At 60.2% G+C, this 57,671-nt stretch carries 46 protein-coding genes, 2 rRNA genes and 4 pseudogenes (2 of these 52 cut by a window edge); 14 read left to right on the top strand and 38 right to left on the bottom strand.

Going from position 1 to position 57,671, the window contains the following annotated elements; all coding sequences use genetic code 11:
- From ACTG2B_RS04205 to trhA, 3 genes are all read right to left on the bottom strand, one after another.
- Nucleotides 1-2,205: the 5' end (the start) of a retention module-containing protein gene (locus ACTG2B_RS04205; protein ID WP_439995253.1), read on the bottom strand. 9,780 nt of this gene lie to the left of the window's left edge; 2,205 of the gene's 11,985 nt are visible here — the first part of the coding sequence; its start codon is at nt 2,203-2,205; its stop codon lies beyond the left edge, outside the window.
- A 231-nt stretch (nt 2,206-2,436) separates the two neighbouring features.
- Complete coding sequence (locus ACTG2B_RS04200; protein WP_376868261.1) at nt 2,437-4,098, bottom strand: putative transporter; 1,662 nt, start codon at nt 4,096-4,098, stop codon at nt 2,437-2,439.
- Between the two features lie 127 nt (nt 4,099-4,225).
- On the bottom strand, nt 4,226-4,861 hold the full coding sequence (gene trhA / locus ACTG2B_RS04195) for a PAQR family membrane homeostasis protein TrhA (RefSeq protein ID WP_439995252.1): 636 nt from the start codon (nt 4,859-4,861) through the stop codon (nt 4,226-4,228).
- Nucleotides 4,862-5,036: 175 nt separating this feature from the next.
- Between trhA and ACTG2B_RS04190 the strand changes: the two genes are divergently transcribed.
- The 3 genes and pseudogenes from ACTG2B_RS04190 to ACTG2B_RS04180 all read left to right on the top strand — a co-directional run bounded on the left by ACTG2B_RS04190 (nt 5,037) and on the right by ACTG2B_RS04180 (nt 7,534).
- Nucleotides 5,037-6,560, top strand: coding sequence for a pyridoxal-dependent decarboxylase (locus ACTG2B_RS04190; RefSeq protein ID WP_374885330.1), 1,524 nt, complete (start codon nt 5,037-5,039; stop codon nt 6,558-6,560).
- A 90-nt stretch (nt 6,561-6,650) separates the two neighbouring features.
- Nucleotides 6,651-7,213 (top strand): annotated as a pseudogene (locus ACTG2B_RS04185) (septation protein A).
- Between the two features lie 24 nt (nt 7,214-7,237).
- Complete coding sequence (locus ACTG2B_RS04180) at nt 7,238-7,534, top strand: YciI family protein (RefSeq protein WP_219264470.1); 297 nt, start codon at nt 7,238-7,240, stop codon at nt 7,532-7,534.
- Nucleotides 7,535-7,621: 87 nt separating this feature from the next.
- Here ACTG2B_RS04180 and cysQ read toward each other — a convergent pair whose 3' ends face one another.
- The 11 genes from cysQ to rpoE form a co-directional block, all read right to left on the bottom strand.
- A complete protein-coding gene (cysQ, locus tag ACTG2B_RS04175) occupies nt 7,622-8,389 on the bottom strand; it encodes a 3'(2'),5'-bisphosphate nucleotidase CysQ (RefSeq protein ID WP_439995251.1) in 768 nt (255 codons plus the stop codon).
- Nucleotides 8,390-8,591: 202 nt separating this feature from the next.
- Nucleotides 8,592-9,329: a pyridoxine 5'-phosphate synthase gene (gene pdxJ, locus ACTG2B_RS04170; protein WP_005335389.1), complete on the bottom strand. Its 738-nt coding sequence runs from the start codon at nt 9,327-9,329 to the stop codon at nt 8,592-8,594.
- Between the two features lie 84 nt (nt 9,330-9,413).
- Nucleotides 9,414-10,124: a DNA repair protein RecO gene (gene recO, locus ACTG2B_RS04165; protein ID WP_005335391.1), complete on the bottom strand. Its 711-nt coding sequence runs from the start codon at nt 10,122-10,124 to the stop codon at nt 9,414-9,416.
- Nucleotides 10,125-11,024 (bottom strand): GTPase Era, encoded by a 900-nt coding sequence (gene era / locus ACTG2B_RS04160; RefSeq protein ID WP_005335393.1) that lies wholly within the window; start codon nt 11,022-11,024, stop codon nt 10,125-10,127.
- Nucleotides 11,021-11,692, bottom strand: a complete 672-nt coding sequence (gene rnc, locus ACTG2B_RS04155) for a ribonuclease III (protein WP_005335394.1) — start codon at nt 11,690-11,692, stop codon at nt 11,021-11,023. The genes era and rnc overlap by 4 nt, the downstream gene beginning before the upstream one ends.
- Complete coding sequence (gene lepB / locus ACTG2B_RS04150; RefSeq protein WP_005335395.1) at nt 11,693-12,616, bottom strand: signal peptidase I; 924 nt, start codon at nt 12,614-12,616, stop codon at nt 11,693-11,695.
- Nucleotides 12,617-12,619: 3 nt separating this feature from the next.
- Entirely contained in the window at nt 12,620-14,413 is a 1,794-nt protein-coding gene (gene lepA / locus ACTG2B_RS04145; protein WP_005335396.1) for a translation elongation factor 4, read from the bottom strand.
- Between the two features lie 116 nt (nt 14,414-14,529).
- Nucleotides 14,530-14,991, bottom strand: coding sequence for a SoxR reducing system RseC family protein (locus ACTG2B_RS04140; protein WP_040068038.1), 462 nt, complete (start codon nt 14,989-14,991; stop codon nt 14,530-14,532).
- 93 nt (nt 14,992-15,084) lie between these two features.
- Nucleotides 15,085-16,065 carry a MucB/RseB C-terminal domain-containing protein gene (locus tag ACTG2B_RS04135; protein WP_005335407.1) on the bottom strand — a complete coding sequence of 327 codons (981 nt, stop codon included), beginning with the start codon at nt 16,063-16,065 and terminating at the stop codon, nt 15,085-15,087.
- Nucleotides 16,066-16,086: 21 nt separating this feature from the next.
- On the bottom strand, nt 16,087-16,689 hold the full coding sequence (locus ACTG2B_RS04130; RefSeq protein ID WP_005335409.1) for an RseA family anti-sigma factor: 603 nt from the start codon (nt 16,687-16,689) through the stop codon (nt 16,087-16,089).
- 22 nt (nt 16,690-16,711) lie between these two features.
- Nucleotides 16,712-17,293 (bottom strand): RNA polymerase sigma factor RpoE, encoded by a 582-nt coding sequence (rpoE, locus tag ACTG2B_RS04125; protein ID WP_005335411.1) that lies wholly within the window; start codon nt 17,291-17,293, stop codon nt 16,712-16,714.
- 182 nt (nt 17,294-17,475) lie between these two features.
- Here rpoE and nadB point away from each other — a divergent pair, with 182 nt between their 5' ends.
- On the top strand, nt 17,476-19,083 hold the full coding sequence (gene nadB, locus ACTG2B_RS04120) for an L-aspartate oxidase (protein ID WP_005354382.1): 1,608 nt from the start codon (nt 17,476-17,478) through the stop codon (nt 19,081-19,083).
- 155 nt (nt 19,084-19,238) lie between these two features.
- Here nadB and ACTG2B_RS04115 read toward each other — a convergent pair whose 3' ends face one another.
- Both ACTG2B_RS04115 and ACTG2B_RS04110 read right to left on the bottom strand, forming a co-directional pair.
- A complete protein-coding gene (locus ACTG2B_RS04115) occupies nt 19,239-19,631 on the bottom strand; it encodes a protein YgfX (protein WP_302247266.1) in 393 nt (130 codons plus the stop codon).
- A 19-nt stretch (nt 19,632-19,650) separates the two neighbouring features.
- Nucleotides 19,651-19,920, bottom strand: a complete 270-nt coding sequence (locus tag ACTG2B_RS04110) for an FAD assembly factor SdhE (RefSeq protein ID WP_005335417.1) — start codon at nt 19,918-19,920, stop codon at nt 19,651-19,653.
- Between the two features lie 111 nt (nt 19,921-20,031).
- Between ACTG2B_RS04110 and ygfZ the strand changes: the two genes are divergently transcribed.
- Nucleotides 20,032-20,940 carry a tRNA-modifying protein YgfZ gene (gene ygfZ, locus ACTG2B_RS04105; protein ID WP_204419533.1) on the top strand — a complete coding sequence of 303 codons (909 nt, stop codon included), beginning with the start codon at nt 20,032-20,034 and terminating at the stop codon, nt 20,938-20,940.
- A 6-nt stretch (nt 20,941-20,946) separates the two neighbouring features.
- Here the strand turns inward: ygfZ and ACTG2B_RS04100 are convergent, their stop codons facing one another.
- A complete protein-coding gene (locus tag ACTG2B_RS04100) occupies nt 20,947-21,828 on the bottom strand; it encodes a LysR family transcriptional regulator (RefSeq protein WP_439995250.1) in 882 nt (293 codons plus the stop codon).
- A gap of 125 nt (nt 21,829-21,953) precedes the next feature.
- Here ACTG2B_RS04100 and ACTG2B_RS04095 point away from each other — a divergent pair, with 125 nt between their 5' ends.
- Entirely contained in the window at nt 21,954-22,400 is a 447-nt protein-coding gene (locus ACTG2B_RS04095) for a PACE efflux transporter (protein ID WP_439995249.1), read from the top strand.
- Nucleotides 22,401-22,562: 162 nt separating this feature from the next.
- Here the strand turns inward: ACTG2B_RS04095 and ACTG2B_RS04090 are convergent, their stop codons facing one another.
- On the bottom strand, nt 22,563-22,919 hold the full coding sequence (locus ACTG2B_RS04090; protein WP_005362699.1) for a hypothetical protein: 357 nt from the start codon (nt 22,917-22,919) through the stop codon (nt 22,563-22,565).
- A 244-nt stretch (nt 22,920-23,163) separates the two neighbouring features.
- Between ACTG2B_RS04090 and cutA the strand changes: the two genes are divergently transcribed.
- The 4 genes and pseudogenes from cutA (at nt 23,164) to ACTG2B_RS04070 (ending at nt 26,241) form a co-directional block, all read left to right on the top strand.
- Complete coding sequence (gene cutA, locus ACTG2B_RS04085) at nt 23,164-23,481, top strand: divalent-cation tolerance protein CutA (protein WP_439995248.1); 318 nt, start codon at nt 23,164-23,166, stop codon at nt 23,479-23,481.
- Nucleotides 23,478-25,277 (top strand): protein-disulfide reductase DsbD, encoded by a 1,800-nt coding sequence (locus ACTG2B_RS04080; protein ID WP_439995247.1) that lies wholly within the window; start codon nt 23,478-23,480, stop codon nt 25,275-25,277. Before cutA ends, ACTG2B_RS04080 begins: the two co-directional genes overlap by 4 nt.
- A complete protein-coding gene (locus ACTG2B_RS04075) occupies nt 25,267-25,758 on the top strand; it encodes a GNAT family N-acetyltransferase (RefSeq protein ID WP_139461853.1) in 492 nt (163 codons plus the stop codon). The genes ACTG2B_RS04080 and ACTG2B_RS04075 overlap by 11 nt, the downstream gene beginning before the upstream one ends.
- 70 nt (nt 25,759-25,828) lie before the next feature.
- Nucleotides 25,829-26,241: pseudogene (locus ACTG2B_RS04070) on the top strand (hypothetical protein).
- Nucleotides 26,242-26,295: 54 nt separating this feature from the next.
- On the opposite strand, the gene ACTG2B_RS04065 reads toward ACTG2B_RS04070, so the two are convergent.
- The 11 genes and pseudogenes from ACTG2B_RS04065 to ACTG2B_RS04015 form a co-directional block, all read right to left on the bottom strand.
- Complete coding sequence (locus ACTG2B_RS04065) at nt 26,296-26,886, bottom strand: hypothetical protein (protein ID WP_439995246.1); 591 nt, start codon at nt 26,884-26,886, stop codon at nt 26,296-26,298.
- A 236-nt stretch (nt 26,887-27,122) separates the two neighbouring features.
- Entirely contained in the window at nt 27,123-28,427 is a 1,305-nt protein-coding gene (locus ACTG2B_RS04060) for an NAD(P)/FAD-dependent oxidoreductase (protein WP_439995245.1), read from the bottom strand.
- 159 nt (nt 28,428-28,586) lie between these two features.
- Nucleotides 28,587-29,666 carry a class II fructose-bisphosphate aldolase gene (fbaA, locus tag ACTG2B_RS04055; RefSeq protein WP_005335434.1) on the bottom strand — a complete coding sequence of 360 codons (1,080 nt, stop codon included), beginning with the start codon at nt 29,664-29,666 and terminating at the stop codon, nt 28,587-28,589.
- 115 nt (nt 29,667-29,781) lie between these two features.
- Nucleotides 29,782-30,945 carry a phosphoglycerate kinase gene (locus tag ACTG2B_RS04050; protein ID WP_005335436.1) on the bottom strand — a complete coding sequence of 388 codons (1,164 nt, stop codon included), beginning with the start codon at nt 30,943-30,945 and terminating at the stop codon, nt 29,782-29,784.
- A gap of 61 nt (nt 30,946-31,006) precedes the next feature.
- A complete protein-coding gene (gene epd / locus ACTG2B_RS04045) occupies nt 31,007-32,017 on the bottom strand; it encodes an erythrose-4-phosphate dehydrogenase (RefSeq protein ID WP_439995244.1) in 1,011 nt (336 codons plus the stop codon).
- Nucleotides 32,018-32,093: 76 nt separating this feature from the next.
- A pseudogene (locus ACTG2B_RS04040) lies at nt 32,094-33,005 on the bottom strand (ROK family protein); the annotation flags it as partial.
- Nucleotides 33,006-33,117: 112 nt separating this feature from the next.
- A complete protein-coding gene (gene hemE / locus ACTG2B_RS04035) occupies nt 33,118-34,185 on the bottom strand; it encodes a uroporphyrinogen decarboxylase (RefSeq protein ID WP_439995243.1) in 1,068 nt (355 codons plus the stop codon).
- A 182-nt stretch (nt 34,186-34,367) separates the two neighbouring features.
- A complete protein-coding gene (nudC, locus tag ACTG2B_RS04030; RefSeq protein ID WP_439995242.1) occupies nt 34,368-35,147 on the bottom strand; it encodes an NAD(+) diphosphatase in 780 nt (259 codons plus the stop codon).
- A 223-nt stretch (nt 35,148-35,370) separates the two neighbouring features.
- Nucleotides 35,371-38,535, bottom strand: coding sequence for a bifunctional proline dehydrogenase/L-glutamate gamma-semialdehyde dehydrogenase PutA (gene putA, locus ACTG2B_RS04025; protein ID WP_439995241.1), 3,165 nt, complete (start codon nt 38,533-38,535; stop codon nt 35,371-35,373).
- A gap of 313 nt (nt 38,536-38,848) precedes the next feature.
- Nucleotides 38,849-39,452, bottom strand: a pseudogene (locus ACTG2B_RS04020) (TIGR04211 family SH3 domain-containing protein).
- A gap of 146 nt (nt 39,453-39,598) precedes the next feature.
- Nucleotides 39,599-40,351 (bottom strand): potassium channel family protein, encoded by a 753-nt coding sequence (locus ACTG2B_RS04015; protein ID WP_421328742.1) that lies wholly within the window; start codon nt 40,349-40,351, stop codon nt 39,599-39,601.
- 101 nt (nt 40,352-40,452) lie between these two features.
- Here ACTG2B_RS04015 and ACTG2B_RS04010 point away from each other — a divergent pair, with 101 nt between their 5' ends.
- The 4 genes from ACTG2B_RS04010 (at nt 40,453) to ACTG2B_RS03995 (ending at nt 46,635) form a co-directional block, all read left to right on the top strand.
- Complete coding sequence (locus tag ACTG2B_RS04010; RefSeq protein ID WP_005335445.1) at nt 40,453-41,703, top strand: methyl-accepting chemotaxis protein; 1,251 nt, start codon at nt 40,453-40,455, stop codon at nt 41,701-41,703.
- An 83-nt stretch (nt 41,704-41,786) separates the two neighbouring features.
- On the top strand, nt 41,787-42,233 hold the full coding sequence (locus tag ACTG2B_RS04005; protein ID WP_040068004.1) for a GNAT family N-acetyltransferase: 447 nt from the start codon (nt 41,787-41,789) through the stop codon (nt 42,231-42,233).
- A 159-nt stretch (nt 42,234-42,392) separates the two neighbouring features.
- Complete coding sequence (gene glnE / locus ACTG2B_RS04000) at nt 42,393-45,275, top strand: bifunctional [glutamate--ammonia ligase]-adenylyl-L-tyrosine phosphorylase/[glutamate--ammonia-ligase] adenylyltransferase (protein ID WP_439995240.1); 2,883 nt, start codon at nt 42,393-42,395, stop codon at nt 45,273-45,275.
- Between the two features lie 265 nt (nt 45,276-45,540).
- Complete coding sequence (locus ACTG2B_RS03995; protein ID WP_021229484.1) at nt 45,541-46,635, top strand: type I restriction endonuclease; 1,095 nt, start codon at nt 45,541-45,543, stop codon at nt 46,633-46,635.
- A 30-nt stretch (nt 46,636-46,665) separates the two neighbouring features.
- Here ACTG2B_RS03995 and ACTG2B_RS03990 read toward each other — a convergent pair whose 3' ends face one another.
- The 9 genes from ACTG2B_RS03990 to ACTG2B_RS03950 all read right to left on the bottom strand — a co-directional run.
- Nucleotides 46,666-47,229: a GNAT family N-acetyltransferase gene (locus ACTG2B_RS03990; protein WP_167557030.1), complete on the bottom strand. Its 564-nt coding sequence runs from the start codon at nt 47,227-47,229 to the stop codon at nt 46,666-46,668.
- 95 nt (nt 47,230-47,324) lie between these two features.
- On the bottom strand, nt 47,325-49,526 hold the full coding sequence (locus ACTG2B_RS03985) for a glycoside hydrolase (protein ID WP_439995239.1): 2,202 nt from the start codon (nt 49,524-49,526) through the stop codon (nt 47,325-47,327).
- Between the two features lie 258 nt (nt 49,527-49,784).
- Nucleotides 49,785-50,618: a DUF2861 family protein gene (locus ACTG2B_RS03980; RefSeq protein WP_439995238.1), complete on the bottom strand. Its 834-nt coding sequence runs from the start codon at nt 50,616-50,618 to the stop codon at nt 49,785-49,787.
- Nucleotides 50,615-51,262 carry a response regulator transcription factor gene (locus tag ACTG2B_RS03975; protein ID WP_203974991.1) on the bottom strand — a complete coding sequence of 216 codons (648 nt, stop codon included), beginning with the start codon at nt 51,260-51,262 and terminating at the stop codon, nt 50,615-50,617. Before ACTG2B_RS03975 ends, ACTG2B_RS03980 begins: the two co-directional genes overlap by 4 nt.
- The gene (locus ACTG2B_RS03970) at nt 51,259-52,641 is read right to left on the bottom strand and encodes a DUF3404 domain-containing protein (RefSeq protein WP_439995237.1); all 1,383 of its coding nucleotides are present in this window, start codon (nt 52,639-52,641) and stop codon (nt 51,259-51,261) included. The genes ACTG2B_RS03975 and ACTG2B_RS03970 overlap by 4 nt, the downstream gene beginning before the upstream one ends.
- Before the next feature lie 145 nt (nt 52,642-52,786).
- Nucleotides 52,787-54,949 (bottom strand): AsmA family protein, encoded by a 2,163-nt coding sequence (locus tag ACTG2B_RS03965; RefSeq protein ID WP_439995236.1) that lies wholly within the window; start codon nt 54,947-54,949, stop codon nt 52,787-52,789.
- A gap of 138 nt (nt 54,950-55,087) precedes the next feature.
- Nucleotides 55,088-55,585 carry an NUDIX hydrolase gene (locus ACTG2B_RS03960; protein WP_439995235.1) on the bottom strand — a complete coding sequence of 166 codons (498 nt, stop codon included), beginning with the start codon at nt 55,583-55,585 and terminating at the stop codon, nt 55,088-55,090.
- A gap of 185 nt (nt 55,586-55,770) precedes the next feature.
- A 5S ribosomal RNA gene (gene rrf / locus ACTG2B_RS03955) occupies nt 55,771-55,885 on the bottom strand.
- A 112-nt stretch (nt 55,886-55,997) separates the two neighbouring features.
- Nucleotides 55,998-57,671, bottom strand: a 23S ribosomal RNA gene (locus ACTG2B_RS03950) (it continues 1,216 nt past the right edge of the window).

Below are 57,671 nucleotides of genomic sequence, written 5' to 3'. Positions count from 1 at the left end.
CGCGATGCTGAAGCTCTGCACTGTCACCGGACCATCGACCGACACCCCATCAATGACGTTGCCAGTCTTCTCGCCGCTGTCCTCGCTGATCGTCACCTGCTCGTCGTTGTCGGTGAAGTCATCGTTCACCGGGGTCACGCTGATGCTCAGGGTCGACTCATTGGTGCTGCTGCCGTCGGTCAGCACATAGGTGACCACCGGCACCGCGCCGTTGTAGTTGGCAGCCGGGGTGAAGCTGTACGCCCCGTTCGCCGCCAGGCTGAAGCTGCCCACGCCGGCAATGGTGTACACCTGACCCAGCACAAACGGACCGGTCTGACCCGCGATGCTGAAGCTCTGCACCGTCACCGGACCATCGACCGACACCCCATCAATGACGTTGCCAGTCTTCTCGCCGCTGTCCTCGCTGATCGTCACCTGCTCGTCGTTGTCGGTGAAGTCATCGTTCACCGGGGTCACGCTGATGCTCAGGGTCGACTCATTGGTGCTGCTGCCGTCGGTCAGCACATAGGTGACCACCGGCACCGCGCCGTTGTAGTTGGCAGCCGGGGTGAAGCTGTACGCCCCGTTCGCCGCCAGGCTGAAGCTGCCCACGCCGGCAATGGTGTACACCTGACCCAGCACAAACGGACCGGTCTGACCCGCGATGCTGAAGCTCTGCACCGTCACCGGACCATCGACCGACACCCCATCAATGACGTTGCCAGTCTTCTCGCCGCTGTCCTCGCTGATCGTCACCTGCTCGTCGTTGTCGGTGAAGTCATCGTTCACCGGGGTCACGCTGATGCTCAGGGTCGACTCATTGGTGCTGCTGCCGTCGGTCAGCACATAGGTGACCACCGGCACCGCGCCGTTGTAGTTGGCAGCCGGGGTGAAGTTGTACGCCCCGTTCGCCGCCAGGCTGAAGCTGCCCACGCCGGCAATGGTGTACACCTGACCCAGCACAAACGGACCGGTCTGACCCGCGATGCTGAAGCTCTGCACCGTCACCGGACCATCGACCGACACCCCATCAATGACGTTGCCAGTCTTCTCGCCGCTGTCCTCGCTGATCGTCACCTGCTCGTCGTTGTCGGTGAAGTCATCGTTCACCGGCACTACCTTAATGCTTACCGTGGCGCTGTCGGTGTCGCCATCGGTATCCTGGGCCACGTAGTCGAAGCTGATGTCGCCATTGAAGTTCTCGTTCGGCTTGAAGGTCATGCCGCCATCGGCGGCAATCTCCACGGTACCGTTGGTCACCGCGATGCTCTGCACACCACCGGTCAGCACCACGCCATTGATGGACTGAATTGCCAGCCCGCCATCCAGCGCCTTGTCATTGGCCAACAGAGTCAGGCTCACCGAGCCATCCTCGTTGACCTCATAGTTGTCGTTCAACGACTCAACTGAATAGTCAATATCCACACTGCCATCATCAGTCGCACTGCCGGTATTCCCTGCAGGATCTGTCACTGTGGCTGTTACGGTATAAGAGCCTTCAGCCAAAGGGGTCACCACATCCACGGTGAAGGTGCCAGCGGGTGTGACGATAGCGGTCAGGGTTTGTTGATTACCGTTTGCATCAGTGACCAGCAGGGTGACGATGCTGCCAACGGGAGCATCTGTGGTTCCGGTCAGGGTCGGAGTGGTGTCATTGGTATTGTCTGGCGCAACGACGGAAATGGTGGGCGGAGTCAGGTCAAATGCCTCATCTTCGCCAACAGCACCAAGCGGTAGTTCACCATTGGCGTTGTAGGTGGTATCGAAGGTGGCTTCGGCAATGGTTGCGGAACCGGTACGGTCGATGGTAACAAAACCGCCGTTGCCACTGGCACCGGCGACGCCCCCAATACCGCCACCACCGGCGGCAGGTGCACCGCCTGCTGCTGAGGCTTCAAAGGCCTGGGTCGGGTCAGCGCCACCCAAGATCGCCTGTTGCAGGGCATTGATATCATCAGGAGTGCCTGCTGCGCCGTTTTGTGCCAGCTGGGGTACATCCCCCTCTTCGGCAGGCTCACTCTGCTCGCTGGCCGGTTGCACATTGAACGACTGTCCGCCGCCCATGAAACTGGCGCCATCCGGCGACATGATCACCGCCCCTTTCGGCAGCACATCACCTTCAGCCAACAGCTTCCGGCTGCCATCTACGGCAACCAGATAAATTTGTCCTTTAAGTTGGGTTACGGTTACGCCCTGTTCCAAGGTAACGGCATTGGTGATCATGTTCTCTCCTGAATCCTGATTTGAATGCAATAAGCCACAGCCTACTTTGCAGACTGAGGGGAAAAATAACCAGCTCGAAAATTCGAAAGGATAGACCGATTTGAGGCTGAACTGTTCAGCCAGACAGAAGTGTGTAAAACGAGGTTGCGAGAATGGTAAAAACCAAAATTATCAATAAATTACAGAATAATGACGAGAGCATGACAAGGCATGCTCCCGTCAAGATTAACCCTAGGCTCCCGCCCAGAGGATGATAGCCAGCAGCTGTGGCGAGATGATCCGCAGGAACATCACCAGCGGGTAGACAGTGGCGTATGAGAGCGCACTGGCGCCACTGGTCGGGTGCATGGCGTTGGCAAAGGCCAGCGCGGGAGGATCTGTCATGGAGCCGGCCAGCAAGCCGCACAGGGTCAGATAGTTCATCTTGCCGTAGAGGCGCGCCAGCACACCGACCACCAGCAGCGGGATCAGGGTGATCGCCATGCCGTAGAGCATCCAGGCCGGGCCATCACCGTTGATCAGGGTATCGACGAAACCGGCACCGGACTTGAATCCGACCACCGCCAGAAACAGCACAATCCCGATCTCCCGCAGCGCCAGGTTGGCGCTGGGGGGCATGAACCAGTAAAGCTTGCCGATGCTGCCGATCCGCGACAGGATCAGCGCCACCACCAACGGCCCGCCCGCCAGACCCAGCTTGAGGGCGGCCGGGAAACCGGGCAGATAGAAGGGGATGGAGCCGAGCAATACGCCAAGGCCAATCCCGATAAATACCGGCAACATCTGCACCTGCTGCAGCTTTTGCTGCACGTTGCCGACCACATTGGTCACGGCCTCGATGGCGTCGAGACGGCCAACCAGGTTGAGAATGTCACCAAACTGCAGGCTGGTCTGGCTGGTCGGCACCAGTTCGATACCTGCCCGGTTGAGACGGGAGATCACCACGTCATAGCGCTGTTTGATGTCCAGATCGCGGATCTTCTTGCCAAGAACCTGCTCGTTGGTCACCACTACTCGCTCGACGCGCAGATCGGTGCCCCGGGTCGAGAGCGAGGTCTCCACCTCCTCCCCCAACACCAACAACACCTTGTGCAGCGCGTGACGCTCACCCACCAGATGCAGCAAGTCACCCAGTTCGATACGGGATTCCGGCCGTGGCACCATCAGCTCGTCGCCACGCTTAAGCCGTGAACAGATTACATCGGACTCGTCGAGACTCGGGATCTCGCTCAGCATCAGGCCGTGCATGTTGGGGTTGCGCACCGCGATATTGATGGTCTGCAAGCTCTCCTTGGTTTTACCGGTTTGTAGCTCGAACTGGGCGGCTTCATCGTCGATTTTGATTCGAAAGAAGACCCGAACCAGCCACATGGTGAGCAAAATGCCACAGATGCCAAACGGATAGGCAACCGCATAGCCCATCCCCATCAGGCCGGTCGAACCGGGGGCGGCGCCCAGCTCGGCCAGGATCTGCTGGCCCGCACCGAGGGATGGAGTATTGGTGACGGCACCGGAGAAGACCCCCAGAATGACCGGCAACGGCACATCGAAAAATTGATGCAAGGCTGCGGCCACCACGCAGCCAAGGATGACCAGCAAAGCGGCAAAGGCGTTGAGTTTGAGACCCGAACTGCGCAATGACGAGAAGAAACCCGGCCCGACCTGGATGCCGATGGTATAGACAAACAGGATCAGGCCAAATTCTTGAATAAAGTGAAGCGTTTGTGCATCCAGCGCGAGATCGGAGGCGCCTGCAAAGTGACCCACTATGATGCCGCCGAACAGCACACCCCCTATTCCCAAGCCAACGCCATAGACTCGCCAGTTTCCCAGCCAGAGTCCTAGCACTGCCACCAGCGACAACATGCTGATGGAAAGCGCGATTTCACTCATTTCGTGCATCCTTTGCGAATTGAACTGGCCCTAGCTTGTCAGCAAACGCTGATGCCAACTGTGTGATACCGCACGAATTTATCCTTTTACGCGCTAAAAATACCAATTAAGGGCTAGTTGCAAGACGTTAGGCGACGTAGCCGTAAATGGCCATAAAGTGACAAACGCTGCCACCCAGCACAAAGAGATGCCAGATGGCGTGGTTATAGGGGATCTGCTTGGCCACATAGAAGATCACCCCGAGGCTGTAGATAAGGCCGCCAAGCCCGAGCAGCAGCAGCCCCTCACCAGCCAGATGGATATAGAGCTGGTAGATGACCACCAGCGACAGCCAACCCAGCATCAGGTAGGTAAAGAGCGACAACTTCTTGAAATGGTTAATAAACAACAGCTTGAACGCCACCCCAGCCAGCGCCAGGGCCCAGATCACCACCATCAAGCCCTTCGCCAGCGGCGTGTCGAGCGCCACCAGCAGGAAGGGGGTATAGGTGCCGGCAATCAGCAGATAGATGGCGCAGTGATCAAACACCTTGCACCAACGTCTGGCCCGCCCTTCCGCCATGCTGTGATAGAGGGTCGAGGCGAGATAGAGCAGCACCAGACTGCCGCCATAAAGGCTGTAACTCACCAGCGCCTGCGTACCCTGCCCCCATCCTTTGATGAGCAACAGCACCAGCCCGACAATCCCCAGCAACAATCCCGCACCGTGACTCAGCCGGTTTGCCAGCTCCTCCCGGGGGGAGTAATCCATCACACCACTCATAACATCGACTCCACAATAACTGTGGCTCACTCTACCCAGCGCCATTTCGGAGTACAAGTGTTCGCTTAAAAAATGGAGTGGCTGTCACCTGCCAACCTTTGGTGTATGCTCTGCCGCCGATGCCCGAGACAAGTGGCATAGACACCTACCCCGGTGACCTGGTCTGGAGAACCTGATGAAGTTGACTGAGCTGTTTGCACAAGCGGATCCCGCCTTTGGCGAGGCGATGAACACCTTGTTGGAGAGCTTCCACCACTCCGACGACAGTCAGGCCCCCTATCAGCGCGACCTGTTCACCCACCAGCTCGATCAATCCCGCATGCCTGCAGTCGGCCAACCTATCGAGGAGTATCTGGCGCGGCTGGCTACTCTGGTACCCGGCGCCTCGCACCTCACCTCGCCACGCTACATGGGCCATATGACGGCGCCCCTGCCGGCCTATACCGCCGAGCTGTCGCGCCTGCTGGTAATGCTCAACCAGAATCCGATGAAGATGGAGTCCTCCCGCCTGCTCAGCTTTCTGGAGCGGGAGGTACTGGCCAAGCTGCACCGCCTCATCTATGGCAGGGACGATGCCTTCTACGGCGAGCAGATGCATGCCAAGGATGCCGCCCTCGGCGTCATGACCAGCGGCGGCACCATCGCCAACGTCACGGCACTGTGGCTGGCCCGCAACCGCGCCTGTGGCGACAACCTGTTCTCCCTCTATGAGCAGGGCTATCGCGGCGCCGTTATTCTGGGCTCCCGCCTGATGCACTACTCCTTCGACAAGGGGATGGATCTGCTGGGGCTGGGCGCCCGCAGCGTCTGGCGCCTTGAGACTGACGAACAAAACCGGCTCAGTCTGGCTGCGCTGGAGCAGGCGCTGATCCAGTGCAAAGAACAGAAATTGAAGGTGCTGGCATTGGTCGGCGTGGCTGGCAGTACCGACTTTGGCTCCATCGACCCTCTGCCTGAACTGGCGGTCATCGCCGAGCGCGAGCAGATCCACTTCCACGTGGATGCCGCCTGGGGTGGCCCGACCCTCTTCTCCCCCCGCTATCAAAACCTGCTGGCCGGGATCGAGCGCGCAGATACCGTCACCCTGGATGGTCACAAGCAACTGCTGGTGCCGCTCGGTACTGGCATGCTGCTCTGCCGCCAGCCCGACCTGATGATGGCGGTCAAGCGAGAGGCGCCCTACGCCATTCGTGCCACCTCGTTCGATCAGGGTCGCTTTACCCTGGAAGGCACCCGCCCGGCCAATGCCCTCTATCTGGATGCCGCCTTCCAGCTCTTCGGCCAGCAAGGCTATGCCGACCTCATCGAGGCCAACTACGACCGGGCCCGGCTGATGGCAGATCTCATCGAAAGTGACCCCGCCTTCGAGCTGATGTCGGCACCGGTGATGAACCTGCTCTCCTACCGCTGCATCCCGCCCCATCTGCAGGGCAAGGTGCTGGACGAAGCAGCCAACACGCAGATCAACGACTTCAACGTGGCACTGCAAAAAGCCCAGCGGGCCGAGGGGTACAGCTTTGTCTCCCGCACCCAACGAGCGGTGGTACGCTACGGTGCCCAACCGCTCACCCTGCTGCGCGCCGTGCTGCTCAACCCTCTGATTGAAGAGCGCCATATCCGCGACCTGCTGGCCGATCAGCAGCGACTGGGGATCTCCATTGCACGCCAACTGTTTGGCGACGGCGCGGAACCGGCGTAAAAATGAGCGGTCTTATTCATTTGCCGTTGTCCGCCATGCAGGTAGACTGGGCGAAATTTGCAGGCCATTTTTGAGGACTAGGCGCCAACAATGAAGCAATTTATTGAATTTATTCCACTTATCGTTTTCTTCGCGGTCTACAAGTTCTACGACATCTACATGGCTACCGGCGCACTGGTGGTGGTCACCGGTCTGCAGCTCGCCTATAGCTGGATCCGCTATCGCAAAGTCGAGAAGATGCAGCTCTTTACCTTCCTGCTGGTTGGCTTCTTTGGCGGCCTCACGGTTTTCTTCCACGATGACACCTTCATCAAGTGGAAAGTGACTGTCATCAACGTACTATTCGCACTGGGTCTGCTCATCAGCCGCTACGGCTTTGGCAAGAATCTGATCAAACAGATGCTGGCCAAGGAGCTGCAAGCGCCCGATAAGGTCTGGGACACAGTCAATCTCGGCTGGGTCGGCTTCTTTACCGTCTGTGGCCTGCTCAACCTCTACGTGGCATTCAACATGCCGCAAGAGATGTGGGTCAACTTCAGGTGTTCGGCCTGCTGGGGATGACGCTGGTCTTTACCCTGCTGAGCGGCGTCTATCTCTATCGCCATATCCCTGCCGAGCAGTTGTCCCAGCAAAAAGACGAACCCAAAGAATAACCCTCATCAGAAAAGGATCCTCTCATGTGGTATCTCATCTACTCCGAAGATGTCCCCGATAGCCTGCCACTGCGCAAGCAAGTTCGCCCTGCCCATCTGGCTCGCCTGCAAGCCCTGCAGGATGAGGGTCGCCTGCTGACCGCCGGCCCCAACCCGGCTATCGACGCCGAGGATCCGGCCGATGCAGGCTTTACCGGCAGCACCGTCATCGCCGAGTTTGCCTCGCAGGCGGACGCCAAAGCCTGGGCTGATACCGACCCTTATGTGACCGCCGGTGTTTACGCCAAGGTCACCATCAAGCCGTTCAAGAAAGTCTTTTAAAACTGCGTCAGATGCAAAGAGGCCGGAACGGGTGTACAACCCGATCCGGCCTCTTTTTATTGCGCGTTGCTCAGCGCACCAACAAGGTCACGCTCTGGCGACAAACCAGGGATTGAGGATATCGGGCTTGTTGTAGGCAAGGAGTGAGCCATCGAGTTGGGTGACGCTGCCCCCCGCCCCCTCCAGCACCGCCTGCGCAGCGCCGGTATCCCACTCGCAGGTGGGGGCGAGGCGTGGATAGAGCTCGGCGCCCCCCTCGGCAATGATACAGAACTTGAGGGAGCTGCCCATGGAGATCAGCTCGATCTCGCCAAAAGGAGCCAAGAAATCGAGGGTCTCCTGCGACAGGTGGTTGCGACTGCCCACCACTCGCCACGCCTCGCCTTCACGATGAGGCCGGGCCTGGATAGGCTCGCGCTTACCATCGGCGATGCGCCAGGCACCGAGCCCCTTTCCGCCATACCAGAGCTTGTCCAGCACAGGGGCATAGACCAGCCCCCAACGCGGCGCCCCCCCTTCAATCAGAGCGATATTGACGGTGAACTCGCCGTTGCGGGAGACAAACTCCTTGGTGCCGTCGAGGGGATCCACCAGCCAGTAACGGGACCAGCCGTGGCGCGCCGCCATCACCTCGGGCCCAGACTCCTCAGACAGTACGGGAATATCGGGAGTCAGCTGTGCCAACCCCTGCACTATCACCTCATGAGCCCCCTTGTCGGCCGCGGTCAGCGGGCTCTCGTCGCTCTTGTACTCCACCGCGAAGGGCTGGCTGTAGATGGCCATGATGGCCGCTCCCGCCGCACGGGCGACAGGTTCAAGTTCGGTGATATCGGGGTGGTACAGGGGATGATCCATAACAATCTCGTCCAGCTCACAGGGTCAACCAGTGTAACCCTTTTGACATCAACTGCTTATAGCCGATTGTGCTGGGTTATTACAGCTCGGTGGCCGTCAACCCATTGCCCTAACTTGAACAACACCTGAAATAACAAAGGACGCCGTGGCGTCCCTTGTTATTTCTAGCGGCCGGTCTCAGGCCGCGGGCCTATTTTGCAACTCAGATCCCCTGACGGGCTTCCTGCATCAGCAGGCGCATATCGCTCACGGCCTTGGCCAAGCCGTCGAAGGCGGCGCGACCAATAATGGCGTGGCCGATGTTGAGCTCATAGAGCTCGGGGATGGCGGCGATGGCCTTGACGTTGTGGTAGTGCAGCCCGTGACCGGCATTGACCTTCAAGCCCTTGCCAGCGGCATAGGAGGCACCGGCGGCGATACGCTTGAACTCGGCGTTGCGTTCGGCATCGGTGGTGGCATCGGCGTAACGGCCGGTGTGGATCTCGATAAAGGGGGCGCCACTCTCGGCAGCCGCATCTATCTGGATGGGATCGGCGTCGATAAAGAGGGATACCTGCGCTCCCACCGCGGAGAGGCGGGCAACGGCATCAGTCACCTTGTCCAACTGGCCGGCCACGTCCAGACCGCCCTCGGTGGTCACTTCGGTGCGCTTTTCCGGCACCAGACAGACGAAGTGGGGTTTGATGCGGCAGGCGATGCCGATCATCTCTTCGGTCACCGCCATCTCCAGGTTCATTCTGGTCTGGATAGTCTGACGCAGGATCTCCACGTCGCGGTCGGTGATGTGGCGACGATCTTCACGCAGATGCACGGTAATGCCATCGGCCCCAGCCTGCTCGGCCACGAACGCGGCCTGTACCGGATCCGGATACTGGGTGCCACGGGCGTTGCGCAGAGTCGCGATATGGTCGATGTTCACACCCAGATAGATTTCACTCATTGAGAACTCCTTGAAAGGCTTCATCTGTTGACTGCGCGGTCAGCGAATCACACCGCGCCAATATCCGTATGTCTGTAATCTGTGTCAGCCTTGCATACTGGCCTTGCGTTTTAAAAACAGCTCCCGGCTCTTTAGCTGGCGCTTGCCCAGATAGGGTTGCAGTGCCAGTCGGCTGAAACGTTTGGCCGCCTGCAGCAAGGGAGGGGTATCGAAACGTCCCTCGGCAAAGGCGAGCAGGTGGGCACCGAGAAACAGGGTACGGGGATCCGGCGCCCGCTCGCAAGCAACAAAGCCCAATTCACGCTCGAAGCCATAGAGCAGGGTCGGCTCGATGGGCGACTCGTCGTCCGCCGTGTATTCGAAATCCACCGCATAGCCGAGCGCCTGCAACAGCAGGAACTCGAAGCGGCGCAGCGGCAGCTCCGGCGTCTCGCCATCGGCCAGCGCCATGATGGCACGAGCATAGGCGTCGAATACTTCGGGGAACGGGGTGTGAGCTTCCAGCAGGTAGTAGACCAACTCGTTGAGATAGAGGCCGTAGAAGAGGCGATCGCCGCCGAGACGCAGGGAGTGATCCGGGCATTCGACCTGGGTGAGGTTCTTGAGATCGCCCTTGCCGCGCCAGGCGATGGTGAGCAGGGTAAAGGGTTGCAGCAGCCCCTTGAGAGGGGAGCGTGGCCCGCGAGAACCGCGAGCCACCAGAGTAAATCGGCCACTATCCTGGGTGAAGACCTCGACCAGCTGGCTGGTCTCCCGATAGGGCCGACTGTGGATGACGAAAGCCGGTGTCAGCAATCAGTCGTCGCCATACCCGAGGCTGCGCAGGGCGCGCTCATCATCAGCCCAGCCCGACTTGACCTTGACCCACAGCTCGAGGTGCACCTTGTTCTGGAACAGACGCTCCATGTCGAGGCGCGCTTCGGTGCCGATGGTTTTGATCTTCTCGCCCTTGTTGCCGATGACCATCTTCTTCTGGCCATCGCGCTCGACCAGGATCAGGCCGTGGATGTGATAGAGGCCGTTCTCTTCCACCTTGAAGCGCTCGATCTCCACCGTCACCGAGTAGGGCAGCTCCTCGCCGGTGAAGCGCATCAGCTTCTCGCGGATGATTTCGGAGGCCATAAAGCGGGAGGAGCGGTCGGTCACGTAATCTTCCGGGAAGAAGTGGACGTTTTCCGGCAGCAGATCCTTGGCCCACTCGCGGATCTTCTCCACGTTGGTGCCCTTTTCGGCACTGATGGGCAGAATATGGGCGAAGTTCATCTGTTGGCCCAGCCACTCGAGGTGGGGCAGCAGATCTTCTTTCTCTTTGACGTTGTCAATCTTGTTGACCGCCAGCACCACCGGGCACTTGAGATTGCGCAGCTTGCCCAGCACCATCTCGTCATCTTTGGTCCAGTGGGTACCGTCGACCATGAACACCACCATGGCCACATCACCCAGCGAACTGGTGGCGGCACGGTTCATCAGGCGGTTGATGGCCCGTTTCTCTTCAATGTGCAGACCCGGGGTGTCGACATAGATGGTCTGGTAGTTATCCTCGGTGTCGATCCCCAAAATCCGGTGACGGGTGGTTTGGGGCTTCTTCGAGGTGATGCTGACCTTCTGGCCAAGCAGCTTGTTGAGCAGGGTGGACTTGCCCACATTCGGTCGGCCCACGATGGCGACAAAGCCGCAGTAGGTGGTATCTGTCATGACAGTTTTTCCAATGCTTGCTGCGCCGCGGCCTGTTCGGCCTTGCGACGGCTGGTGCCGACCCCGACGAGGGGACCATCCAGACCTTCCACGTCACACTGGACGGTGAACTCCTGGTTGTGGGCCTCGCCCTTGACGTTGGTCACGGTGTAGGTCGGCAGGGATTTGCGGCTTCCCTGCAAAATTTCTTGCAGACGGGTCTTGGGATCTTTCTGCTCGATGCCCGGCTTGATCTCTTCCAGGCGGCTGGCATACCAGCTCAGCAGCAGTGTCCGCACCGTCTCAAGATTGGTATCCAGATAGACGGCACCGATCACCGCCTCGACCGTGTCGGCCAGAATGGATTCGCGGCGAAAACCGCCGCTCTTGAGTTCGCCGGGGCCGAGGATCAGGTGATCCCCGAGGTCAAACTCCCGGCCCAGTTCGGCCAGGGTCTTCTCGCGCACCAGGGTGGCGCGCATCCGGCTGAGATCCCCTTCCGCCGCTTGCGGGAAGCGGTGAAACAGATCATCGGCAATCACCAGACTCAAAATCGAGTCACCCAGAAATTCCAGTCGCTCATTGTGACGGGAACCGGCGCTGCGGTGAGTCAGCGCGCGGGTCAGCAGTTCCAGATCCGCAAAGACATGCCCGAGACGGGACTGCAGTCTGTTCATCTTGATATTCATTTACTTGATTCCGCCAATGCGGTTGAAGCGCACACCTGTCGGTACCCAACTTGGCAGCAGGGAGCCTTCTTCGCGCTCGAATTCAAAACTTATCCAGATAGCGACCGCCTTGCCGACCAGATTCTGCTCGGGCACAAAGCCCCAGAAGCGGCTGTCGGTGCTGTTGTCGCGGTTGTCGCCCATTACGAAATACTGGCCTTCCGGTACCACCCACTCGTCGGGGTAGGTGCCGGGCTGGCGATAGTAACGGCCAACCATGTCGGGCATCAGCGGATTGCGCAGGGTCTCGTGGGAGACATCACCCAACTGCTCGGTATAGCGGTCAAGGGGGATCCCCATCTGGGTAAATTCGCCTCTTTGTTCAAACTTGACGTCGAGCTTCTTGAAGCCCGGGCACGTTTTCCCTTCCTGCTCTTCGCACTTGGGCCGGATCATCAGCTCCTTGTTGCGATAGATGACCCGATCACCCGGCATGCCGACCACCCGCTTGATGTAGTCAACGCGCGGTTCAAGGGGATACTTGAATACCACCACGTCGCCACGCTTGGGCTCGCCGGTCTCGAGGAACTTGGTGTTGGTCACCGGGTCCCGCAGACCATAGGCAAACTTTTCCACCAGGATGAAGTCGCCCACCAGCAGGGTGGGCATCATGGAACCTGACGGGATCTGGAACGGTTCAAAAATGAACGAACGCAGGATCAGCACAAAGGTGATGACCGGGAAGACCCCGGCGGTCTGTTCAATCCAGACCGGTACGGGGGCGACCTTGGCCAGGGTCTTCTCATCCAGGTGGGCACCGCCATGGGCACGAGCCACGGCAATCTTGGCGGCGCGCTGCTTGGACCAAATCATCTTGTCCAGACACCAGATAACACCGGTGATCGCGCAGACCACCACCAGGATCAGGGAAAACGTGCTTGCCATCTATTAATCCTTTCCGACGTGGAGAATCGCGAGGAAGGCTTCCTGCGGCACGTCGACACGGCCGAGGGACTTCATCCGCTTCTTACCTTCTTTCTGCTTGTTCAGCAGTTTCTTCTTACGACTCACGTCACCACCGTAGCACTTGGCGGTTACGTCTTTACGCAGAGCCTTGACGGTGCTGCGAGCGATGATCTGGTTGCCGATGGCCGCCTGAATCGCGATATCGAACATCTGGCGCGGGATCAGCTCGCGCATCTTCTCCACCACCTGACGACCGCGATACTGGGCGTTGTCCTTGTGGGTGATGATGGCCAGGGCATCGACCCGCTCGCCGTTGATCATGATGTCCAGACGGACCATGTCGGAGGTTTCGAAACGCTTGAAGCCGTAATCCAGCGAGGCGTAACCGCGACTGGTGGATTTCAGACGATCGAAGAAGTCGAGCACCACTTCCGCCATCGGGATTTCATAGGTCAGTGCCACCTGCTTGCCGTGGTAGACCATGTTGGTCTGCACGCCACGCTTCTCGATACAGAGGGTGATCACGTTGCCCATGTACTCCTGCGGCAGCAGGATATGACACTCGGCGATCGGCTCGCGCATCTCCTTGATGCTGGTGATGGCGGGCATCTGGGCCGGGCTGTCGATATGGATGGTGGAGCCGTCGGTCAGCTCGATCTCGTACACTACGGTCGGCGCCGTGGTGATCAGATCCAGATCGTATTCACGCTCCAGACGCTCCTGAATGATCTCCATGTGCAGCATACCGAGGAAGCCACAACGGAAGCCGAAGCCCAGCGCAGTGGAGCTCTCCGGTTCGAAGAACAGGGAGGCATCGTTCAGGGAGAGCTTGTCGAGGGCGTCACGGAACGACTCGTAGTCATCGCTGGAGATGGGGAACAGACCCGCATAAACCTGCGGCTTCACCTTCTTGAAGCCAGCCAGCGCCTTGTCGGCACCATTCTTGGCCTGAGTCAGGGTATCGCCCACCGGCGCGCCGTGGATGTCCTTGATACCGCAGACAACCCAACCTACCTCGCCGCAACCCAGACCCTGGGTATCCACCTGCTTGGGCGTGAAGATACCGATACGATCGACACCCCACACCTGACCGGTGCTCATCACCTTGATCTTGTCGTTCTTCTTCAGGGAACCGTTCTTGATCCGCACCAGAGAGACAACGCCCAGATAGGAGTCGAACCAGGAGTCGATGATCAACGCCTGCAGCGGGGCATCCGGGTCACCTTCCGGTGCCGGGATCTTGGCGACGATCTCTTCCAGCACCAGATCAACACCCAGGCCGGTCTTGGCGGAGCAGCGCACCGCATCAACCGCGTCGATACCGACGATGTCTTCGATCTCCTCGGCAACCCGCTCGGGTTCTGCGGCCGGCAGGTCAATCTTGTTCAGCACCGGCACCACTTCCAGATCCATTTCCATGGCGGTATAGCAGTTGGCCAGAGTCTGTGCCTCAACCCCCTGGCCGGCATCCACCACCAGCAGCGCCCCTTCACAGGCCGCCAAAGAGCGGGAGACCTCGTAGGAGAAATCCACGTGGCCCGGGGTGTCGATAAAGTTCAGCTGGTAGGTGTTACCGTCTTGTGCCTGGTAGTTCAGGGTCACACTCTGTGCTTTGATGGTAATGCCGCGCTCGCGCTCCAGATCCATGGAGTCAAGCACCTGAGCCTGCATCTCGCGGTCGGACAAGCCACCGCAAGTCTGGATCAGACGGTCCGACAGGGTCGATTTACCGTGGTCGATGTGCGCAATAATCGAAAAGTTACGAATGTGTTTCATCGAGCAAGAGTCACTCAAAATTAGTTAAGGTCAGTTATGGAGGCGCGATTTTACTGGATAACCCGGCTGACGGCCATTCTTTAGTCGCCAGCGCCAGTGAAATAGCGCCTGTTCAGTCAGGGGAGGATGCGGACAGGGACGACAACGCCGAGCATCTGCGGGCCGTAACGCCCCTGATCCAGGCGGTTGGAAAAGTAACGAACCAGTAAAAAGCCCAGCACGCCCCCCAGCAGGCAGCAGAGAATGGTAATTCCCTCCCCCCCCGAGAGCAGCGGTGCCAGCCAGAGCTGCCCCAGCAAGGCGCCGGCCAACAGGCAGAAAAGCGGCAGCACATAGACCAGCGCCGCCCCGCGCAGCAGACTCTCCTGCGGGATACCGAGCCTCACTTGCTGGCCAACCCGCACCTCGGCGGTCAGCCTGACCCGCAAGCGGGGAGCTTTCAGGGGAAATGCCTTGGCCACGGTGCCGGTACCGCAGTTGGACTGCTGCTGACAACCACTGCAGGCGGAGCGACGCTCGCACTCCACCCAAGCATGGTCACCCTCAATGGCCACCACGGTCGCCAGCTCTTCACTCATCTCATTCACGGCAACACCTCGGGTTCACACAATCAGGGGATCTGACCACGACTCGCCACGCTCGGCAAGCGGGGGACAACCCCGCATCCCCCGTTACTGCACCGCTTCGTTGCGGGCCAGCGGCTGGACCGACTCGGCGATGCGCTTGGCGGTTTCGGCAGGCACCTCCCCGACCACGGTGATCTCGACCCCCACCTCGTTGACATAGCTCACCAGCGAGGTCGCCCCCTGGCGGATCAGCTGCTGGCGCACCGCCTGCTTGGGATCCACCCGGGAGACGTAGACCGAGAGATCCACCAGCCCGTCGGAGAGCATCATGTAGTCCACCGGCATACTGGTGGTCACCAGCTGGTGCCGGTCTTGCGACAGCACCTTGAAGCCATCGGGCAGCCAGGTGATCTGCCAGTTCAACTGCTGTTGTGGCGCCGGATAGGCATCCTCCAGCGCCAGCGCCGGAGGCTGCTTGCTGTTGGCCAGCTTCACCAGCCAGGGGGCCGGTTTGCTCTGCAGATCCAGCTCGACACCGAGCACCTGCTCCACCAGATTGCCTTCCCGCTCGACCATGTCGATCCGCAGCAGCAAGTGGCTCTGCTCATCAATCCAGAGCACGAAACCATATTTGTCGGCCTCTTTAGGCACCAGCCTTACCACCTGCGCCACCACACCGGCAACCCGGCTGCGGCCGGCCAGCACAGGATCATAGCTCTCCAGCACCTGTGCCAGCGGCATCTTCACCAGGGTCGACCAGATGCCGGGGAAGCGGGCATCCTTCAGGGTGTAGGGATCGTGGCTGTTTTCAAAGAAGGTGTATTCGTTCTGGCGCTGGAGATACTCGATCGCCTTGCCGTCGAGGTAACTGAGGTGGGCCACTTCCTTGCCGTTGATGACGGCATGGCTGATCCGGATCGGTTCAAGACGCCCCTGACGGGCCTTGACCATGGACAACTCGAAATTCTGTTGCTGCACGGCACTCTGCATCTGCTGCAACAAGGCCTCGGCCGACTTATCGTCGGCCGAGGCCTTGGCACTGATCAGCAGGAGAGAGGCCAGCAAAATACGGCTAGACTGGCGCACGTTTGTATCCCTGACAATTCGTTATTGTTGGATCTGTCTGTCTTGCAACAGGCGCTGCTGCAACTGGTGGTCACGCAGGAAGGCGTTGATCCGCTCCCGCTGCTCCTGCATCTGCTGTTCGGTCAGCCCTTGCTGACGGGCACGGGCGCCATCCTGTTGCGGATAGTGAACACTCACCGGCGCCGCACTGCCACCGATTGGAATGGTATTGAGCACCGGATTGGCCGGAACGCCATCCTGTCCCTGATACTGCTGCACCCCGAAGATAACGGCAGCGGCCACGGATGCCGCAATGGCATATTGACCCAGTTGCTGACCGACACGGCGGAACAACGGAACCACATTGGAATCAGTCTTGACCGGCGCAACGGCTGGTTGCAGCACGGGAGCCGTCTCGACCGGCTTGGGTGCCAGTATGGTGGGCTCATCCTCCAGCGCAGCCATGATGCTGTCACTGAGATCCAGTTGCAGATTGACCGGCAGGTCACCCCGCATGGCATCGCCGATCAGGTGGTAACGACCCCAGGTATCTTGCAAGTCGGAGTCCATCTCCAGCTCGTTCAGTACCTCTGCGTCACTCAGGTCACCATCCATCAGGGCAGAGATTTGCTCTTTATTTGCCATAAGTTAACCCGTCTTTCCCCAGTTAATTCTCGATCAGAGGTTGCAGCTTTTTATCGATTGCTTCCCTCGCCCGGAAGATACGGGATCTGACCGTACCCACAGGGCAATCCATGATTTCGGCAATCTCTTCGTAGCTCAGCCCTTCCAGTTCGCGAAGGGTGATAGCTGTCCTCAGGTCTTCCGGCAATGCCTCTATGGCTGAAAACACGGTGCGTTTGATCTCGTCAGTCAGCGCCAGGTTTTCGGGGGTTGAGACCTCTTGCAAGGCTTCACCACCACCATAAGACTCCGCTTCGTCAGCCTCCACATCACTGCTGGGCGGCCTGCGCCCCTGGGAGGTGAGATAATTCTTCGCCGTGTTCACGGCAATTCGGTACAACCAGGTGTAAAAAGCACTTTCGCCACGGAATGTCGGCAATGCACGGTAGGCTTTTATAAAGGCCTCTTGCGCCACATCGGGCACATCACCGGGATTGTTGACATACCTGGCAACCAGGTTGACCACCTTATGCTGGTATTTTTTTACCAACAGGTTGAAAGCTGCTTTATCGCCGCGCTGGACCCGTTCAACCAGCTGTTCGTCCAATAGATTCTGGTCGCTCATCAGAGCCGTAAAACCCCCATCAGGTTATCGTTTTTCTTTTCCGGCCCTTCCTAAGCGCACAAGTTCAGACAGGGAGAATCAGAGAAAGTTCGCTTCAATTGAAAAAAATGTGATGCCGGCTGCATCCTCGCCCTCGCTTGGGCTACCATGGTGCCAGTTCTTAATCCAAGCCAATGATACTTATGAAAGCAAGTGTTGAATACCTTTGCGATGTACTGATCATTGGCAGCGGTGCCGCTGGTTTGTCCCTCGCGTTGCGATTGGCAGACCACGCCAAAGTCCTGGTTCTGAGCAAGGGGCCCATCAGTGAAGGGGCCACTTTCTATGCGCAAGGAGGCATCGCTGCCGTTTTCGACGAAACCGACAGCATCGAATCCCACGTGAGCGACACGCTCAACGCGGGCGCCGGGTTGTGTGACCCGGCAGTAGTCGAGTTCACCGCTCGCCACGCCCGCGAATCCATCCAGTGGCTCATTCAGCAAGGGGTCCCCTTCGATCAGGAGGAGAACGCCGACGGCGAGTCCCAGTACCACCTCACCCGGGAAGGGGGCCACAGCCATCGCCGCATCTTCCACGCGGCGGATGCCACCGGCAAGGCGGTGCAGCTGACCCTGATCGATCAGGTGCGCGCTCACCCCAATATCCAGCTGATGGAGCGCTTCAACGCGGTCGACCTCATCACCACCCGCAAGCTCAACCTGCCGGGCAACAAGGTACTGGGCGCCTACGTCTGGAACCGCAACGCCGAGCAGGTCGAGGTGATCCGTGCCCGTTTCGTGGCACTGGCCACCGGTGGCGCCTCCAAGGTCTACCAGTACACTTCCAACCCGGATGTGAGCTCTGGCGATGGCATCGCCATGGCGTGGCGGGCCGGTTGCCGGGTGGCGAACCTGGAGTTCAACCAGTTCCACCCCACCAGCCTGTTCCACCCGGACGACCCCAACTTCCTGCTGACCGAAGCGTTGCGTGGCGAGGGGGCCTATCTGCGCCGCCCGGACGGCAGCCGCTTTATGCCGGAGTTTGACGAGCGGGCCGAGCTGGCGCCACGGGATATCGTCGCCCGCGCCATCGACCACGAGATGAAGCGGCTCGGGGCGGATTGCATGTATCTGGATATCAGCCACAAACCGGCCGATTTCATCATCAAGCACTTCCCGACCATTTATGAGCGCTGCCTCGCGGTCGGCATCGACATCACCAAGGAGCCGATGCCCATCGTGCCGGCCGCCCACTACACCTGTGGCGGCGTGATGATCGACAACAATGGCCAGACCGATATTCCCGGCCTCTATGCCATCGGCGAAGTGACCTACACCGGTCTGCACGGCGCCAACCGCATGGCCTCCAACTCCCTGCTGGAATGCGTGGTCTATGCCCATCAGGCGGGTGCTGACATTCTGGCCAAGCTGCCGATGAGCGTGGAGCCGCCGCGCCTGCCGGTGTGGGACGAGAGCAAGGTGGAAGATTCCGACGAACTGGTGGTGATCCAGCACAACTGGCACGAGCTGCGGTTGATGATGTGGGACTACGTGGGGATAGTGCGTACCAACAAACGCCTGGCCCGCGCCAAGCGCCGCATCGACCTGCTCAAGCAGGAGGTACAGGAGTACTACGCCAACTTCCGCGTCTCCAACAACCTGCTGGAGCTGCGCAACCTGCTGCAGGTGGCCGAGCTTATCGTCAACTGCGCCCTGCAGCGCAAGGAGTCTCGCGGCTTGCACTACAACCTGGACTATCCGGATATGCTGCCGGACTCCAAACCAACCGTGCTGACCCCGGAGCGGGATTAATCCCCCTTCCTGCCAAGCGTTGCAGCAATCAGTGACCCCGCCCCGGCGGGGTCACTTGTTTTCAACCGCTTTTCAGCCCCAAAAAGAGCGCCGCCAGCCACATTGCAGCAGCTTATCGCGATAAATCAGCACATGGTTATCACGGGAAGCAGGCGTCAGCGCCGAGACGGCAGAAAGTGGATGGCTCGCGCCAGCAGGCGGTAATGTTCGGGGGGAAGGGCGTCGGAGAAGAGCCACAGTTGCCGTGGCGACACGGCTCCACTCTCTTGCGGATCGGGACAAAGCGCCAGCCTGAGCACACCGGGCAGAATGCGGCTTTTCTTGTCGAGCTGATAGCGGCAACCTTGCCACTGTAGCCACTGACCATCCCAGACAAGCTCGAACGGGGGCGCGGCTAGGGAGCGCCAGCTCAACCAGAGCGCCGCCAGCCAGACGGGCAGCAACAGCGCCCACTGCCAACCGGCAATCAGGCCAGCCACCGGCCAGAGCAGCAACAAAAAGAGGGCCACCAGCAAACATTGCTGATGGCGGGAGGGGTGAACCGTCATGATCACCCGCTCCACAGTATTACCCCTGGCGGTCGTGGCGCGCCTGATTGCGCTCCAGGATCATCGGGATCATGGCGGCAAATGCGGGATCGGCAGGGACACCATGACCCATGCACCATTTGAACAGATCCGGATCGTCGCTCGCCAGCAGGCGGATAAAGGTCTGCTGATCGGCTTCGCTCAGGGAGTCGAACTCGTGTTCGAAAAAGGGCATAAAGATCACATCCAGCTCGAGCATACCGCGACGGCAGGCCCACTTCAGGCGGGATTTTTCAACTGGGCTCAACATGGCACTCTCCTTACAAAGACCGGGGGATGGTACCAGCTGGATTTTCCGGCTGACAAACATTAGTTACGTCTTTACCATGCAGCTCACATACTTTCTCTCTGGAATACCATCGTGAGCCTGCAACCACCTGTTTTTCCTGCCGAGCCGACCCGCTTCTCCCTGACCAAGCTGGCCATCACCCGTATCAGCGGCCAGGATCGCGTCAAATATCTGCAAGGTCAGGTCACCTGTGATGTCAACGCCCTGCAACCGGGACAACAGACCCCGGGTGGCCACTGTGATCCCAAGGGCAAGCTGTGGAGCAATTTCCGCCTGCTCTGCCTCGACGACAGCCTGCTGCTGCTGACCAGCCCTTCAGTGTTGGAACGTCAGCTGCCGGAGCTGAAGAAATTTGCCGTCTTCTCCAAGGTCGAGATCGCCGCCGATGAGCGTCACGCCACCGGGATCGCCGGTACAGGCAGCGATGAGTGGATCGCCGAGCAGTTTGGCCTTCTGCAGAGCGGTCTTATCGACGGCGGCATGGCGGTGAAGATTGAACAGGATCGCTGGCTACTGGTGAGCAATCAGCAAGCCGACGCCCTGCCGCAAGGTGACGAATCACTCTGGTGGGGGCTCGAGATCAAGGCGGGTCTGCCACATATGGAAGCGGTGCATCAAGGGGAGTTCATCCCGCAGATGCTCAACCTGCAGGCGCTGGACGGTATCAGCTTCAACAAGGGTTGCTACATGGGGCAGGAGACGGTGGCCCGTGCCAAGTATCGCGGCGCCAACAATCGCGCCCTGTTCCTGCTGGCGGGCACTGCCGGCGAGCCGGTCGCCAGCGGCGATACCCTGGAGCTGCAACTGGGTGACAACTGGCGCCGCAGCGGCATGGTGCTCAACGCCTGGCAACAGGCAGGGCAGGTGTGGCTCACCGCCGTACTGCCGAAAGATACCGAGGCTGACGCCCAATTCCGCCTCAAGCAGGACGAAGGCTCCCGCCTCACCCTGCAACCCCTGCCTTACGCCCTGACCGAGTAAGGTCGGCTAGCGAGGCACCCGCGCCAGCAGTGCCCCCTTCAGCCAGCGCCCCGCCTGCCCCAGCGGGCGGGCGCGATGCCACTGCAACTCCAGCGCCAACGCATGGCTGGCGATAAAGTCGGGCTCCAGCACCACCACTTCGCCCCGAGCCAGCGGCTGATGCAGCAGAAATTCCGGAATGGCGGACCAGCCAAGACCCCGCTTGACCAGCTCCAACACCCCGAGATCCCCCTCGACCCACCACACCTGAGCCGAGATGCGAAAACGCTGACGCTCGCTCCCTTCCCGTCGGCCGGTCACCATCAGTTGGCGTGCCCCCTGCAGATCGACCTCTCGCAGCGGTTGCTTGCGGGCCAGCGGATGATCCGGTGACACCACCAGCGGCATGGTCACCTCCCCCAGCGAATGGGCGACAATCTCCCGCTGGGGATGCACCTTCTGATAACTGATGCCGAGCTGGGCACGGCCGGTCACCAGCATCTCGGTCACATCCTCCATCAGCGGGAAGAGCAGCTCCAGCTCTACGGTCGGGTAGCGGGTGGCGAACTCCTCCAGCAGGGTGCCGAGCCAGGGAAGGTGGGAGTCATCATCGATGGCCAGGGTAAGGCGCGTCTCCACCCCGGCCGCCAACTCTCCGGCAATAGACTGCAACCGTTCACTCTGCGCCAGCAGGATCCCCGCCTCCTGCACCATGCGGGCCCCCACCTCCGTCAGCTGCGGATAGCGGCCGCTGCGGTCAAACAGGGTGAGCGCCAGATCGATCTCCAGATTGGCGATGGCGCTGCTCACCACCGACTGCGCCTTGCCCAGCTTGCGGGCGGCAGCAGAAAACGAGCCGGTTTCAGCAGCGGCCAGCAAGATCCTCAGTTGTTCCAGTGATGGCGTCATCTTATGGCCCTCCGGCAAGTCTTCTCATCCATCTATTTTAGCGATGGATGCCAACATGAATCTATCGCGAAAGTTCTATAGATTAACCCGCAATTCGTGAATAAACCTGATTGAGAGAGTGACTTATGCGTACCCGTAACGATCGCCTGCGCCATGCCATTGGCTTTGAATTCATTGGCCTGCTGATTGCCGCCCCGCTGGCCAGCTGGGTTACCGGGGTCGGGCTCAACCATATGGGCCCGCTGGCCCTGTTCTTCTCGGTGCTGGCCACTGTCTGGAACTACATCTACAACATCGGGGTCGACAAGCTGCTGCTCAAATATCAGGGCCATACCCACAAGACTCTGTGGCAACGGGTGCTGCATACCTTCGGCTTTGAGGGCGGTCTGCTGATCGTTGCGCTGCCGGTCATGTCCTGGTGGCTGAGCGTCAGCATGCTGGAGGCGCTGGTACTGGATCTGGGCTTCGTCGCCTTCTACCTGATCTATGCCTTCGTCTACAACTGGGGTTATGACAAGGTGTTCCCCATCCCCCGCGAAGTGCCGCACGGCATGCCACAAGAGGCGCGCTAAGGCACGAATCAGTTGGACTGAAGCCGAGACGTGAAGGTCAACAAGGAAAGACTACAGAAGAAACGACACGGCCCCATCATGGCAGACATGATGGGGCCGCAAAAGGCGTCAGCGCTGGCAGGCCGGCTGATTCAGAGGTAAGGATTCAAGCCTGCCCGTCGCTCAAGCCTGGGCTTTGAGCTCTTCGCCGCTCTCGTCGGCAGCGGCAGCCTCTTCAGGCTGGGCCTGAGCGGCCTGCAGCGCTTCCAGTTCGCTCTGATAATCGCTCAGGATCTGCTGGGCAACCGCCATATCTCCCTTGTGTTTGCGCTCGAACAGATGGTGCTGCACCACGCCGTTGAGATACTCCACCGTGATGGGCTGCTCCAGGGTGGCCATCAGCTCCTCTTTCTCCAGCTCGGCATTGATTTCATCGGCGGTCGTGCGCAGCAGCCCGGCCAATTGAACCAACATGCGGCGCTCACCTTCGCGCAGCAGGCTCAACATGCGGTTTCTCTGCTGCTCATTCTGTTGGGTCATACATTTCCTTACGTCAATTGGGAACAAGCCCGCTCATTCTGCCCTGTCCCCATGACAGCGTCTATCTCATGCCCCCCACAAATTTTTGGCGCTGGCTCACAAATGGCTACAGATGCTATTTGAAGTGGCTCTGGGGTATAGTAGCCGCTGATTTTCAGGCGCTTTTTTCACCCTCATCCGCAAACAGGGATGAGACGGCAAGGGCGCCTGCCCGGTTTACCCCAACGAGGTGAAGATCCGCTTTATGACCGACGCCATTGTGGTGCTCTGCACCTGCCCAGATCAAACCAGTGCCGACCTTCTCTGCGAACAGCTGCTGAACCAGCGGCTGGCCGCCTGCATCAATCAACTGCCGGGCGTCACCTCCGTCTATCGTTGGCAAGGCAAGGTGGAGCGCGCCACCGAGATCCAGCTCATCATCAAATCCCTCCAATCGCGCTTTGCCGAGCTGCAGGCATGTATTCAGGACAATCACCCCTATGAGGTGCCCGAGCTGCTGGCCCTGCCGGTGAGTGCCGGACTACCTGCCTATCTCGACTGGCTTAATGGGGAGACCGCATGACGTTCAACCGCTTGCTCTCTCCACTGCTGCTGCTCTGTGCCCTGCTGATGACAGCGGTGGGCAGCTCCCCAGCCCACGCCAGCGGCGCCGATCTGCTCAGCTCGCTGGGTATTGAGGCCAACGCCAAGCCCAAATTTTTGCAGGTCGATGAGGCCTTTCAGATCGAGAGCGAACAGCGTGGCGATCAGCTGCTGCTAACCTTCCACATCGCCGACGACTACTACCTCTATCGCCATAGCCTGCGCTTCAAGGGGAACAACCTCACCTTCAGCGAGCCGACCCTGCCGGAAGGCACCGAGCACGAGGATGACTTCTTCGGCAAGACCCGGGTCTACTACCAGCAGGTGAGCATCGCGGTGCCGCTAAAGGAGGTGGGGGAAAATGCCACCCTGCGGGTGCGCTATCAGGGCTGTACCGACGGCCTCTGCTATCCACCGACCGACAAGCTGATCGATGTAACCCCGCTGGTCACGGCAACCACAGCGTCCACTGCTGATACGGCACAAAGCGTCGCACCGGTTAGCCAGCAGGATCAGCTGGCCGCCGCCCTCGGCCATCAGGGGTTCTGGCTCAGCATCGTCGCCTTCTTCGCGCTGGGGCTGGGGCTCGCCTTCACCCCCTGCGTCTTCCCCATGTACCCAATCCTGACCGGCATCATCGCCGGTGCCGGCCATCGCCTCTCTACCGGTCGCGCCTTCCTGCTCTCCATGGTCTATGTGCAGGGGATGGCGGTCACCTACACCTTGCTGGGGTTGGTGGTCGCCTCGGCGGGTCTGAAATTCCAGGCGGCGCTGCAACATCCCTATGTGCTGATCGCCCTCTCGGTGATGTTCGTGCTGCTGGCCCTCTCCATGTTCGGACTCTATACCCTGCAACTGCCGAGCAGTTTGCAAACCCGTCTCTCCGGCCTCTCCAACCGCCAGCAGGGCGGCTCTGTGGTCGGGGTCGCCATCATGGGGATGATCTCCGGGCTGGTCTGCTCCCCCTGCACCACGGCGCCGCTCTCGGGGGCGCTGATCTACGTGGCCCAGAGCGGCGATCTCTGGCTCGGCGGGGCGGCGCTCTATGCGCTGTCACTGGGGATGGGTCTGCCGCTGCTGCTGCTCGGCACCTCGGGTGGCAAGCTGCTGCCCAAAGCGGGCGCCTGGATGGATGTGATCAAGCAGCTGTTTGGCTTTGCCCTGCTGGCGGTGCCGATCCTGCTGCTGTCACGGCTCTGGAGCGATCAGATTGCCACTCTCGCCTGGCTCGGCTGGGGGCTGCTGCTGTGCGGCTATCTCTATCACCACAACCAGCACCAGCCCCACTCGGTGGCCAAGAGCGTACGCGGCTTCGTGCTGTTGCTGGCGATGATCAGCGCCGTGGTAGTGGGCAAGGATCTGCTGCAACCGGCCACCCCTGCTGCCATCACGGCGGATGCCGGTCAAACGGCGCCGCAGTTTATCCGCATCAAGACGCTGGATGATCTCAAGGTGCAGCTGGCCGCCGCCCGCGGCAAGCCGGTGCTGCTTGACCTCTACGCCGACTGGTGCGTCGCCTGCAAGGAGTTCGAGCACAAGACCTTCAGCGACCCGGCGGTGAGGGCGCGCTTCGGCCAGATGGTGCTGCTGCAGGCGGATGTCACCGCCAACGACGATGCGGATATCGAGCTGCTCAATACCCTCAATGTGCTGGGCCTGCCGACCCTGATCTTCTTCGACCGCGAGGGCAAGGAGCTGACAGGGCAGCGGGTCACCGGTTTTATGGGGCCTATCCCCTTTGCCAAACATCTCGAGATGGTAAGTGATGCACACTGAGTTGCGTCGCCTGCAGACAAGCGATGCACCTGCCTTGCAGCGGCTGTTCGAGCAGGCCCCCTCCTATCAGGCGGCGGTGAGCAATGACCCTCTCTCTGCACAGGCAGGAGAAGAGGAACTTGTCGCCTGCCCATCCGGCCTGCCTCTCTCCGACAAACATCTCATCGGCCGCTGGGAGCAGGGAGAACTCACCGCTGTCATTGATCTGCTGCGCGGCTATCCCAATCCAGACACCGCCTATCTGGGTCTGTTACTGGTGGGGGAACCCTGGCAAGGGAGTGGCCGTGGTCAGTCGCTCTATCTTCACGCCTGCACGCTGGCAAGCTCATGGGGGGCTACCCGGCTTCGCCTGTCAGTGATTGCCAGCAATGAGAGTGCTCTATCCTTCTGGCTGCGCAGAGGGTTCACCGAGTGCTATCGCCGCAAGCTGGCTGGTTATCGGGCCGAGGCCATCGTGCTGGAACGTTCACTGGAACCGTGAGCCGAGGTTTGCCGCCGCGCATTCGCGTGGCACAATCGCCCCTCTCGTTTTGCACTTGTCCGGAGTTTTGATGAAAAAGTGGTTCATCCCCCTGCTAGCCCTCTGGCTTTATGGCTGCAGTGCAGGGCCCGGTGAAGAGGATATCCGCCAGCAGGTCACCGCCAAGCTACTGGCCGAGACAGACGCCAACCTGTTCGATATCAGCGACTTTACCATCCTCGGCAAGGAGGAGCGGATGGAGGGGGTCTATCTGGTCAAGGTGAGTTACCAGCTCCACTTCAAGCAGGGGCTCGATCAGTTGCAGGTGTTGCACGACGAGGATCTGGTCTACGACCGGGTGGCCCCTTCCAGCAGGAGATGGGGCTGATGGAGCTCGAGCGCAAATATGGCGAGTTCGAGGCGGGCCAGGTGCTACCACAAGAGGCAGAGGTGTGGATGATGAAGGACGAACAGGGATGGCGGCTGGCGGAACCGGCCCAATAAAGGGCTGCCCGCCCCTTACGCACTGCAACTACTGGACTGCCGTTGCCAACCAGCTCAAACCTGGGTATCGACCCGATACCCTTTTCGCTCGGCGGTTTCGCTCGGCAACTTGCTGGCCAACCCTGACAGCACCTCCTTGAGGGTGACCCCGCGCTCTGCCGCACCACTGCTCTCCAGCAGCTTGGTCAGCTGGCTCTGCAAGGGGTTGACCGCTTCACGCTCGGCTCCTTGCTCGCTCTCTTTTTCCTGTCCGCCCTGCTGATCCAGCGTCTCCAGCAGGCGCTCCAGATCCCGCTTGAGCGGGTTTTCGCTGCTGTCGGCGATGGCGAGTTTGCGCTGTTCCTGCTCTTGCCGCTGTTGTTGCTGCAATGCCAACTGTTGCTCCTGCTGCTGTTGCAGGGAGCCCATCATGGTATTGATGAACGCTTCCAGCGAGTCCCTAATTGAAACAGTGCCCCCGCCGCGGCTCTCCCCTTGCGGTGACAGTCCCAGTTCGTCCAGCACGGCGCCAAGGTCGCGCACCATCCGGCTGTCGCCGCCCGTTGATGGCGAGGTCACAGCCCGCTCCTGTGCCTGCACAGCGGGAGAACCCTGCCGTTGCGCCAGCGGGCTGAGCCCGCCTGACGCGACCACATTTATCTCCATCTTGGCCCTCCTCTCCCCACCCTCTGGCCATTTTCGGCAAATATTCCGGCAATCTGACAACCCCTTGCCCCTTGGCAGATAACCGTACTCACACCTAAAAGATAGCGCCAACCGGACGAGATTGGCGCGAATGCATCTTTTGGTCTATCAGGCGGAACGATAGTGCCAACCCGCTATAAACAAGGGCTGGCAAGGGGGCTTAGTTCAGCCATCACTGCGCTGGCTGACAATGGGGGTCAGAAGATATCCTTCATCCGGTGCCACAACATTCCCAGTGCCAGCAGCGGGGAGCGCAGCGCCGAGCCGCCGGGGAAGGTGATATGGGGCACGCTGGCGAAGAGATCGAAACCCCGGCTCTCGCCGCGGATCGCCTCGGCCACCAGCTTGCCCGCCATATGGGTGGCGTTGAGGCCGTGCCCCGAGTAGGCCTGGGCGTAGAGTACGTTGGGGTATTCCTTCAAGCGGCCAATCTGCGGCAAACGGTTGGCGCCGATCCCGATCATGCCCCCCCACTGAAACTCGATGGCAGTGCCAGCCAGCTCGGGGAAGACCCGCAACAACTTGGGCAACATGAAGGCCTTGATATCGCGGGGATCCCTTCCCGAGTAGTTGCAGGCCCCGCCGAACAGCAGACGACCATCGGCGGAGAGGCGGTAGTAGTCGAGCGCCACGTTCTGATCGCACACGGCCATGTTTTGCGGCAGCAAGCGCTGGCGCAAGCGGCGATCCAGCACCTCGGTGGCGAGGATGTAAGAACCGGCCGGCAGCACCCGTCCTCCCAGCTCCGGATTGAGGTCGTTGAGGTAGGCGTTGCAGCCGATCACCAGATAGTCGGCAGTGAGCCGGCCGTGGGCGGTGGTCACTTCAACCTGCTTGCCGTAATCGATATGGGTCACTCTGGAGTGTTCAAACAGGGAAACCCCGAGGCTGGCTGCGGCGCGCGCCTCGCCGAGCGCCAGATTGAGGGGATGGAGATGGCCGGAGCCCATGTCGATGAGGCCGCCGATATAGCGATCCGACCCCACCACGGTATGGATATCTGCGCGCGGAACCAGCTTGAGTTCGTGCTCATAGCCCAGACTCGCCAGATGGTCGAGATCTTCCTCAAAGCCGGCCAGATGGCGCTGACGGGTGGCAAGGTCGCAGTAACCCCAGGTGAGGTCACACTCGATATTGAAACGCTCAACCCGCTCGCGCACCAGCTGCACCGCCTCCAGCCCCATCAGGTCGAGTTCGCGCACCCCTTCCTCACCAATCCAGCGGGCGAACTGGCTGGTATCGTGGCCGATACCGCGAATAAGCTGACCGCCGTTGCGCCCAGAGGCGCCCCAGCCGATTCGGTTGGCCTCCAGCACCACCACCTTGTAGCCTGCATCAGCCAGGTTGATGGCGGTGTTGAGACCGGTAAAACCGCCGCCGATGATGCAGACATCCGCTTTCAGCTCGGCCTCGAGTTCCGGCCACTGCTGCGGATCGTTGCGGGTGGCCGCGTAGTAGGAGGCGACGTGCTCCTGATATCTGTTGTGCTTTCCTGCCTGCATACTCAGCATCCTGCCTTGGTTGCAAATTGTTTAATAAAATAAGCAAAGTTGTTTCGATAATACCCAGTTCCCCCTCCACTCACCAACCGGTGCGGATCACAGAAATGCAAAAGGCGCCCCGAAGGGCGCCTTTTCATGCAATCAAGGTGCTGTAACGAATTACAGTACGTCGATGGCGTTCAGGTCGGAGAATGCTTTCTCCAGACGAGCGATCATGGAAGTCTGACCTTCACGCAGCCATACGCGCGGATCGTAGTACTTCTTGTTCGGCTTGTCGGCGCCTTCCGGGTTGCCCAGCTGGCCTTGCAGGTAAGCTTCGTTCTTCTTGTAGAAGTTCAGCAGACCTTCCCAGGTTGCCCACTGGGTGTCGGTGTCGATGTTCATCTTCACTACGCCGTAGGAGATGGACTCGCGGATCTCTTCCAGAGTGGAACCAGAACCACCGTGGAATACGAAGTCCAGAGACTTGGCAGGGATGCCGAACTTCTCGGAAACGTACTTCTGGGAAGCGTCCAGGATGGACGGGGTCAGCTTGACGTTACCCGGCTTGTATACACCGTGTACGTTGCCGAAGGAGGCAGCGATGGTGAAACGCGGGCTGATCTTGGACAGACGCTCGTAAGCGTAAGCAACATCTTCCGGCTGGGTGTACAGAGCGGACTGATCCATGTGGCTGTTGTCGACGCCGTCTTCTTCGCCACCGGTGCAACCCAGTTCCAGCTCCAGAGTCATGTTCATCTTGGCCATGCGGGTCAGGTACTCGCAGCAGATGTCGATGTTCTCTTCCAGAGACTCTTCGGACAGATCCAGCATGTGGGAGGAGAACAGCGGCTTGCCGGTTTCAGCAAAGTGCTTCTCGCCCGCTTCCAGCAGACCGTCGATCCACGGCAGCAGCTTCTTGGCAGCGTGGTCGGTGTGCAGGATTACCGGCACGCCGTAGGCTTCGGCAACAGCGTGAACGTGCTTGGCACCAGAGATGGCACCCAGGATGGCAGCTTTCTGACCTTCCAGCTTCAGACCCTTACCGGCGGTGAACACGGCACCACCGTTGGAGAACTGAACGATAACCGGCGCTTTAACCTTGGCGGCAGCTTCCAGTACGGCGTTCACGGAGTCGGTACCAACGCAGTTTACGGCCGGCAGAGCAAAGCCGTTCTCTTTAGCGATGGCGAACACTTTCTGAACGTCATCACCAGTGATCACGCCGGGTTTTACGAAGTCGAAAATTTTCTTAGACATGTTTAATCGTCCTGTCTCGTATGCCGTTAATAAAAAATGGGGGGTTCATCATGAACCGGCACAGCGGGCACATGATAAACGAAACGGGAGGCTTTTGCCCCCCGTTCCGGGTCAATTAGGCTTTCGCGCGCTGTTCCAGAATCGCAACAGCCGGCAGTACCTTGCCTTCTACGAACTCCAGGAAGGCGCCGCCGCCAGTGGAGATGTAGGAGACTTTGTCAGCGATGCCGAACTTGTCGATAGCAGCCAGGGTGTCGCCACCGCCAGCGATGGAGAAGGCCGGAGAAGCAGCGATGGCTTCAGCGATAACCTTGGTGCCTTCAGCAAACTGGTCAAACTCGAATACACCAACCGGGCCGTTCCACAGGATGGTCTTGGCGTTCATGATGATGTCAGCCAGGGCCTTGGCAGAATCCGGGCCGATGTCGAAGATCATGTCGCCGTCGGTCACGTCAGAGACGGACTTGATGGTCGCCGGAGTGGACTCGGAGAACTCGGCACCTACAACCACGTCGGTGGTCACAGGAATGTTGGTCTCGGCAGCCAGTTTCTTGGCGGTGTCGATCAGGTCGTGCTCGCACAGGGACTTGCCGACGTTGTGACCGGCAGCAGCGATGAAGGTGTTGGCGATGCCACCACCGACAACCAGCTGGTCAGCGATCTTGGAGAGGGATTCCAGAACGGTCAGCTTGGTGGAGACCTTGGAGCCGCCAACGATGGCAACCATCGGGCGCTCGGGCTTCAGCATGGCTTTGCCCAGGGCTTCCAGTTCACCCGCCAGCAGCGGGCCGGCACAAGCGACCGGAGCGAACTGAGCCACACCGTAGGTGGAACCTTCGGCGCGGTGAGCAGTACCGAACGCATCCATTACAAAGACATCACACAGGGCGGCGTATTTTTTGGCCAGCTCTTCGGTGTTCTTCTTCTCGCCTTTGTTGAAGCGGCAGTTTTCCAGTACAACCAGCTCACCGGCAGCGACTTCTACGCCATCCAGGTAATCCTTGGCCAGGCGAACCGGGCAGGACAGAGCGTCTTTCAGATAGTTGACAACCGGAGCCAGGGAGAATTCTTCGTTGTATTCACCCTCGGTCGGACGACCCAGGTGGGAGGTGATCATCAGCTTGGCGCCCTTTTCCAGAGCCAGCTTGATGGTCGGCAGAGTCGCAACGATACGTGCATCGGAGGTGACCTTGCCGTCTTTTACCGGTACGTTCAGGTCAGCACGGATCAGAACGCGTTTACCCGCCAGATCCAGGTCAGTCATCTTGATAACAGACATATTCAGTCCTCTATATTTTCCAGGTAATGTTAAAAACAGTAACCTTTCGCCCGGGGCAGGCTCAGCCTGCGGCCATCATGGCCCGGGTGGTATCCAGCATCCGGTTTGCGAAGCCCCATTCGTTATCGCACCACATCAACATCTTGACGAGGTTGGCATCGCTCACCCGGGTCTGGGTACCATCAATGATGCATGAGTGCGCATCATGATTGAAGTCTACGGAGACCAGCGGTTCTTCCGTGTAATCCAGAATACCGTGTAATGTACCTCTGGATGCCCGTTGCAGGGCTTGATTTACGTCACTAACTGTTACTTTTTTACGAACAGTAATACTGAGATCCATCGCTGTTACATTGATGGTCGGCACCCGCACCGCGATCGCCTCGAACTTGCCGGCGAAGTGGGGCAGGATACGCTCCAGCCCCTTTGCCAGCTTGGTATCCACCGGGATGATGGACTGACTGGCAGCGCGGGTTCGGCGCAAGTCACTGTGGTAGGCATCGATGACTTGCTGATCATGCATGGCCGAATGAATTGTCGTAATAGTACCACAATTTATCTCGAATTCTCGATGCAATGTTTCAATCACCGGCACCACGCAGTTGGTGGTACAGGAGGCGTTGGAGACGATCCGCTCCGCTCCGATGAGGGTATGATGGTTGACCCCGTAGACCACGGTAGCATCCACATCCGCATCCGCCGGGTGGGAGAAGAGTACCTTGCCCGCCCCCGCCGCCAGATGCAGCTCGGCATCGGCCCGCGAGCCGAATACCCCGGTGCAATCCAGCACCACATCGACTCCCAGCGCCCGCCACGGCAGCTTTGACGGATCCCGCTCGGCAAACAGGGAGATGAGATCCTCCCCCACCAGCATGCTGTTGCCCGCCAGTTGCACCGGATGGTGGAAGCGACCGTGACTGGTATCGTAACGGGTCAGGTGCACCATGGCCTCGGGGGCCGCCAGCTCGTTGATGGCGACGATCTTGATGGTCTTGTCGCGCCCGCTTTCATAGAGGGCTCGCAACACGTTGCGACCGATCCGCCCGTAACCATTGATGGCAATCTTGATCATCGAGAATCCGTTTCCTTGAACCAGCAACAGGGCGGCACACCGGCCGCCCGGGAGCCCCGGCTACGACAGCAGGGCCTCTGAATTCACCGCGGGCCAGCAGTGCGGCCCCGAATACCCCGGCACTGTCACCAAGGGCAGGAGCAATAATGGGGGTTGCGAAGCGGGGATTAAAGAGGAAGGGCAAAATTGTCTGCCGCCCTGCACTGTAAAGGCTCTGCACATTGCCCACCCCGCCACCGATGACGATCACATCCGGGTCGAGAATATTGACCACATTGGCCAGCGCCTGACCAAACAGCAGATGCAGCCGGTCGATGGTGAGCTTGGCCACATGATCGTGGGCGGTGGCAGCCGCGATTTGAGCCAGTGAGAGGCGACGTTTGGCCTTGGCCTCGTACCATGCCTCCAGCGCCGGGCCGCTGATCAGGGTCTCGACGCAGCCACGCTTGCCGCAGTAGCACTCGGGGCCATCGGGGGAGAGCACGTTGTGGCCCCACTCACCGGCGATGCCGTGGTGGCCGTTGAGGATCTGGCCGTTGATGACGATGCCGGAGCCGACCCCGGTGCCCATGATGATGCCAAACACCACTTTCGCATCGGGATGGTGCTGGCGCACTGCACCGAGATGGGTTTCTGCCAGCGCAAAGCAGTTGGCGTCGTTGGCGATCAGCACCGGCACGCCCAGTTTGCGCTCCAGATCCTCCTTGAACGGCTTGCCGTTGAGCTCGGTGGTGTTGCAGTTCTTCATCAGGCCGGTCTGCGGATCCCGCGCCCCCGGCGTGCCCATGCCGATGACGGCAGGCCGCTGACCAATCTTCTCGGCGCACTCAGCTACCAGCTTGGCGATCTGGCCGATCATATGGTCATAACCGCCAGCCCGCTCGGTGGGGATGCGGTGGCGCAGCAGCACCTCGTCGCCCTCCAGCACCACGCATTCACACTTGGTACCGCCAAGATCGATACCCCAATCCAGTGACTTGCTGCTCATCTTGCCTCCTGCACGGCCGCCACGCTCTCGTCATCGCGGCGCCATTTTTTAATGTAAAACGGGGCCTGACGGCCCCGGATTTCAAACAAACTCTTCTTCTCTCGCCCCGGCCTTAGCGGCCGTGATACTGGGCAGAGAGCTCGTGCACCGTGTTGACGAACACGCCAGCGTGTTCCGGGTTAACATCCTGATGGATGCCGTGGCCGAGGTTGAATACGTGGCCGTTGCCGTGGCCGAAACCGGCCAGAATGGAGGCGACCTCTTCACGGATGCGAGCCGGAGTGGCGTAGAGCATGGAGGGGTCCATGTTGCCCTGCAGCGCCACCTTGTCGCCGACCCGACGCTTGGCATCGGCGATGTCGGTGGTCCAGTCCAGACCCAGCGCATCGCAACCGGTGGCGGCGATCTGCTCCAGCCACTGACCGCCGTTCTTGGTGAACAGGGTGACCGGCACACGGCGACCGTCGTGCTCGCGGATCAGGCCATCGACAATCTTGTGCATGTACTGCAGGGAGAAGTCGCGGTAATCGCGCGGGGTGAGCACGCCACCCCAGGTGTCGAACACCATGACAGCCTGCGCACCCGCCTTGATCTGGGCGTTGAGGTAGGCAATCACGCTGTCGGCCAGCTTGTCGAGCAGCAGGTGCAGGGTTTGCGGCTCTGCGTACATCATCTGCTTGATCTTGGTGAACGCCTTGGAGCTGCCCCCCTCCACCATGTAGGTAGCCAGGGTCCAGGGGCTGCCGGAGAAGCCGATGAGCGGCACTTCGCCCTTCAGCTCACGGCGGATGGTGCGCACTGCGTTCATCACGTAGCCCAGCTCATCTTCCGGATCCGGAATGGGCAGCGCCTGCACGTCGGCCATGGAGGTGATCGGACGCTCGAAACGCGGGCCTTCACCCTGCTCGAAGTAGAGACCCAGCCCCATGGCATCGGGCACGGTAAGGATGTCGGAGAAGAGGATGGCGGCATCGAGCGGGTAGCGGCGCAGCGGCTGCAGGGTGACTTCACAGGCCAGCTCGGCGTTGCGGCACAGGGACATGAAATCCCCCGCCTGGGCGCGAGTCGCCTTGTATTCCGGCAGATAACGGCCAGCCTGGCGCATCATCCATACCGGGGTCATGTCCACATCCTGACGCAGCAAAGCGCGCAGGTATCGATCGTTCTTCAGCTCTTTCATCCCAGTTCCTGAGTTCGTATCACGCATAAAATGGCGGCCATAATACCACTTTGCCCACCGGATCGGACTGCCCAAAACGTGGCAAATGGACGCGCGGTTGAAAAGATGTGAAGGGGCGCAAACCTGACCGCCCCGCTTGTAACAAGAAGTGCAAAAAGATTGGCGAAAAGATAAGCGCCTCGTTACCCCTCGCCCGCCAGCGAACGCTCGATCAGCCGCCGGGCGATGGTGCCGTGAGGCGGCAAGCGCGGCAGCCGGTCGGCGGAGAAGAAACCGGCGGCCACCAGTTCGTCATCCTGCACCCGGATTTCGCCGCTCTCGTAGTCGGCGGTAAAGCCCATCATCAGGCTGTGGGGGAAGGGCCAGGGCTGGCTCGCCACATAGCGCACATTGCGCACCCGGATGCCGCTCTCCTCGAACACCTCCCGCGCCACGCACTGCTCGAGGTTCTCCCCCGCCTCCACAAAGCCGGCCAGCACGGTATACATGGGATCGTCCGCCTGATAGTGACGGCGATGAGCCGCCAGCAGGATCTCCGGCCCCTTGCGCACCGCCACGATAATGCAGGGGGAGATGCGCGGATAGACGCTGTGCCCTTGCTGGCACACCTGCGCCCACTCCCCCGCCTTCGGGGTCATGGGGGCGCCGCACTCGCCGCAGAAACGGTGGGTGCGGCGGAAGGTGGCGAGCTGCCAGGCGCGGCCAGCGAGACGAAAGCCCTCTTCGTCCCCCGCCACCATCAGCTGACGCAGGGGGGCCATCATAGTCGTGTCGGCCTCAGCCCCCAGATCGAGCAGATAACAGGGCAGCCCCTGCCACTCGTCAAAACGCTCGAAATGAGCGTCAGCCAGCGCTGCGGGCAGGCACGCTCTACTGCCCTGTGGCACCTGACCCTGCTGAGCGAGCAGTACCAGATGATCGCCCCCCAGCACGAACCAGCGGGCTTGTTCGGTTAATGACATCAGATAAACACTCTCGTTAAAACAAAACCCTGGCTACGGCGGGCCCGCCAAGGGGGGCAAACGCCGCGCGAATGGCTCCCATCTTACGACCAGCAAGGGTCGCTGACGACCCCGCCGTGGCCGATTGTCCCATTCGTAAAAAACGGATGGTGCAAATAAAGAAGCCGCCCGAAGGCGGCCCGTTGTTATCCGGTATCCCGTATCCGGCCTCTATCGACGCAGATCAGGCATCGCCCATCGCCAGCAGGGAGGCGTTGCCGCCCACCGCCGTGGTGTTGATGGTGCGGGTCTTCTCGGTGACGAAACGGCTCAGGTAGTGAGGGCCGCCCGCCTTGGGGCCGGTGCCGGAGAGCCCCTGCCCGCCGAACGGCTGCACCCCGACCATGGCGCCGATCTGGTTGCGGTTGATGTAGACGTTACCGACATTGATGCGGCTCGCCAGCTCCTCGGCGTGGGATTCGTTGCGGCTGTGGATCCCCAGCGTCAGGCCGTAGCCGGTGCCGTTGATGTCGCTGATCACCTTGTCCAGATCCCGGGTGGCGTAGCGCACCACGTGCAGGATGGGGCCGAACTGCTCCTTGGTCAGCTCGCGGATGGAGCCGATCTCCAGCGCGGTCGGCTGGACGAAGTGTCCCTCCATGGTCGCGGCGGGCATCGGCGCCTGGGCAATCAGGCGAGCGCGCGGCACCATGTAGGCGAGGTGAGCATCGAGACCGGATTTGGCATCGGCGTCGATCACCGGGCCGACATCGGTGTTGTGTTCGGCCGGGTTGCCCACTTTGAGCTCCTGCATGGCGCCGGTGAGGATCTCCAGCACCCGCTCGGCGATCTCCTCCTGCAGATAGAGCACCCGCAGGGCAGAGCAGCGCTGACCGGCGCTCTGGAAGGCGGCGCTCACCACGTCGCGCACCACCTGCTCCGGCAGGGCGGTGGAGTCGACGATCATGGCGTTCTGACCGCCGGTTTCGGCGATAAGCGGCAGGATGGCACCATCGCGCTGGGCCAGAGTCATGTTGATGAGCTTGGCGGTCTCGGTGGAGCCGGTGAAGCAGACGCCGCCGATGCGCGGATCGGCTGTCAACTTGGCACCCACGGTGGCGCCGTCACCGGGCAGCAATTGCAGTACGTCGCCCGGAATACCGGCCTGATGCGCCAGAGTCACCGCCAGATGGGCGATAAGGCCGGTCTGCTCCGCCGGTTTGGCGATGACGGTGTTGCCGGTGGCCAGCGCCGCGGCGATTTGGCCGAGGAAGATCGCCAGCGGGAAGTTCCACGGGCTGATGCAGACAAACACCCCGCGCCCCTGCAGGAACAGCTCGTTCTGCTCGCCGGTATAACCGGGCAGCAGGGTCGCCTGCCCCATCAGGCTGCGCGCCTGCACCGCGTAGTAGCGGCAGAAATCCACCGCCTCACGCACCTCGTCGATGCCATCTTGCAGCAGCTTGCCCGCCTCGCGGGTACAGAGGGAGACGAACTGTTCGCGGTTCGCTTCCAGCAGATCCGCCAGCTTCTCCAGCGCGGCAGCACGCTCGCTCACCGGGGTTTCACGCCAGCGCGGGAAGGCAGCGTGGGCAGATGCCAAGGCCTGCTCCACCGCCTGCTCGTCGGCCCAGTGGATCTTGCCGACGGTGAGGCTCACATCCTGCGGGCTCAGCACGGTGCGTGCCTCGCTGCGCTTGAGGGTCTCGCCATCGACGATGGGGCCTGCCAGCCACTGCTTGCTCTCCAGCTCTTTCAAGCGGGCGAAGAAGGGGCGCTGGATGGAGAGGATGTTCATGTTGACGCCGCTGGAGTTCTTGCGGTCGCTGAACAGGTTCACCGGCTGCGGAATCCGGTCGTTGGCAAAGCCGGAGTAGCGCTTGAGGGTGCGCAGCGGGTGCTCGGCCAGCGAATCGACCGGGGTGTTGGGGTCCACCAGCTTGTGAACGAAGGAGGTGTTGGCCCCGTTCTCCAGCAGGCGGCGCACCAGATAGGGCAACAAGTCCTTGTGGGCGCCGACCGGCGCATAGATGCGGCAGTGCAGACCGGGATTGTCGTTCAGCACCGCGTTGTGCAGCTCCTCGCCCATGCCGTGCAGACGCTGGAATTCAAACTGGCGATCACCGGCCATCTCCAGAATGCTGACCACGGTATTGGCATTGTGGGTGGCAAACTGGGGGGCGATAAAGCCGCGAGTCGGCTCGCTCAGCAGGTAGCGGGCGCAGGCGAGGTAGGAGATATCGGTGCCCGCCTTGCGGGTAAACAGCGGGTAGCCGGGCAGGCCCGCCTGCTGGGCATATTTCAGTTCGCTGTCCCAGTAGGCGCCTTTTACCAGTCGCACCGGAATGAGGTCACCCTGCTCGCGGGCCAGCGCGGTGAGCCAGCAGAGTACCGGCAGCGCGCGCTTGGAGTAAGCCTGCACCACCATGCCGAGCTTGCCCCAGCCACGGTTGGCCTCGGAGCGATAGAGCTGCTCGAACAGATCCAGCGACAGCTCGAGGCGGTCCATCTCCTCGGCATCGATGCTGATGGCCACATCCTTGTCGCGGGCCAGACGCACCAGCCCCACCAGCCGCTCGCACATCTCGCCAAGCACCCGTTCGCGGTTGGCCACGTCATAGCGCGGATGGAGCGCCGAGAGCTTGATGGAGATGGAGGGGGCCGGGCCGCCGTCGCTGATCCGCTCGTTGCCCACCGCCTCGATGGCGTTGCGGTAATCGGTCAGATACTTGTCGGCATCCTGCATGGTCAGCGCAGATTCACCCAGCATGTCGTAGGTGTGGGTGTAGCCCAGCTCGCGGGATTTGCGGCTCGCCTTGAGCGCCTCCTTCATGTCGCGCCCCAGCACGAACTGCTTGCCCATGATCTTCATGGCGGCATACATGGCGGAGCGCACCACCGGCTCCCCCAGCTTGTTGACCATACGCCCCAGCAGGTTGGCCGGGTTGCCGTCGAGCTTCTTGTCGAGCTTGATAATCTTGCCGGTCAGCATCAGCCCCCAGGTGGAGGCGTTGACCAGAGTAGAGTCGCTCTTGCGGAAATGGGACGACCAGTTGGCGCCGGAGAGCTTGTCCTTGATCAGGGCGTCGGCGGTCTCGGCATCGGGAATGCGCAGCAGCGCCTCGGCCAGACACATCAGGATAATCCCCTCCTGGGTATCCAGACTGTACTCCTGCAGGAAGGCGTCGATACCGTCACCGGAGCCGCTCTCCTTGCGCACCTTGGTCACCAGAGTACGGGCACGCTGGGTCACCTGCTCCAGCGAGGCGCCATCCCCCGGCAGCATGGCCGACAGTTCGGCCAGATAGGCATTTTCATCCACCACATAGTTCTGGGTGATGGCTTCGCGCAGGGCGGCCAGATCGGAGGGGATATAGTCAGCGGCAAGCACTTGTGTAGCTTTGAACATATGGGGTCTTCCTGTACGCCCTAGGGCTGATATCGACAAAGGCGGACGCGCCGCCGAAACGCCGATAATGTATACAATGTTGCACCCTATATGAAATGAATTTGTTGCCACTCTTTAACAAATATCGCTCATTCCCCCCATGAATTCCCTTTTGAAGCCAATACGCCAGCAAGCGTGAGGGTCATCTGACTTCATTTTGTATACGATCTGCCGCCGCTCTATCGCAAAGCAGCCACGCATTCCGCCCAATACGCCCCAAAAAAGAAGGGCCGCCACGGCGACCCTTCTCAGCAATTCATTCAGCCAGATGCTGTCAGTTCATCCAGCGATCGCCACGGCTGCGACGACGGGGCAGCATGGGCAACAGGATGCCAAGCAGGATACCGGCACCCACCATGGCACCACCACGAATAAACCAGTCCATCTGCATGTCGTGCTCCTGATTGTCGTAGCTCTGGGTCAGGGCATCATTCTGCTCTTTGAGATTGCTCATCTCCTCACCCTGACTGACCAGCTGGGCCTTGAGGGCGGCGATCTCCTTGCTCTGGGCAGCGATGACCATCCTTCTCGGTGAAGCGTTTCTCGTTGTCACCGTTAAGGTTCTGCAGGCGATCTTTAAGCTCATCGCGCTCTTTTTCCACCTGGGGCAGACGCTCGCGCAGGCTGATCTGGCTCTGCAGTTCGCTGTTCTTGATCCACCCCTCGCGGCCACGACCGTCCACCACCTGGGTGAAACCGGCCTCGCTGTTCACCGCCTTTACCTCCAGCGGTTCACCAGCCTTGACGCTGCCAAGGATCCGGTACTGGGTACCTGGGCCATTGTGGATATAGGTAAAGATGTTGTCTGAAACATAACGGGTATCGGCCAGTGCCTGTTGGGCACACAAGCAGATCAAAATCCCGAGAAGGGCGCGCATGGTCGATCGGTTCTCTTTTTCAGGTTTGGACAAGAGGTTGAATGTTAAGCCGCCAGCAGGTTAAAGGACAAGCAAAGAAAAAGCACCTCCCCCCAGATAAAGAGCGCAGAGTTGCGAGTCACCTCGCAACTTGCCCGTCTGCGGTCTCACTTGTTTTTCAGCTCCTGCACCTCGCTGCGCAGGGCGCGGATCTCCCGCAGCATCTCCTCTTGCTGATTGTTGTAGTGATGACGCCACTTGTCGGTCTCGCCATCCCCCTTGTTGGGCTGCAAAAACAGGCTGGCCATAAAACCGCTGATGGCACCGAACAGACCGACCCCGAACAGGATCAGCAAGCTGGCGACAAACCGCCCCTCCTCGGTCTTGGGCACCAGATCCCCGTAACCGACTGTCGAGAGGGTCACCAGCGTCCACCAGAACGCGTCGTAAGGTGTCTCAATCTGGCTGCCGGGCTGGCCTGACTCAATCCAGTACATGACGCCGGAGCCCACCCCCAGCAGCAGGAAGAAGAGGAACAAGATGCCGGAGAGGGTGGTCTCGTTGCGCTCGCGACGGAACATGGCCCAGAGATCCGGGTGCTCCTTGAACAGCTGATAGACCCGCCACAACTGGATCAACCGCGCCCAGCGCAGTTGCTCCGCCATCGGCAGGCTACCCGGCAGATAGATCCAGTTGGCCTTGAAATAGGCCTTGCGATCAGAGGCCCGGATCCAACCATAAGCAAAGTGCGCGAGGAAGAAGTAGCAGATCAGACTGTCGAGGTCATAGAAGAGCTGCAGGGTCTGTGGTGTCAGGCTCTCATGGCCCCACCAGCGGGCCGTCACCAGCACAACCGAGATAATCGACAGAAATGCCATCAGCAGATCCATCGCCCGCAGATGAGTTAAGTGATGTCGCATACATTTTCCAACTTTAAGCACAGTGCAAATTAATAAAAGAGAAGATAATGCCGATAGTCCTGAGGGCAAAGGAAAAAACGGCTTTTAAAAGGAGAATGACAATGCAGCTGAACCTGCTGGAGAAAAGAATGAGCAACATCCGGTTGGTACCCAAAGTGGTGCTGCTGATGGTGTTCAGTACCCTCCTGCTACTGACAAAACTCTGGTTTGACGCCAACAATCTGGAAGCGACCCTGCTCAGCGAAGGGCTCGATCCCGCCAAGGCGGATGCGATCTCCAATCGCCTGCTCTGGACCGGTCTGATGGAGACCGCCATCATGGGGCTGCTGTTCGTGATCCTGCTGCTCACCGGCTCCCGCCTGATGGTCAAGCAGGTGCACTATCTGGTAGGCCTGCTGGAGCGCTTCGCCAAGCGGGACCTCAGCCACAAGGTACTGCTCAAGTCTCGTGACGAATTCGGTGACATCGCCAAGGCGGTCTCACACTCGCAGGAGAACCTCAAAGAGGTGTTTGGCAACCAGCGCGCCGCCTGCAAGGAGCTCAACGACATCGCCTCCCAGGTGACCCTTTGCATGGAAGAGGCCAACGAAGCGATCAACGAAGAGTTCACCCAGATCGAACAGCTGGCCAGCGCCATGAGCCAGATGGTCGGCGCCATTCGCGAAGTGGCCGCCCATGCGGATCAGGCCTCTCACGCCACCGCCGAAACCAGCCAGCTGGCGGAAGAGGGGAGCCGCTGCGTCGCCGACACCGTCAGCACCATAGACACCCTCTCCGGCAACATCCAGCGCTCCGCCACCGTGGTCAACGAGGTGGAGCAGGGGGTCGAGCGCATTGGCTCTGTGGTCGACACCATTCGCGGCATCTCGGAACAGACCAACCTGCTGGCACTTAACGCGGCCATCGAAGCGGCTCGCGCCGGTGAAGCGGGTCGTGGCTTTGCCGTGGTGGCCTCCGAAGTGCGCGAGCTGGCCAACCGGGCTCAGGCCGCCACCGTCGAGATCCAGAAGATGATCGAACAGCTGCAGGGCAATGCCCATCAGGCTGGCGAGCTGATGGCCCAAAGCGTACAGCAGGCCGACAAGGGGGTGGAACAGGTGACCCAGGCCGGTACCCAGCTCGCCACCATAGTGCAGCGGGTACAGGGTGTCGCCGACATGAACCGCCACATCGCCGCCGCCTCCGAGCAACAAAGCTCGGTCGCCGAAGAGATGCGCGGCAATCTGGAGCAGGTCAAGCAGATCGCCGAAGGCTCCGTCGTGGTGCTGCGCGAGCTGCAAGAGGCCTCCGAACTGGTCGAGCAGCACAGCAAGGAGCTCGACAGCCAGATCCAGTCCTTCAAACTCGTCTGACTGTTTTCATGCCCCAATCCGGTTAGACTGGAAGGCCCCTTGAGGGGGCCTTTCTCATTTCCAGCGCACGGCAAGGAGCCAACATGCAGCAGAATGCAACGCACCCACCACTCGAGCTCAGTGACGACAAGGGGCGGCTCGATGTGCCGCTGATCCACCGTTTTCTCTCCCAAGAGGCTTACTGGTGCCGTGGTATTCCCCACAGCACTGTGGTGCGAGCCATCAACCACTCCCTCTGCGTTGGCGGCTATGTCGATGGTCAGCAGGTTGCCTTCGCCCGGGTCATCACTGACAAGGCCACCTTTGGCTATCTGGCCGATGTCTTCGTGCTGCCTGAGTACCGCGGCCGGGGTTACAGCAAGGCACTGGTGGCAACCATTGTCGACCATCCCGAGTTGCAGGGATTACGGCGTCTCGCTCTCGCCACCTCTGATGCTCACGGCCTCTATGCCGGTTTTGGCTTTGCGCCCCCAGCAAGTCCAGACAGCCTGATGGAGATCTACAACCCTGCCATCTACCAGCGCACCTGATTGACTGGCGGCCAATAATTCCCACCGGATCATGCTTCTCGCCCCTGCGCTGTGACGCGGGGGCCTGACAGTGCTAGATTGGCAGCCACCATTTTGAACCGGCAGCGTTGTTAACCTCGTGTCGTTAACCCGCTGTCGTGAACCACAAGGACGGCAACCGTGGCCCAGCACTCTCCCTCTTTCTCCGCCTTCTCCGCCTTCTCCCCCCTGCTGCAGGAGCTGGCCCAGCGCCACTGGCAACGGCTGACTGAACTGGCCCCCGACTATGGCAACCAGCCCGAGCCGGTGCGCCAGACCCTGCTGACCCTGCTCGGTCTCTCCGATTTTGTCGCCGACTCTCTCTTCAAACAGCCGGAGTTGCTGACCGAACTGCTCGCCTCCGGTGATCTCGAACGAACCGAACGCTGGCCCGCCTACCAGAGCGATCTGACCGCCCTGCTCGCCGAGGTAAGCGATGAAGAGGCGCTCAAGCGTATCCTGCGCCAGTTCCGCCGCAGCCGCATGCTGGTGATCGCCTGGCGCGAGCTGCTGGGCCACGCGGCGGTGGAAGAGAGCTTTATCCACCTGACCAAACTGGCGGATGCCCTGATCAGCTCCGCCCGCGACTGGCTCTACGCCAAACAGTGTGGCGAGCTGGGCACCCCGATGGATGGCAACGGCAACCCGCAACCGCTGCTTATCCTCGGCATGGGCAAGCTCGGGGGTGGCGAGCTCAACTTCTCCTCGGATATCGACCTTATCTTCACCTTCCCCGAGAACGGCTACACGGTCGGCGGGCGGCGCGAGCTGGCCAACCAGCAGTTCTTTATCAAGCTGGGCCAGCGCATCATCAACGCCCTCCACCAGCCCACTCAGGATGGTCAGGTGTTCCGGGTCGATATGCGCTTACGCCCCTTTGGCGATGCGGGGCCACTGGCTATCTCCTTTGCCGCCATGGAGGATTACTACCAGCATCACGGTCGCAACTGGGAACGCTACGCCATGGTCAAGGCGCGGGTACTGGGGCCCCAGTGCGAGCATGCGGTCGAGCTGGCCGAGATGCTGCGCCCCTTCGTGTTTCGCCGCTATATCGACTTTGGCGTTATCGACGGCCTGCGCCAGATGAAGGCGATGATCGCCGCCGAAGTGCGCCGCAAGGGGCTGGAGGGCAACATCAAGCTGGGGGCTGGCGGTATTCGCGAGGTGGAGTTTATCGCCCAGGCACTGCAGCTTATTCGCGGTGGTCGCGAACCGGCACTGCGGGTACGTCACCTGCCGGAGGCGCTGGCCGCCATCGCCCAATGTGGCGCCCTCGAATCCGCCCATTGCGACCGCTTGCTGACGGCCTATCGTTTCCTGCGCCGGGTCGAAAACATCCTGCAGGAGATCGGCGATCAACAGACCCAGACCCTGCCCACCGAGGAGCGGGATCGCCAGCGGCTGATCGCTGCTCTGGGTTTTGCTGACTGGGACGCCTTTATGGCTTATCTGGATGAGGAGATGGCCGCCGTCCATCAGGAGTTCGCCGCCGTGGTGGGGGAAGAGAAAGAGGCACCCGCCCATCTGGAGCAGCTCTGGCTCGATCTGTGGCGCACCGAGCTCGACGCCGCCGAGCTGGAAAAACTGCTGACCGCGCAGGGGGTGGCCGAGCCCGCCCCGCTCTGCGCCGCGCTGCTGCGTTTCAAGGAGGAGTACAAGCGCCGTCAGGTGGGGCCGCAGGGGCGCATCGCGCTGGACTGGCTGATGCCGGAGCTGCTGCGGCTGGTGGTCGCCAGTGAGCAACCCGCCCGCCTGTTCGAGCGGGTCTGTGAGCTGCTTACCCGCATCTTCACCCGCAGCGCCTATTTGCAGCTGCTGGCGGAAAACCCGGGCGCCCTGCGCCAGCTGGTGCGGCTGTGCAACGCCAGCCATCTGGTGAGCGAACAGCTGGCCCGCTACCCCATCCTGCTGGACGAACTGCTCGATCCCCAGCACCTCTATCACCCCACCCCGCTCGATCAGTACAAGCCCCAACTGCGCCAGTTCCTGCTGCGCATCCCCGAAGAGGACGTGGAGCAGCAGATGGAAGCGCTGCGCCAGTTCAAGCAGGTGCAGCTGCTGCGCATCGTGGCGGCCGATATCGCTGGCGCCCTGCCGCTGATGAAGGTGAGCGACCACCTCACCTGGCTAGCGGAGGCGATCACCGAAGAGGTGGTCAATCAAGCCTGGGCCCAGATGAGCGAGCGCTACGGGGTGCCGCCAGAGGTGGCAACCAGCGGCCAGCGCGGCTTTGCGGTGGTGGCCTATGGCAAGCTGGGCGGCATCGAGCTCGGCTACGGCTCGGATCTCGATCTGGTGTTCCTGCACGGCGGCGACCCCAACAGCTACACAGATGGCCGCAAGCCCATCGACAGCCGCCAGTTCTACCTGCGCCTCGCCCAGCGGATCCTGCACCTGTTCAGCACCCGCACCCCATCCGGGATCCTCTACGAGATCGATATGCGACTGCGCCCCTCCGGCGACTCCGGCCTGCTGGTCTCGTCGCTGTCGGCCTACGAGCAGTATCAGCAAAACGAGGCGTGGACCTGGGAGCATCAGGCGCTGGTGCGGGCCCGTCCCATCTATGGCGATGATGCCATCGTTGCCGAGTTTGCCCGTATCCGCCGCGATGTGCTGGCCAAGGAGCGGGAGCTGCCGACCCTGGCCCGCGAGGTGCGCGAGATGCGCCACAAGATGCGGGATCACCTGCTGAAAGCGGGGGCTGGCGAGTTCGACCTCAAGCAGTCCCCCGGCGGCATGGTGGATATCGAGTTTATCGCCCAGTATCTGGTGCTGGCCCACGCCTGCGGCGAGCCCGACGCCCTCACCCGCTGGTCCGATAACGTGCGCATCTTCGATGAGTGCGTGATGGCGGGGGTGCTGACCCTGGAGCAGGCGGAGGGGCTGAAGCAGGCCTATCTGGAGATCCGCAACCTCGGCCATCGCCTCAACCTCTCGGAGATCTCCCGCAAGGTGAGCGACGATCAGTTACTGACCGAACGAGGCCATGTGCTGGCGGTCTGGCAACTACTGCTGGGGGAGTGAGATAAACCACAGCAGGTTCAACGAGAAAGGGGCGCTTGGGCGCCCCTTTTTAATATAAATGTCAGCTACAAGCTCATATTTTCTTCATATAACACTCAATAGCGGTGAGCTGGATCCTGTTTCAGGCATACCAGCCTTGGAATCGTATGGCACTTTGCTGAATATACGTAGAGATAAACCGTCTCTATGACCTCACCTGATTTTGGCCAGATATGGCGGGTGAATATCAACTCAACAATTCCAGTCCCAGCGCAGAGAGGAAACAATGGATTTTTCAGAGCAGCTACAGAGTCTAGCCAAAAAGATTGCTCAACAGTCATCGATGATCACCACAGAAGAAGCAACCAAAAACGCATTTGTCATGCCATTTCTCAATCGTGTACTTGGTTATGATGTGTTTGACCCTACGGAGGTGATTCCGGAATTCACCGCAGATACAGGCATCAAAAAAGGGGAAAAGGTTGACTACGCCATTCTCAAAGATGGCCAAGTGCAAATTCTGGTTGAGTGTAAAAAATACAGTGAAAAACTCTCGGCCAAGCACTCTGGTCAACTCTTTCGCTATTTTTCAGTTACCAATGCTCGAATCGGCATTCTTACCAATGGGGCACAATATGAGTTCTACACAGACCTTGATGCCCCAAACAAAATGGACGAAAAACCATTTTTGACGCTCGATCTGGAAGACATAGATGAACACATAGTGCCTGAGGTATTAAAACTAACCAAAACCTCTTTCGATGTTGATTCAGTTGTCGATGCAGCTGGCGAACTGAAGTACCTTAGCCAGATCAAAAAATTGCTAGCCGAACAATTTGGCTCACCGGAAGAAGACTTTGTTAAGTTTTTTGCATCCAGAATCTATGACGGTGTACTGACGGCAAAGGTCAAACAGTCCTTTACCGACATTACCAAGAAGGCACTTAGCCAATTTCTGAATGACAGCATCAATGCAAGATTGAAATCTGCGATTGGTGGCAGTGTCAACTCCTCAACTATCCAACCGGCATTTGATAGTAATCCATCAAGTGATAACAATAATGCCGAAGGCTGTAGTGAGGAAAAATCAAAGGTCGATACAACGATTGAAGAGATGGAAGGCTTTAATGTTGTCAAAGCAATTCTGAGACAGCGATTTGATGTAACAAGAATCGCGGCAAGAGATACCCAAAGTTATTTTGGTATTCTCCTCGACGATAATAATCGCAAGCCGTTATGCCGGTTGCATTTCAATGCAAGGCAGAAATATATCGGTTTATTTGACGCTGACAAAAAAGAGACTAGGCATCCTATTTCCTCGATCGATGAAATTTTTACCTTTGCAGATCAGTTGCTGACCGCGACATCAGTCTATGAATAGTAGAAATTAGGAGGGGGGATAATCCCCCCTTCATCTCGCAATGAACATCCCCGTTTTACAACTCAAGCCGTGCTCCATCACCGTCTCCACCAGCATCTGGTTGAAACGCTGATAGGCCTCTTCCTCAAGAAGCCCCGGATAGCTCAACACCCTCAGCGCATGTCCTTGATAATCAGGATGATAGGGCGGGTGGAGATGGGCATAGTCGTTGAGACAAAAACCCAGCCCCTGATAGAAGCGCAGACGGCGAATGGCAATCTCATCCTCTGGCGGATCGATCTCGAGAATGACGGTTTTGCCTGCCCGCTCGCAAAATTCGGCCAGCAGGCGGCTGCCGTAGTTGCGGCCGCGCAGCGCCGGATTGATGGCCAGATGCTCGATATAGATCTGCTCGCCACACGCCCACCAGAAGATGAAACCGAGCAGCAGGCCGTCCTGATAAAAGATTTGGCAGTGATAGCGAGGATCCCGCATCTTCTGGGGCTGATGCTGTGACTGGCGCTGCTCGTAGCGGGGAAAACTCTCGCCATAGATCTGCCAGACCAGCGGCCACGCCGGATGGTTTACCTCTCTAATCACTTCACTCTCAATCATCAGAACTACCTCTCGTTTATTTTGCAGAACGTTCATCTATACATGAAAAGTTCTGCCACATCATTCTCTGATGAAATAAAAGCCAGAACGCCAGATTAGCGGGCGCCATCCGGTTGCGAGACAAACTGCTGCTGGCTGCCATCGGGCAGCTGCGCCAGCACGCTTTGAGCGGCCAGTTTTATCCCTGCCAGCTCGGTGGCCGGGCCAAAGTTGGCTATCAGTCGAGTGCCATCGGCAAACTCGCTCTGCTGCACCACACCTCTTTTATCAAGCCAGCGAAAACCGGTGAGGGGCTGGTTGTAGAGCCGCTCATGCAGCGGGCGGAAGAAGGCATCGAGCCCCCTGAGGTAGGGAATGCGCACGCTGGCACTATCTAGACTGAGGTTGAGCAGGGGCGGCACGTTGTAGAGCTGCTGCAACAGTTCGGTCACCTGACGGCTCTCCCTGAATTTGAGGCTATCCATCGTCCAGTGGTGGGTGGTCACTATGCTGTCGTGAAAGACGCTCTGGAACAGCGGCAGCCGCAGCGCCGGATCGAAGTAGAGCCCCTGATACTCAGGTTTTAGGTGGCTCTGGCGAAAGAAAAATGCAGGCTGATAGTCGGGATACCAGGCCCCCAGATAGTAGGGAGAGCGCTTGTTGCGGCGCATATCGGGATCCTGCCAGCCAAAGCCGCTGGTCTGGGGGCCGTGGGCAAAGGCCGCGGTGCGGTTGGCAACCGCACCGCCCTCCTCGGAGCCCACCAGCACCCCCTGACTCTTGGCAATCCACGCCATCCCGGCCATCCGGTTTTGCGCATCCTGTGCCTGGCTGGTCGGCTTGGCCGGGTCGAAGTCATCAAACACCATGCCGGTCGCCGCTACATCGAGGAACCAGCTGTTGTAGTGGCTCGCCTGCTGCAACCAGGGCACGCGCTGCTCCATCACCGGACGCACGCAGGCCTGATTGGTGTAGACGCCGCTGTTTTGAAAGCCGCTCTTGCGCCGCCCATTCTCCTGCATGATGCCGCAGCGCAAATAGATATCCTGCCCCATCTGGGCGGTGAGCCAGCTCTGCTGGCGATTCCCCTCCGGCAGCGCGGTATCGTAAGAGTCGTAAGGGGCGATGAGATAGCCCGCCTGTTTGGCAAGTTCAATCCCCTCTGGCGCAGCAAAACCGGCGGTCCACTGGGGCAGACCCAGCCAGAGTTTGGGTAGTCCAACCTGCTTGAGAGCAGCGATCATCTTGGCCGAGCTGCCATCACCCCAGCTCTGTGGCTCGTTGAGCGCAACCGCCAGTTGCGTGGCCGCCAGCGTGCGCCGGGCGGCGAAATCGGCCGGTTGCTGACCCGGATGGCGCAGCACGAGCGCCTGCTCAACTCCGGCCAATACCAGATTTTGCAGATAGCGGTTGCGCTCAAGGTCGGGCGCTTGCAGCGCACTCTTACTCTCCCCCTTGAGCCAGTCGGCGGGGATCAGGCGGCGCAGCGCGGGCCAGCTCTTCACATCCTGTGGCACCAGCAGTCGCTCGCCCCAGAGGTAGAGGTGAGAGGCGCCAATCAGCCGCTTGCCATCCTTTACTGCCGCCAGCTTGCTCTCGAGCGAGACCAGCTCGCCCCGCGCCTGCAGCCAGTTGCGATAGGCCTTGCCCGCCGCCAGCCAGTCGTTGCCCGGCTGCAGCGTCACCGCCACCTCATAGGGGTCGGTCAGATTGAGGCGATTGACGCTATGGGTCGCCGTAAGAGCAATGCCATCTTTCCCGGGCGTAAAAGTGAGCCGGTTGTTGAAGGGGTTGGCAAAGAGGATCGCCAGCTGCTGATCCCCGTGATCCAGCCCGACCAGCGGCAGGGTGAGATTTTCGGTGGTATTGATCCCCTGATACTCCTGCGCCAGCGCCTTGCGCCACTCGGGATGATCAACCGGGATGCGAAAACCCTCGTGGATCGGCAGCATCAGCGCCTGCGCCCCTGCCGGCACTCGCGGCCACACCAAGTCGCCTGCACTCGCACGACTCAAGCTGAGGATCAGACGGTTGCCCTCGAGATGGGCTGAGGCTCGCACCTCGCCATCGGCACGAGTCAGCCAGCTGGCACGCTCCCCCTCCTGCTGCAAGGCCGTGACCGGCTGACGCGGGCCGGGAGAGGAGATGGCAAGGTGCTGGCCTGATGGCAGCACAGCCTCGGCCGCCAGGGTGGCGGGATCCAGCTCGATACGCCACTGATCGTTGGCCAGAGTCAGCGCCTCGACAGGCAGGGAGAGCAAGGGCATCAACAGCAGCAGCGGGCGCATCCGGCTCGCCAGCACGGGGAAAGAAGTCATGGTCGGTGATTCCTGATAAAAACGGGTGCCACCATTGCAGCAGATCAACAGCCTGCGATTGTCAGACCAATGTCAGGATTAAGCCCAGAACCAAAACGGAGAGGCTGCTCTGCCATTTCCTGTTTAATAGCCACCACCATCCACCGGGCAATTGTTGCAAAAAACATCAGTAAAACGCCACAGTCATTGCACCAGCGAAACAATCTCTGCCCGAGGCTGGCCATCCATCGCTGCCAGCCGCGACGCAATCCCCCGGCATCACTCCACCGGCCCCGCCTGACTGTGACTCAGCTGCAACACCAGCTGGCCGCGCTGGCTGGTCTGCACCAGCGAGAGGGTACGCCAACTGTCGGGCGTGGCGGCAGGCCAGTTCACCTTGCCATCCAGAGGCAGGCGGTTCCACCACAGCAGTGAGTATTGCGGGCGGGCCAGCACCGCCTGATCGAGCCAGAGCGGAGTGCACGAAGCGGGATTGGCAGGGGAATTGGCCACCGCCAGCGGCGAGCGGGAGAGCCAGTCCAGATCCTGTACCGCAGGCAGCGGCAACGCTACCTGCCAATCCTTGCCCGCCACCGTCAGCCGCAGCTGATAGAGCCCGGGTGGTAAAGGCGTCGGTAGATCGTCCCCCACGACCCTGACCCCTTTATTCTCTTCCGCCTCCCACTGGGCACCTTCCAACCGGTTGCGACCAGCGGGATCAATAAGTTCAGCGGCGGTGATGGGCCCCTCCCCGGTCAACTGCACCCGATAGTCCCGCAGCAGCGGCGCATCGCGCTGGATCAACTCAAGGCGCAGCTCGCTCACCCCATCAGGCAGAGTGAGCGGGAAATCCTTGCCGCAGTGCTGGGCACTGAGCGCGGCCAGCATCCCCTGCCAGCTACGGCGCTCGGCATCACTTGTGAGGGCGGGCCATGCCTGCTGCAAAGATTGCCAGGCGTGCCGGTTATCCCCCTGCAACAGCGCCAACGTAGCCGGTTGCAGCGGGTCGGCGCGATCGGCTTCCAGGAGGCGTTCGGTTGCCATCACGCTGCTTACGTTTAGAAGGCCGACGCTTAGAGCCAACAGCAGAGCAGCCAGCGTTGCACGCTTCACGCTGGCACCTCCAGCCGGTAGCCGATGCCGCGCACCGTCTCGATGGCAAGCCCGGGCAGCTTCTGGCGCAGTTGCAGAATATGGGTATCAACGGTGCGGGTGGAGGGAAACGCCTGATAGCCCCATACCCGGTTGAGGATCTCCTCCCGGCTCAGCACCCGCCCCGCCATCCGCACCAGCAGGGTGAGCAGGGCAAACTCGGTGGGGGTAAAGCTCACCTCCGCATCCTGCCAGCTCGCCTGCATCCGGGCGGGGTGGAGCTGCAAGCCTCCCAGCGCCTGAGTGCCATCCCCCAGCTGGCGCAGCTGGGCCCGGATCCGCGCCAGCAGCTCGTCGTGGGAGAAGGGCTTGGTCAGGTAGTCGCGCGCCCCCGCATCGAGCCCGGCCACCCGATCGCTCACCTCCACCCGGGCGGTGAGCACGATCACCGGCAGCGCCTTGCGTGCCAGCCACTGGGGCAGCCAGTCGAGGGCATCCCCCTCCGGCATGGTGCGATCCAGCAGCACCAGATCCGCCGCCAGCCACTGCTGCTCCGCCGCAGCCAGGGTGTCGCACCAGAGACAGCGATACCCTTCCCGGGTCAGATAGCGTTGCAGGTTCTCCGCCAGCAGCGCCTCGTCTTCGACAAGCAGGATGGTCTTCATGATTCGGGGTCGCTCCAGAGTTGGCAGGGCAGCGTCAGGGTGAAGGTGGTGGGCGGGCCGGAAAGGGCGAGGCGCCCGCCAAGACGACGCAGCAGATGGCGCACGATGGCAAGCCCCAACCCCAAACCATCGGCACGGGCACCGCGGCGCAGCAGGGTAGCGAGCCGGTAATTTGGCAGCTCGCCACCATCGCTGACTGCGAGGTTCAAACGCCCCGCCTGCCAGCTGGCACAGATCCGAACCGGCGCGCGGCCATGCTGGCTGGCGTTGCGCAGCAGGTTGTCGAGGGCGAGATCGAGCCAGTAGAAGGGGAGCGCCAGAGTCATCTCCCGCTCAAGGCAGAAGGTGGCGTCATGCCGCTCGCAAGCCAGGGTGAGCCACTCGGTGAGACTGACCGCCACCCGCTCATCTTCCAGAGTCTCAGCCGCCAAATAGTGGCGACTGGCCTGCGCCAGCTGATGCAGGCGGGCGACACTGCCCAGCAGCTGACCCACGCTCTGCTGGGCGGAAGCGGGCAGTCGGTCGAAATCGTGGCGCAGCTCCTCGCTGATGCCGGAGAGCGCCATGATGGGAGTGCGCAGCTCGTGGGTCAGCATCTGCAATGCGACGCGCCGCTCCCGCAGCAGGCGCCAGCGCTGCCAGCTGGCCCACCCCAGCAGCAGGATAAAGCCAAACGTACTGGCCAACGCCAGCCACTGCCAATGGAGCGTTGGGCGCTCGTTGATGCAGATCCCCCCAATCCGCTCCTGACAGGGGCCATCGACTCGGCTATCCAGCGTCACGCCGAGCCGTTCGGCCAGCGGTTGCCACTGCCCGGCGCCATAACGACGCCACTGCCCATCGGCAAGCAGCCAGAGCTGACCCGATTGCAGCAGCCAGCGCTCGCCCCGCAGCAGGGCGTCTAGGTTGTCATCATCAAGCTCGCCAAGCAGCCCCAGCTGATCACGCCGCTCCCGCACATGGAGCAGAGCATCAAGCCCGGCCGCCGAATGACCATCCTGCCAGCGGGCAGCGCTGGAGCCCCCCAGCGGATAGACGGGGTGAGCGGCAAACCAGCGGGTCGAGGGCGCAGCCCCTTGGCCACAAAGCGCCTGCAGCAGTGGCAGCCACTCGGCAGGCAACTCATTCTCTGTCCCACACTCCTGCTGATAGCGATAGATGGCCTGCAGCTGGCGCAGCGGGTAACGCTGCCAGGCAGGATGAAGGGAGTCGGGAGCAATCAGGCGCCGGTCGAGCCGCTGCACCTCGTCAAGAGGCAGCGCCTGTTCGGGAACCTGCCTGGCCAGCTCGCCCGCCAGACGATCCGCCAGCGGCCCGGCCTGCGCGGGATACGCCATGCCGTAGCAGATCAGGGAGCAGAGCAGCAGGATCAGGCGCATGGGTTCAACTCGAGATGACTCCGGATCAAGGCGCAGCAGATCACTGCGCCATAAAAAATGTCAGCGCCATTTTTCAATGGCGCTGACATCCGGTCAACCGCTAACGGCATTTACGCGGCTCCCGCCAGCCCATATGAACCGTCACCTATTTGAATAGTCCCTTGAGCAGCTGGTCGGCCACCCCTTTGACGGCCTCGTTGTCGGCCTTGTCACCCAGCAGCTTCTTGAGGCCGCGTTCGGCCTCCTTGCGGGCCTTATCCTCCAGCAACTTGTTGTTGCTGAGCAATGCCTTCACATCGAGCTGATAGCTGGGCGCCTGCCAGTGACCGCCGATCCGCACCGGAATGGTGATCTCTTTGAGCTCATCCACATCCTTGCCCCCCTGTCCCTTGCTGCTCTCGACGATGGAGGTGAGGAACAGAAAGTCGAGGCTCTCCGGCACCAGCGCCGTCTGCCCCTCGCCCTTGACCCGCAAGGCGGGAGCAAAGAGCTGGATGTCGTTGCTGCGGGCGATGCCATCGGCAATCTGGAAGCTGGCGGTCAGGGCGCTGAAGTCGGTCTTGCGCGCCTCCTTCACCTGCTCGACCCCCTTGCCGCTGAGGGTTGCCCGCGCCTCGCGGATCATCTCCGGCAGGTTGATGCCGTGCAGGGCGCCGTCACTCAGTTTCAAGGTGACCTTGCCCTGCATCCCGTTGCGCAGTGCCAGCGCGGAGAGACCACGCCCCTGCACCTGCACATCGAGATCGCCCTTGCCCTCCAGCAGATCGCTCTGAGCCAGAGTCTGCAACAAGGGACGAATGTTCACTCCGGCCACCTGCTTGCGCACCTTGTAGGTGGCGGGCTGCTGGCGCGCGTCGAGTACCCCGTTCGCGCTTACCTGACCGCCAGCCACGGTCGCGCTGAACTGTTTGAGCGTGAGCAGTCCCTTGGCCAGAGCCACCTGCAGATCGACGGCGCCGAGATCCAGCCCTTTCAGGCGCAGGCTGCCGAGTTGCAGCCGACCATCCAGATCCACCCCCTTGAGCGCGCCCAGATCCGGTTCAACCGCGGAGAGGGCTTCGCTCTTGCCGCTTACAGCTTTATTGCCACTTGCAGCGGCATTGGGGGCTCCGGCCGCCGGTTTCTCCTCTTTCGCCTGCGCTGGTGTGGTCGGTGCCGATTTGGCGAGCCATTTGTCGAGATCCAGCTTCTCACCCTTGAGATCGAAGCTGATTGCGGGAACAGCGCCAAGCTGCACGGTTCCATCACCACTCAGCAGTGCCTCATCGGCACTCATCACCAGCTTGCTCAGGGTAATCAACTGCTTGTCGAGCTCGGCACGGGCAAACCCGGCCAGTTTCAGCTTCATCTGCGGGCGTGGCAGCGCATCACCTTCCAGCGCTGCCGTCAGCAGCACATCGGAGAGTTCGGCCAGCTTCATCTCTTTATCGAGCCGTCCCTTGAGCGTTCCTTCCAGCGAGCCAGCCAGTGAAGCTTGCTGCCCCTCTACCTTGGCTCCTTTCAGCGCCAACGTGAGGTTGCTCCACTCACCGAGGGCCAGTCGGTCTCCCTTGATGGAGAAACTGTCGAGTCGCAGGGACGGATCACTCAGGCTGCCACTGAGGCTCAGATCTTTCAGTTCACTGGCCATCACCTCCTGCGCCAGCTTGACCTGGGTCTGCCCTTTAACATCGAAAGCGAGCTTGTCGGCACTCCCCTTGGCGGCCAGCGTCACGGGTACCCACTGACCGGCGACCAGCTGCCCCATATCGAGATCGAGGCGATCCAGTCGCAGCGAGGTGCCGCTGCGATCATCCTGTACCAGTGCACTGGCCTGGGAGAGCGCGACACCCTGCAAGCTGATCTGCCAGGGCTTGCTATCCGCGGTTGACGCAGGGGGTGCGGGGACGACCGGTTCGCTTGCATCAGCAGTGGCATCTTTGATCAGTCCGCTCAGATTGGAGCTGCCATCCGCCTTGGTCTGAATAAAGAGATGGGCGCCACTCAGCGTCACCTTGCCAATCTCCAGACGATGGGAGAGCAGCGGTAACAGGGCCACCGAGGCCTCGCCCTGTTCGAAACGAACCAGATCCGGCTCGGCAAAACCGGCCGGATTGCGCAGAGCAACCTTCTCCAGCGAGAGGCCGAGACTCGGCCAGAAACGCCAATCAATCTCCCCCGCCATCACCAGTTCTCGCCCAGTGCTCTTGCGCACCTGTTCAGCCAGTTGGGGCTTGAATTGATTGGGGTCGATAAGGCTTATCAGCGTCACTATGGCCAGCAAGGCCGCCACGGCGATGCCGAGCAAGATGAGAACTATCTTCTTCACGATATGCTCCTTGAATCCGGATCCACTGCTGACTATACCACTCACCGTCTGACGAATGGCGTCTGCGGGACAAAAGCGGACAAGGATGAGACAGGGATGGTCGCTGCCAATCCCCATCGTCATCAGCAGGGATCAGGCTTAAGAGGATTGCTGCAGCCGCGCCATCGCGGTGCGCGTCGATTCGAAAGCAAAGCGGGGCAAGGGAATATCGCTGATCTTCCGCCACTGACAGGCGGCCACATCGTCAGCCGGCTGGATGACCGGTTTTTCACTCAGCTTGATGGCGAAAAAGGTGTCACAAGTGTGATAGGTGATGCCATCGTAGGGGTAGATATTGGGGAAGGAACCGAGATAGGTAAAAGGTTGGGCGCTAACATCGAGCCCCAGCTCCTCCTGCAACTCGCGCACAAGTGCCCCCTCCAGCGACTCGCCGGGATCGACAAATCCGCCAGGCAGATCCAGCAACCCCTTGCCCGGATTGCGGGCACGCACCGCAACCAGCACCTCATCCTGCCAGCAAAGCGCCACCATCACCGCCGTCGCCACATTCTGGAAAAAATGAAAACCGCAGCCACAGCGAAACTCTTTGGGAGTGACACTCTGCAGGGTTTGACCGCCGCATTTTGGACAAAACATGGGCTATCTCCGACGAAATAAAGCGCCATTTTACGCCACCAAGGTCATTTTTTATGAGTAAAACCGACGGGGGGAGGACTAGGAATTGGAAGGGAGAGGAATAAAACGGGGCAATTATCAGACGATTTTCTGAATTGCAGGCAATAAAAAACCCCGCTCGATGAGCGGGGTTTCTTGTATTGGGTGCCTGGCAGTGTCCTACTCTCGCATGGCGAATGCCACACTACCATCGGCGCTACCGCGTTTCACTTCTGAGTTCGGCATGGGATCAGGTGGTTCCACGGCGCTATTGCCGCCAGGCAAAATCTTCAATCTTGGAAAGCTGACGTGAATAACGACTGGTCGCTATCACTGAATTTCAGTAGTTCGCTTGGTATTTGCTACAAGCCTTAGAACACTTCTTGGGTGTTGTATGGTTAAGCCTCACGGGTAATTAGTATGGGTTAGCTCAACACGTCGCCGCGCTTACACACCCCACCTATCAACGTTGTGGTCTCCAACGGCCCTTTAGGACCCTCAAGGGGTCAGGGATGACTCATCTCAGGGCTCGCTTCCCGCTTAGATGCTTTCAGCGGTTATCGATTCCGAACTTAGCTACCGGGCAGTGCCACTGGCGTGACAACCCGAACACCAGAGGTTCGTTCACTCCGGTCCTCTCGTACTAGGAGCAACTCCCTTCAATCATCCAACGCCCACGGCAGATAGGGACCGAACTGTCTCACGACGTTCTGAACCCAGCTCGCGTACCACTTTAAATGGCGAACAGCCATACCCTTGGGACCGACTTCAGCCCCAGGATGTGATGAGCCGACATCGAGGTGCCAAACACCGCCGTCGATATGAACTCTTGGGCGGTATCAGCCTGTTATCCCCGGAGTACCTTTTATCCGTTGAGCGATGGCCCTTCCATTCAGAACCACCGGATCACTATGACCTACTTTCGTACCTGCTCGACCTGTCCGTCTCGCAGTTAAGCTGGCTTATGCCATTGCACTAACCTCCTGATGTCCGACCAGGATTAGCCAACCTTCGTGCTCCTCCGTTACTCTTTGGGAGGAGACCGCCCCAGTCAAACTACCCACCAGGCACTGTCCGCGAGCCCGATTCAGGGCCCTGCGTTAGAACATCAAACATACAAGGGTGGTATTTCAAGGACGGCTCCAGCGCAACTGGCGTCACGCCTTCAAAGCCTCCCACCTATCCTACACATGTAGGTTCAATGTTCAGTGCCAAGCTGTAGTAAAGGTTCACGGGGTCTTTCCGTCTAGCCGCGGGTACACCGCATCTTCACGGCGAATTCGATTTCACTGAGTCTCGGGTGGAGACAGCATGGCCATGGTTACACCATTCGTGCAGGTCGGAACTTACCCGACAAGGAATTTCGCTACCTTAGGACCGTTATAGTTACGGCCGCCGTTTACCGGGGCTTCGATCAAGAGCTTCGCTTGCGCTAACCCCATCAATTAACCTTCCGGCACCGGGCAGGTGTCACACCCTATACGTCCACTTTCGTGTTTGCAGAGTGCTGTGTTTTTGATAAACAGTCCCAGCCATCTGGTCACTGCGACTCCCAACTGCTCCATCCGCGAGGGACTTCACTGTCAAGAGCGAACCTTCTCCCGAAGTTACGGTTCTATTTTGCCTAGTTCCTTCACCCGAGTTCTCTCAAGCGCCTTGGTATTCTCTACCCGACCACCTGTGTCGGTTTGGGGTACGATGACTTGTAATCTGAAGCTTAGAGGCTTTTCCTGGAAGCAGGGCATCAATGGCTTCCACACCGTAGTGTGTTCGTCTCGTGTCTCAGTGTTGTGTCTCCGGATTTGCCTAGAAACACCACCTACGCACTTTCACCAGGACAACCGTCGCCTGGCCCACCTAGCCTTCTCCGTCCCCCCATCGCAATTACAAGTCGTGCAGGAATATTAACCTGCTTCCCATCGACTACGCCTTTCGGCCTCGCCTTAGGGGTCGACTCACCCTGCCCCGATTAACGTTGGACAGGAACCCTTGGTCTTCCGGCGAGGAGGCTTTTCACCCCCTTTATCGTTACTTACGTCAGCATTCGCACTTCTGATATCTCCAGCAT

The sequence above is a fragment of the Aeromonas sp. 30P genome (assembly GCF_051919805.1).
Lineage (GTDB): Bacteria > Pseudomonadota > Gammaproteobacteria > Enterobacterales > Aeromonadaceae > Aeromonas > Aeromonas veronii.
This window is presented reverse-complemented; position numbering and strand designations above follow the sequence as displayed.

Excerpts from the sequence above, each read along its gene's own strand:
- ACTG2B_RS04200 (WP_376868261.1), bottom strand. The coding sequence starts at position 4,098 with ATGAGTGAAATCGCGCTTTCCATCAGCATGTTGTCGCTGGTGGCAGTG.
- trhA (WP_439995252.1), bottom strand. The coding sequence starts at position 4,861 with ATGAGTGGTGTGATGGATTACTCCCCCCGGGAGGAGCTGGCAAACCGG.
- ACTG2B_RS04190 (WP_374885330.1), top strand. The coding sequence starts at position 5,037 with ATGAAGTTGACTGAGCTGTTTGCACAAGCGGATCCCGCCTTTGGCGAG.
- ACTG2B_RS04180 (WP_219264470.1), top strand. The coding sequence starts at position 7,238 with ATGTGGTATCTCATCTACTCCGAAGATGTCCCCGATAGCCTGCCACTG.
- cysQ (WP_439995251.1), bottom strand. The coding sequence starts at position 8,389 with ATGGATCATCCCCTGTACCACCCCGATATCACCGAACTTGAACCTGTC.
- pdxJ (WP_005335389.1), bottom strand. The coding sequence starts at position 9,329 with ATGAGTGAAATCTATCTGGGTGTGAACATCGACCATATCGCGACTCTG.
- era (WP_005335393.1), bottom strand. The coding sequence starts at position 11,024 with ATGACAGATACCACCTACTGCGGCTTTGTCGCCATCGTGGGCCGACCG.
- rnc (WP_005335394.1), bottom strand. The coding sequence starts at position 11,692 with ATGAATATCAAGATGAACAGACTGCAGTCCCGTCTCGGGCATGTCTTT.
- lepB (WP_005335395.1), bottom strand. The coding sequence starts at position 12,616 with ATGGCAAGCACGTTTTCCCTGATCCTGGTGGTGGTCTGCGCGATCACC.
- lepA (WP_005335396.1), bottom strand. The coding sequence starts at position 14,413 with ATGAAACACATTCGTAACTTTTCGATTATTGCGCACATCGACCACGGT.
- ACTG2B_RS04140 (WP_040068038.1), bottom strand. The coding sequence starts at position 14,991 with ATGAGTGAAGAGCTGGCGACCGTGGTGGCCATTGAGGGTGACCATGCT.
- ACTG2B_RS04130 (WP_005335409.1), bottom strand. The coding sequence starts at position 16,689 with ATGGCAAATAAAGAGCAAATCTCTGCCCTGATGGATGGTGACCTGAGT.
- rpoE (WP_005335411.1), bottom strand. The coding sequence starts at position 17,293 with ATGAGCGACCAGAATCTATTGGACGAACAGCTGGTTGAACGGGTCCAG.
- nadB (WP_005354382.1), top strand. The coding sequence starts at position 17,476 with ATGAAAGCAAGTGTTGAATACCTTTGCGATGTACTGATCATTGGCAGC.
- ACTG2B_RS04115 (WP_302247266.1), bottom strand. The coding sequence starts at position 19,631 with ATGACGGTTCACCCCTCCCGCCATCAGCAATGTTTGCTGGTGGCCCTC.
- ACTG2B_RS04110 (WP_005335417.1), bottom strand. The coding sequence starts at position 19,920 with ATGTTGAGCCCAGTTGAAAAATCCCGCCTGAAGTGGGCCTGCCGTCGC.
- ACTG2B_RS04100 (WP_439995250.1), bottom strand. The coding sequence starts at position 21,828 with ATGACGCCATCACTGGAACAACTGAGGATCTTGCTGGCCGCTGCTGAA.
- ACTG2B_RS04095 (WP_439995249.1), top strand. The coding sequence starts at position 21,954 with ATGCGTACCCGTAACGATCGCCTGCGCCATGCCATTGGCTTTGAATTC.
- ACTG2B_RS04090 (WP_005362699.1), bottom strand. The coding sequence starts at position 22,919 with ATGACCCAACAGAATGAGCAGCAGAGAAACCGCATGTTGAGCCTGCTG.
- cutA (WP_439995248.1), top strand. The coding sequence starts at position 23,164 with ATGACCGACGCCATTGTGGTGCTCTGCACCTGCCCAGATCAAACCAGT.
- ACTG2B_RS04080 (WP_439995247.1), top strand. The coding sequence starts at position 23,478 with ATGACGTTCAACCGCTTGCTCTCTCCACTGCTGCTGCTCTGTGCCCTG.
- ACTG2B_RS04075 (WP_139461853.1), top strand. The coding sequence starts at position 25,267 with ATGCACACTGAGTTGCGTCGCCTGCAGACAAGCGATGCACCTGCCTTG.
- ACTG2B_RS04065 (WP_439995246.1), bottom strand. The coding sequence starts at position 26,886 with ATGGAGATAAATGTGGTCGCGTCAGGCGGGCTCAGCCCGCTGGCGCAA.
- ACTG2B_RS04060 (WP_439995245.1), bottom strand. The coding sequence starts at position 28,427 with ATGCAGGCAGGAAAGCACAACAGATATCAGGAGCACGTCGCCTCCTAC.
- fbaA (WP_005335434.1), bottom strand. The coding sequence starts at position 29,666 with ATGTCTAAGAAAATTTTCGACTTCGTAAAACCCGGCGTGATCACTGGT.
- ACTG2B_RS04050 (WP_005335436.1), bottom strand. The coding sequence starts at position 30,945 with ATGTCTGTTATCAAGATGACTGACCTGGATCTGGCGGGTAAACGCGTT.
- epd (WP_439995244.1), bottom strand. The coding sequence starts at position 32,017 with ATGATCAAGATTGCCATCAATGGTTACGGGCGGATCGGTCGCAACGTG.
- hemE (WP_439995243.1), bottom strand. The coding sequence starts at position 34,185 with ATGAAAGAGCTGAAGAACGATCGATACCTGCGCGCTTTGCTGCGTCAG.
- nudC (WP_439995242.1), bottom strand. The coding sequence starts at position 35,147 with ATGTCATTAACCGAACAAGCCCGCTGGTTCGTGCTGGGGGGCGATCAT.
- putA (WP_439995241.1), bottom strand. The coding sequence starts at position 38,535 with ATGTTCAAAGCTACACAAGTGCTTGCCGCTGACTATATCCCCTCCGAT.
- ACTG2B_RS04015 (WP_421328742.1), bottom strand. The coding sequence starts at position 40,351 with ATGCGACATCACTTAACTCATCTGCGGGCGATGGATCTGCTGATGGCA.
- ACTG2B_RS04010 (WP_005335445.1), top strand. The coding sequence starts at position 40,453 with ATGCAGCTGAACCTGCTGGAGAAAAGAATGAGCAACATCCGGTTGGTA.
- ACTG2B_RS04005 (WP_040068004.1), top strand. The coding sequence starts at position 41,787 with ATGCAGCAGAATGCAACGCACCCACCACTCGAGCTCAGTGACGACAAG.
- ACTG2B_RS03995 (WP_021229484.1), top strand. The coding sequence starts at position 45,541 with ATGGATTTTTCAGAGCAGCTACAGAGTCTAGCCAAAAAGATTGCTCAA.
- ACTG2B_RS03990 (WP_167557030.1), bottom strand. The coding sequence starts at position 47,229 with ATGATTGAGAGTGAAGTGATTAGAGAGGTAAACCATCCGGCGTGGCCG.
- ACTG2B_RS03985 (WP_439995239.1), bottom strand. The coding sequence starts at position 49,526 with ATGACTTCTTTCCCCGTGCTGGCGAGCCGGATGCGCCCGCTGCTGCTG.
- ACTG2B_RS03975 (WP_203974991.1), bottom strand. The coding sequence starts at position 51,262 with ATGAAGACCATCCTGCTTGTCGAAGACGAGGCGCTGCTGGCGGAGAAC.
- ACTG2B_RS03970 (WP_439995237.1), bottom strand. The coding sequence starts at position 52,641 with ATGCGCCTGATCCTGCTGCTCTGCTCCCTGATCTGCTACGGCATGGCG.
- ACTG2B_RS03960 (WP_439995235.1), bottom strand. The coding sequence starts at position 55,585 with ATGTTTTGTCCAAAATGCGGCGGTCAAACCCTGCAGAGTGTCACTCCC.